Here is a 56801-nt window from a genome sequence, read left to right as displayed (position 1 = left end):
CGGGTGAACCGGTCGATCTGCGGGCCCGGTTCGCCAATCCGCTGCCCATGCGGGTGATCTGCGAGCTGTTCGGTGTCGCGGAGGAGGACCGTGAACCCCTGTGCGCGGACCTGGACCTGGTGTTCGGTACGGCCGTGCCCGGCGACGAGATGGCCGCGGCGCAGGTACGGGTGTTCGGGATGCTGGCCGTACTGGTCGCCGCGAAGCGGGCCGCGCCCGGTGACGATCTGACGACCGCCCTGATCGAGGTCAGCGACGGCGCCGACGGCCGGCTGACCGAGCAGGAACTCCTCGGCACCCTCTATCTGATGATCGCCGCCGGCCAGGAGACCACCTGCACCTTCATCATCAACACGATCGGCGCGCTGCTGGCCCATCCGGAACAGCGCGCGCATGTGCGGGAGGGCCGTGCCGACTGGGCGGACGCGGTCGGTGAGACGCTGCGCACGCACAGCCCCGCCGCGTACTCGCCGATGCGCTTCGCCGTCGAGGACATCGACCTGGACGGCGTACGGATCGAGAAGGGCGACCCGATCCTGGTCTCCTTCGCCGGTGCGGTCTCGGATCCGGAGGCGTACGGGAACGACGTCGGTGTCTTCGACGTGCTGAGGGCCGGCCGGCGGGACGACCTGGGCTTCGGGTACGGCGTGCACCGCTGTGTGGGCGCGCCGTTGGCCCGGCTCGAGGCGACCACCGCGCTGTCGGCGCTCTTCACCCGCTTCCCCGATCTGGAGTCTGTAATTCCGCTGGGGGAGGTCGAGCCGGTGCGATCCTTCATCGTGAACGGATACGGATCACTTCCGGTCGTACTGCGGCCGAACTGATGCGTTTTCTCCGCCGGTTCGGGCAGGATCCTGCCCTTTCGGGCGACGGGATTCCGCCCTTCCGAGTGCGGCACGGAGGTGCTCCCGAGGTGGTTGCTCGTGCAATTGAAAACCGCATAAGCGGTTTGTTATGCTCCTGATCCAGTCCCCACGGAGCGTGTGATGGCCAAGCAGGAACGTGCGGTGCGAACGCGCAACGCCTTGATCCAGTCCGCCGCCGAACTCTTCACGCAGGACGGCTTCGAGTCGGTCGCGCTCTCGGCGATCAGCTCCCGGGCGGGGGTCAGCAACGGCGCGCTGCACTTCCACTTCCCCAGCAAGGCCGCACTCGCGTCGGCGGTGCGGGACGCGGCGGCCCGGCGGTTTCGGCGGATCACCTCCGCCGAGCGGCCGCCGCCGCAGCTCGGCGGTTCCCTTCAGGCGCTCGTCGACACGAGCCACGCGCTGCTGCAGGGCCTGCGCCACGACGTCGTCCTGCGCGCCGGGTTCGACCTCGACGACAAGGCGCGGGATGACCGCCCGGGCGGAAGCCTGTACGGGCGGTGGCACGCGTGGGTGGAGGACGCCGTCGTACGAGCCGCGCACGAGGGGCTGCTCTCCGACGTGCCGCCGCGCGATCTGGTGGCCACGGTGGTCGGGGCGACGGTCGGCTTCGCCGCGCTCGGGGAGTGCGATGTGCGCTGGCTGTCCCACACCACCCTCACCCGCTTCTGGTCGCTGCTCCTGCCCCGCATAGCCTCGGCGCGGGGGCTGCGGGCAGTGGTGGCGGCGGGGCGGCGGGCGGAGGCGAGCTGACCCTCCGGACCGGTTGGTGTCGCCGGGTGCCCGGAGCGCGGGCGGGCGGTGCCGTACCGGTACGTCGTCGGGTGCCGTGCGCCCTCACATGCTCGGCACCTGCCGGAACCGCCCCGCCCTGTGCAGGTCCGCCTCGATCCGTGTCGCCGTCGCGCGCAGCTCCGGCAGGATCTCGCTCACGCACTCCTCCCGCGTACGGCGGCTGCTGTGCAGGGCGACGTTCACCGCCGCCACCACCCGGCCCCCGCGCTCCCGCACCGGCACCGCGATCGACCGCAGCCCCTCCTCCAACTCCCCGTCCACCAGCGCGAATCCTTCGCGCCGGACACGGCCGAGCACGGCCCGCAGCTCGTCCGGATCCGTGACCGTCCGCGACGTCAGCGCGACCGGCCGCGGCAGCGCGGGCTCGGACAGGTCCGCCAGCATCACCCGGCCCAGCGAGGTCGCGTACGCCGGCAGGCGGCTGCCGAGGGCGATGTGGACGCTCATGATGCGGTTCGGCGCCACCCGCGCGGTGTACTGGATGTCGTCGCCCGTCAGGACCGCCAACGAGGCGGACTCGTGCAGGAGATGGGAGAGGGCGGTCAGATGCGGGGCGGCGATGTCCGCCAGCGCCGCCCGGGACAACGCAGGGAAGCCGAGGCCCAGAACGCGCGGGGTGAGCCGGAAGGTACGGCCGTGCGCGGTGACGTACCCGAGGTGCTCCAGCGTGATCAGCGCCCGCCGTGCCGTCGCCCGCGCCAGCCCCGTCGCCTCCGCCACCTCGGTCAGCGTCAGTGCGGAGCGCCCCTCGCCGAACGACGTGATCACGGTCAGCCCGCGGGCCAGCGACTCCACGAACCCCCGCCCCAGTTCCTGCTTGGACGCCCCGGTCCAGGCCGCGAGCCCGGACGGGGTGGTGCGCACGGCGGGCGGCGCCTCGCGCAGCGTCCGCTCCATCGCCGCCACCGCCGTGCGCAGCCGCGGCAGCAGCGTGCGGCGCAGGCCGTCCGCCGAGTGCCGGCTGGTGTGGCTCACCACGCTGACCGCACAGGCGATCCGGCCGCCGGGTTCCCGTACGGGCATCGCGAGCGCCACCAGCCCCGGCTCGATCAACTGGTCGTCCAGCGCCCACCCGTGCTCCCGCGCCCAGCCGGTGCGCTGCTCGAAGTCGTCCCCCAGGGCGCCGGTCGCGTCCCCGTCGAGCGGGCGGCTGCGCGCCGGCACCGCCGGAAAGCCGCGGTCCTCGGGGTCGGCGGCCCGCCGGTCATGCCATCGCTTCCAGTCCGTCTCGTCCCACTCGGTGGCGAACAGCGGTCCCGGGGCGGTGCGTTCGGCGGGCAGCAGGTCGCCGATGCGGAAGCTCAGCGACATCGCGCGGCGCCGGGTCGCCTGGTGGACGAAGCGGATGCCGTCCAGGTCGGCGACCGCGAGCGACACCGACTCGTCCAACTCGTCGGCGAGCGCGTCCGCGTGGGGGTTCAGGAGTTCCGGCAGCCGCAGTGCCGCCAGATAGGCGTTGCCCAGCTCGGTCAGCCCCGGCGCGAGCACGGCGTCCCGGCCGTCGAGCCGTACGTAGCCCATGCGCGCGAGGGTCGCCGTGATCCGGTCGACCGTGGACCGGGCGAGGCCGGTGGCCCGTTCCAGGCCGCTGAGGCTGCAGCAGCCGTCGGCGTCGTTCAGCCGCCGCAGCACGGTGAGCCCCCGCATGAGGGGCATGACCGCTTCGTCGGGTACCGCGGTGTCCGCGCCCGGCGTGACGTTCGGGAACATGAGGTCACGGTAATGCCGGGCCGCCCGTATCGGCCGTGCCGGTCACCTGGCAGGGCGGCCCGGGACGCCTTTCCTTCGGTGGGAGGGGGCATCGGCGGGGGCCGGGTTCACCGGCGGGTCACCTGCACCCGGTAGGCGCCCGACCGGTCCTTCCCCACCACGGTGATGACGACGCCCGCCCTCTTGTCCCTGAAGGACTGCCCGGGGACGAACGTCGCGTCGGACAGCTCGGCCTGCACGTTGGGGCTGCGGGTGCAGCCGCCGCTGCCGGGCCTGGAGTCGTAGACCGTGATGGGCCCGCTGCCGGTGTCGACGTCCGCATCGACGTGGTAGACGAGGATGCCGGGCCGGCACACCGCCGCGTCGTTGCCCTCGCGGGTGCGCAGCTCCAGGGCGTATCCGGCCCGGGAGCTGAGCGGTACGAAGACCAGCTTGCGGCCGCCGGTCCGGGCCAGCGGGGTCAGCGTGTACGCGGTCGTGCCGCGCCCCGTGACGCAGGCGACCTGGGAGTCGTCGAGCCAGCCGAGCTTCCACTTGTGCCAGCCGAGCAGGTCGTTGTCGGCGCCCCAGTCCTCGCTCATGATGTCCCAGTGCCCGACGGCGGTGCCGCCCTCCTGGGTGTAGAGGTCGGGCAGGCCGAAGGTATGGCTGTTCTCGTGGGGCAGCACCCGGTAGCCGGTCGTCGAGTAGGAGCCCGAGCCGTCGTCCTGGCGGCTGTAGATGAAGGACGCGTTGGCGACGGGGACGCCGTCGGCGAGGGGGGCGTCGGTGTTGCCCGCGAAGGTCACGGACAGGACGGTGTCTAGGGCGGAGGGCCCGGCGTTCGGGGTGGCCAGCACGTTCAGCAGGTCGTAGCGGCGGAAGTCCACCTTCGCGCCGGCGGCGGCGACGATGTCCTGGACGAGCCGGCGGTAGCCGGGGTCGAAGGGGGCGCCGCGCTCTATCCCGTAGGCCTTGAACGGCTTGGGCATCCGCAGCCAGTGGCGTATGGGGGTCTCGGGGCGGTAGTCGAGGCGGCCGTAGGAGCTGGCGGTGAACCACTGCCGGGTCTGCGGGAAGAACTCCGCGAACCGGTCGAGCGCGCTGCCCTGGCCGGGCGCGTCGGAGAAGTCGATCATCAGGGTCAGGGCGTGGACGGTGCCGGTGGAGTGGGCGTAGCCGGAGAGGGTCGGGATGCCTTCGGGCATCTGGATGTTCGGGTGGCCGTGGATCATGCAGGGACGCAGCGCCTCGGAACGGGCCGGGGCGACGGGCCCCGCCGTCGTGGGGTCTACGGTGAGCTGTCCGGTGCCGGCGGAGGTGGAGACCGCCAGGGTCAGAGCGGTGACCGAGGCGAGGGAGGCGGTGCGGCGAGGGCGTACCCGGCGTCGGGACGGCTGCATGCGGTGGCCCTCCGCTCCCACGGCAGCCGCCGGTCTCCGGCTGCACCCTTGCGATCACCCTGTGGCGCGTGATCCGGGGGCGCGCGCTGGAGGAGACCGAACGAGGGGTTCTCGGGCGCGGCCGGGGTGAAGCCAGGCGAGGGGAGGAGTGAACCGTGTCCTGGTGGGGTGGATGCCTTCACGTCCGGGCCGAGGATGTGACGCAGCTCACGGGAAGGCGGGTCGCGGGGGGAATAACCGGGGACCCAATCCCCGTTTAGACCGGTGTCCAAGCGAACTGGGGAGCGAATCCCCGGATCGCATTCCACTCGCCCGAGGAGTAGGCCGTGCCGACAGCGACCGCGACCCCCGTGCGGCGCCGAGCGTCCAGGCCGCGCGCCGACGCCCTGCGCAACCGGGAGCGGATCGTCAACGCCGCCCGGGAGATGTTCGTCGAGTTCGGCCCCGGCGTGCCGTTCGACGAGATCGCCCGCCGGGCCGGTGTCGGCAATGCCACGGTGTACCGCAACTTCCCCGATCGCGACGCACTCGCCCGCGAGGTCGTCTGCTCGGTCCTCGACCGCACGTCCGAGGAGGCCGAGCGGGCGCTCGCCGAGTGTGCCGACGCCTTCGAGGCGCTGGAGCGCTTCGCGCACGCCGCAGCCGACGAACGGCTCAGCGCGCTGTGTCCGATGGTCTCCAGCACGTTCGACGAGAGCCACCCCGACCTGGAAGCCGCACGTGAACGGATCGAGCGGCTCATCGAGGAGATCATGGAGCGGGCCAAGGCCGCCGGACAGCTCCGTTCCGACGTGGGCGTCGGTGATCTGACGATCGCCGTGGCCCAGCTCAGCAGACCGCCGGCCGGTACGGCGTGTCTCAGTGCCGACCGCTTCGTGCACCGTCATCTCCAGCTGTTCCTGGACGGACTGCGGGCCCCGGCCTGCTCCGCGCTGCCGGGCGCGGCTGTGACCATGGAGGATCTGCGCCGACCCTGAGCGACCTGTAGCGAGCACCAGCGACCTGTACACCGATGAGTTCCGCGAACCTCACCCGTCTGTAACGGCGGAGTCCGCACCATCCCGGCCGTCACCGTCGACGCGCCGTGCCTTTCGACGCCCTTCTCCGCCTCCTAGTTCCGACTGGTTATCGCTAGCTCCGCCTGGTTTCCGGCCGGCTCCGATCTTTCCGTCACGCAGTCCCGAAGTGGGTACCTCCATGTCAGCAACAACCCGAAGCGCCCCCGGCGCTTCCGCTCCCGACAACCACCGCTGGCGGGCGCTTGTCTTCATCGCGCTCGCCCAGCTGATGGTCGTCCTCGATGCCACCATCGTGAACATCGCGCTGCCGTCCGCCCAGCACGACCTCGGCATATCCGACGGCAACCGCCAGTGGGTCGTCACCGCGTACGCCCTCGCCTTCGGCGGTCTGCTGCTCTTCGGCGGCCGTGTCGCCGACCTGTGGGGCCGCAAGCGGGCGTTCGTCATCGGCCTGACCGGCTTCGCCCTGGCCTCCGCGCTCGGCGGCACCGCGCAGTCCGGCGCGATGATGTTCGGTGCCCGCGCCCTCCAGGGTGTCTTCGGAGCCCTGCTCGCCCCCGCCGCGCTGTCCCTGCTCGCGGTGATGTTCACGGACGCCAAGGAGCGCGCCAAGGCGTTCGGCATCTACGGCGCGATCGCCGGTGGCGGCGGCGCCGTCGGTCTGATCCTCGGCGGTTTCCTCACCGAGTACCTGGACTGGCGCTGGACGTTCTTCGTCAACATCCCGTTCGCCATCGTCGCGGCGGCCGGCGCCTACTTCGTCATCCGGGAGCCGGAGGGCGGCCGCAACCGTTCACCGCTCGACATCCCGGGCGTCATCCTCTCCACCCTCGGCCTGATCTCCCTCGTCTACGGCTTCACGCGCGCCGAGTCCGACGGCTGGAGCGACTCCGTGACGGTCGGTCTGTTCGTCGCGGCGGCGGTCCTGCTGGCGGCCTTCGTGGTCACCGAGTCCCGGGTCAAGGCCCCGCTGCTGCCGCTGCGCGTGGTCACCAACCGCAACCGGGGCGGTGTCTACCTCTCCCTCGGCCTCGCGGTCATCGCGATGTTCGGCACGACCCTCTTCCTGACCTACTACCTCCAGGTCGTGGAGGGCTACTCGCCGGTCAAGACCGGCTTCGCCTTCCTGCCGATGGTGGCCGGCATGATCACCGGTTCGACCCAGATCGGCGCCCGGCTGATGACCCGCGTCCCCGCGCGGCTGCTGATGGGCCCCGGCTTCCTGGTGGCGGCCTCCGGCATGCTGCTGCTCGCGCAGCTGGAGATCGGTTCCTCGTACGCGGCCCTGGTGCTGCCGGCCCTGCTGCTGCTCGGCCTCGGCATGGGTTCGGCGTTCATGCCGGCCATGTCCCTGGCCACGTACGGAGTGCAGCCGCGGGACGCCGGTGTCGCCTCCGCGATGGTCAACACCTCCCAGCAGGTGGGCGGCGCGATCGGTACGGCCCTGCTGAACACGATCGCGGCCTCGGCGACCACGTCCTACATCAAGGACCACATCGCGGCGGCGACCTCCAAGCCTCAGCAGCAGCTGGTCCAGCTCCAGGGCATGGTGCACGGCTACTCGAACGCGATCTGGGTCGCCGCCGGCATGCTCGCGCTCGCCGCGGTGATCGCCCTGACCTTCGTCAACGCCGGACGCCCGGGTGCCCCGCAGGCCTCCGGCACGGGCAAGGGCGAGGGCGCCGAGGACGAGGTGCAGGTGCCGGTGGTCGCCCACTGACCACGCAACCGGTCGGGGGCGTCGTCCATGAGGCGCCCTTCGCGCGGGACTTCGCGTACGGAACTCGGCGTGACGGGTGAGGGGCGGGGGCCCCTCACCCGTACGCCTCCCGGGTCCGCCCCGGCTCCGCCACCCCGGCGGGGCCGGGGCGGCGGTGTGTGCTCGGGCGGCTGCGCAGGTGCGTCCGGGCTCAGCGGAGCCAGGGCAGGTCCGCCCCCGCCTCCTTGGGCTGCAGTCCCTCCGCGATGACCGCCATGATCTCGCCGAGGGACTTCTGCTGCTCGGGGGTGAGCCGGTCGAACAGGGCCTGGCGCACGGCCGCCACATGCCCGGGCGCGGTGCGGGTCAGCACCTCGTAGCCCGCGTCCGTCAGGACCGCGACCTGTCCTCGCTTGTCGGAGGGACACTCCTCGCGGCGCACCCAGCCGCTCTTCTCCAGGCGGGCGATGGCGTGCGAGAGCCGGGACCGGGTGATCTTCGCCCCGATCGCCAGCTCGGTCATGCGCAGTCGTCTGCGCGGCGCCTCCGCGAGCTGGACGAGCAGCCCGTAGTACACGTGCGGCATGCCCGCGTCGCGCTGCAACTGGCGGTCCAGGTGGTCCTCGAGAAGGGTGGCGGCGTGCTGGTACGCACGCCACGTGCGCTGCTCTTCGTCGGTGAGCCAGCGGGTGTCCTCAGCGGGTGCCGTCTTCATGGGTCCACTCTACGAGGCTCCTTCTTGAAATTTAAACAAGTAGGCTGCTACGCTGTGATGAGCTTGAGGTTTCAAGTAAACCTGTCCGGAGGGAGCCGCCGCCATGTCCGCCGTCACCGAGGAGCGCATCACGCCCGAGCGCATGCCCGCCCTCTATCTCAGTCACGGTGCGCCCCCGCTGGCCGACGACCCGGTCTGGCCCGGCCAGCTGGCCGCCTGGTCCGCCGGACTGCCCCGGCCCAAGGCGATCCTCATGGTCTCCGCTCACTGGGAGGAGGCCCCGCTCGCCCTCGGCGCGGTGGAGACGGCCCCGCTGATCTACGACTTCTGGGGCTTTCCCGAGCACTACTACCGGGTGACCTACGCCGCCCCGGGCGCCCCGCAGCTCGCCGACTCCGTGCGCAAGCTGCTGCGCGCCCCCGGCATCCCGGTCCAGGACTTCCCGGACCGCGGCCTGGACCACGGCGCGTATGTGCCGCTGGTCGAGATGTTCCCCGAGGCCGACATCCCGGTCCTGCAGATCTCCCTGCCGACGCTCGACCCGGAGAAGCTCGTCGAGATCGGCCGCAAGCTGGCCCCGCTGCGCGACGAGGGCGTCCTGATCGTCGGCTCCGGCTTCTTCACCCACAATCTCGCCGCCCTGCGCCACCCGGGCGGGGGAGTGCCCGGCTGGTCGGCGGAGTTCGACGACTGGGGCCACCGCGCGCTGGAGGGCGGCGACATCGACGCGCTGATCGACTTCACCCGCAAGTCGCCGGCGGGCCGGCTCGCCCATCCCCGCACGGAACACTTCGCCCCGCTCTTCGTGACGCTGGGCGCGGCGGACGCCACGGGGGAGCTGGACACGCAGAGGTCGGTGATCGACGGGTTCTGGATGGGGCTGGCGAAGAGGTCGGTGCAGTTCGGCTGACCGGCCGCGCCGTCACAGCTCCTTCTCGTACCAGGCAACGTCCCAGTACCGGCCGAACTTGCGGCCCACCTGCCGGTAGGTGCCCACATGCCGGAAAGCGAAGCGTTCGTGCAGGCGCACGGACGCTTCGTTGGGTTGTGCGATGCCCGCGTACGCGCGGTGGAGGTCCTCGTCGGCGAGCGCCCCGAAGAGGGCCTCGTACAGACGCGTGCCCACACCGCGGCCCGTGGCGTGGGGGGCGAGGTAGACCGTGACCTCCACCGAGGTCGCATAGGCGGGCTTCGCGCGCAAGCCGCTGGAGGTGGCGTACCCCAGGATCTCCTGTGAATCCCGGTCCGCGGCAACCATCAGCCGGTGCGGTCCGTCTTCCAGGTGGGAGAGCAGCCAAGGACGTCGCTCTTCCGGCGTGAGGATCGCGGTGTCGAAGGTGAGGGGTGTCTCGCGTACGTAGTGGTTGTAGAGGTCCGTGAGAGCCCCGAGGTCGTCCTCGATGCCCGGCCTGACCTGCACCTCTGTGCGTTCCGACGACATCCTGCCTCCTTGAGGGCGACAGGGTACTGCATGATCAGAAAAAACGAGGGACAGGTTGGGAATTCTGTCCGGATTGCAGTCGTTGTCTCCTTCGGATGCCGGGAACCCGGAAGGGTGTCCCCCAGCGCCCACAGGACCACCGCCCGCCCACCATCGCAAGGGAGCACGCATGGCAACCCGTGCCGTCGCCCGTCGCCGAGCCGCCGAAGGCGAGACCGTCGACGCGGCAAACAGTGTTCGCGCCCATGGCGGCGAGATCGCCGATCGCGACCTGGTCGGCATGTACCTCGACGAGATCGCGCGTACACCTCTGCTCGACGCCGCCAAGGAGGTCGAGCTGTCCCAGGCCATCGAGGCCGGTGTGTTCGCGCGGCAGATCCTCGACGGTGAGGAGGAGGCCAAGGCGGATGCCACCCGTGAGGAGTTGGAGGCCCTCGTCGCTGAGAGCGAGCGGGCCAAGGACATCTTCATACGGTCCAATCTGCGGCTCGTCGTGGCGGTCGCGCGACGCTACCCGCGCAGTGGCCTGCCGCTGCTCGACCTGATCCAGGAGGGCAACGCCGGCCTGGTGCGCGCGGTCGAGAAGTTCGACTACCGCAAGGGCTTCAAGTTCTCGACGTACGCGACCTGGTGGATCCGCCAGGCCATCACGCGGTCGATCGCCGACCAGTCCCGGACCATCCGGCTGCCCGTGCACCTGGTCGAGGAGCTGGGCCGGATCCGCCGGGTGCAGCGCGAGTTCAACCGCGAGCACGGCCGGGACCCCGAGCCCGCCGAGATCGCGACCGAGCTGGACTCGAAGGCGGAGCGCGTCAGCGACGTCCTCGACTGGGCCCGCGACCCGGTGTCGCTGAACATGGCGGTGGACGACGAGGGCGAGACCCAGTTCGGTGACCTGCTCGAGGACACCTCCGCGGTGTCGCCGGAGCAGTCGGTCCTCACGCTGCTGCGCAGCGAGGAGCTGGACGACCTCATCGGCCGGCTCGATCAGCGCACGGCGTCGATCATCAAGATGCGGTACGGCATCGAGGACGGCCGGGAGCGCACCCTGACGGAGGTCGGCAAGGAGCACGGCCTGACGCGTGAGCGCATCCGCCAGATCGAGAAGCACGCGCTGCTGGAGCTGAAGAAGCTGGCCCGGGACACCGGGTTCGACGCGGCGGCGTAACGGCAGCCACGGCGCCGGGGCGCACACCGGCCCCGGCGCGCCGGGTTGTGCGACCGCGCAGGGTGGTGCGACTCGGCGCTGTCGTGTCGCTTCAACCCGCCGGGTCCGGGGCACAAGACCTGCGGGCCCTCTTCCGTACGGGCCGGACCTCCGCGGTCCGTCCCCCCAAGCCGAGTCCCGACGCACTCCCCCCGGCGGCGGGACTCTTCCGGAGCCGGGTTCCGGCGCCACTCCCCCCCGGCGCCGGAACCCGGCTCTTCCCTGTGCCCGGAACAAGTCCCGGGCCGACCGGGCCGCCCCGGACCTGAACCCCGGGGCGGCCCGGATGGCAGATTGTGTCACAGCGGCATAACCTGCCGTCGTGACCGGTACCCACCGTACGAGCGGGTCCTCGTCCCGCCGTACGACGCGACAACCCGGGGGCTCGACCGCGGACGGGCGTGCCCCTCTGCCTGACGAGCGCGATCCGCGCGGCGGGCATGACGAGCGCGGAGGGCGCGATCCGCGCGATGGGCTTGACGAGCGCGATCCGCGCGACGGGCGCGGGAGGCGCGCCAAGCGAGATAAGCGCGACAAACACGACAAGGGTGAGTCGCTGATCGAGCGGCGCAAGGCGGCGACTCGTATGGAGATCGCCCGGGCCGCCGCAGGCCTGTTCATCGCGAACGGCCTGCGCGCCACCCGCGCCGAGGACATCGCCCGCGCCGCCGGAGTCGCCCCGCGCACCTTCTACCGCTACTTCGCGACCAAGGAGGAGGCGCTCGCGCCGCTGCTCTCCGAGGGCGCCCGCCAATGGACACAGGCGGTCCGTGAGGCCCCCGCCGGGCTGACCGTCGCCGAGGCCCTGCGCCACGCGGCGATCCACACCCTGACCCCGGGCGCCGGCGTCTCCACGACCTCCCTGGAGTGGGTCCGCACCCTGCTGTGCCTCATCGACACCAACTCCGCGCTCACCAAGGTCTGGGCCGAGATCTGCCGGGCCGCGGAGCGGGGGCTGGCGGAGGCGCTGGCGAAGCGGACGCAAGGGGGTGACGAGACGTCAGCAGCCGTCACGCCCGCCCTCCGTTTCGCGGCCGCCATCGCCGGCGCCGCCGTCCGTGTGGCCCTGGAGACCTGGGCCGCGGGTGACCGGCCGGCCGGCGGTCCCGACGGGCCGGCCGCGCTCGCCGTACGCAATCTCGAGGCTCTCGGGGAGTTCGCGTGGGGGAGCGGCTGAGGGATCGGGCCGACCCGGCTCGGGTCGGCCCTTTCGCGGCGGCCCGGCGTCCGCCGCCCGGCTCAGTCGTGCCCCCAAGTCCCGGGCGCAGGCGACCAGTTCCGGTGGCCGGTGGACGGTGAAGGCACAGTCCACCAGGGCCAGGCGGACCGCCAGCCACTCCACCGAGTCGCTCGCCGCGCCCCGCAGCCGGCACCTGTGGTCGTCGAGGGGCTCGGGCGCGTCGAACCACCGGGGCAGGCGCGCCGCCACGACGTCCGCGGGTGCGGCGAAGGTCGCCTCGAACTCGTAGGTCTCCTGCCGCCGGTACATCGACCGCCGCAGATACTCCGCCGCGCTCTTCGCCGGCAGCTCGCGCGGGGTGAACCGCTCGCCCGTCGCGAAGGGGGCGCTGACCCGGTCGACCCGGAACGTGCGCCAGTCGACGCGTTCGAGATCGTAGGCGACGAGGTACCAGAGACGTCCCGTCGACACCAGCCGGTACGGCTCGGCCAGGCGCCGTGACTCCGTGCCGTCCTTGGCGCGGTATGCGAAACGCAGCCGCTCCCGGCCCGCGATCGTCGAGGCCATCACGGTCAGTGTTTCCGGCGCGATGCTCGCCCCGTCGCCGCTGGTCAGCGCGGTGGTGGCGGCCTGGAGTGTGGTGACGCGGTGACGTAGCCGGCCCGGCAGCACCTGTTCGAGTTTGGCCAGGGCCCGCACGGACGCCTCCTCCACTCCCTCGACCGCGTGCCCGGCACCCGCGCGCAGTCCCACCGCGATCGCCACGGCCTCCTCGTCGTCGAGCACGAGCGGCGGCATGGCCTTCCCGGCGACCAGCCGGTACCCGCCGTCGGCTCCCCTGCTGGCCTGGACCGGGTAACCCAGCTCGCGCAGCCGGTCGATGTCACGCCGGACGGTGCGCCGGGACACCCCGAGCCGTTCGGCGAGCTCGCCGCCGGGCCACTCGCGGGGAGTCTGCAGCAGGGACAGCAGCTGGAGGAGCCGGGCCGGAGTGTCGATCGTCATACGTTCGAGGATGCATGAGAATGAGGACATCATCTGACCTATTGCGGCTTTACCGTCTGAGCATGACCTCCAGCGACAGCACGCCCAGCACCGACGCGGCCGACGGGCTCCCGGCCGACAAGCATCCTGCCGACGGGAATCCGGCCCCTGCGCGCCCGGCCGACGGTGACCCGGCCGGCGCGAGCGACCGGCGTCGCTGGTTCGCGCTCGCGATCGTGATGGCCGCGGCCTTCATGGACCTGGTCGACGTCACGATCGTCAACATCGCGATCCCCTCCATCCAGCGTGACGAGGGCGCCTCCTTCAGTCAGATCCAGTGGATCACCGCGGGGTACGCGCTCGCCTTCGCCGCCGGGCTCATCACCGGTGGCCGGCTCGGCGACATCCACGGCCGCAAACGCCTCTTCCTGATCGGCATCGGCGGCTTCACGCTCGCGTCCGCGCTGTGCGGCTTCGCCGCCAACCCGGAGATGCTCGTCGCCTCGCGGATTCTGCAGGGCGCGATGGCCGCGATGATGGTCCCGCAGGTGCTGTCGATCGTGCACGCCACCTTCCCGGCGCACGAGCGGGGCAAGGTCTTCGGTCTCTTCGGCGCCATCGTCGGGCTGGGAGCCGTCTCGGGGCCGCTGCTCGGCGCGCTGCTCACCGAGTGGAACCTGTTCGGGCTGCAGTGGCGCCCCATCTTCCTGATCAACCTGCCGGTCGGCATCGTGGCGTATCTGCTCGGCCGGCGCTTCATCACGGAGTCGAAGGCCCCCCGGGCCCTGCGCCTCGATCTCGTCGGGGTGGCCCTGGTCACGCTCGGTCTGCTGATGCTGCTCTACCCGCTCACGCGCGGCCGGGAGCTGGGCTGGCCGCTGTGGGGGTACGCGTCGATGGCGGGCGCGCTGGTCGTCTTCGGGGCGCTGGTGGCGTACGAGCGGCGCAAGGCCGCCCGGGACGGCTCCCCGCTCATCGAACTGTCGCTGTTCCGGGTGAAGAGCTTCGCCGCGGGCATCGCGGTGCAGACGGTGTTCGGAATCGGCCTCGGCGTCTTCTTCCTGGTCTGGACGCTGTACATGCAGGTGGGGCTCGGGTGGAGCGCCCTGCGGGCCGGTCTGACCGGTGTGCCGTTCTCCATCGCGGTCTCGGTGGCGGCCGGGATATCGGTGCAGAAGCTGGTCCCGCGCTTCGGCCGCAAGGTGCTGCAGACGGGCGCGCTGGTGATGGCGGCGGGTGTGCTCGTCTACATCGCCGAGGCCCATCGGTACGGCCAGTCCATCGCCTCCTGGCAGATGGCGCTGCCGCTGGTGGTCATGGGCCTGGGCATGGGCCTGATCGTCGCGCCGCTGACGGACGCGGTCCTCTCCGAGGTGCCGCGGGAGCACTCCGGTTCGGCGTCGGGGCTGATCAACACGGTGCAGCAGATGGGCAACGCGCTCGGCCTCGGACTGGTGTCGGTGGTCTTCTTCGGTGAGATCGACGACCGGCTCGCCCCCGCCGCGGTGGGTCCGGCCTTCGTGCGCGCCTTCCAGCACGCGCTGGGCTGGGTCGCGGCGGTGCTGGTGGTGATCTTCCTGCTGATGTTCGCGCTGCCGAAGCGGCCGGCGCAGCACGTGGAGGGCGCGGAGGACGCGGACACGGGGTCCGTTGAGGAGCGGGTGCTCGTCTCCTGAGCGTGTGCGGGGCTCGTCCCTGGGCGTGTGCGGGGCTCGTCCCTGAATGCGCGCGGGGCCCACGGCGCCCGGCGGGTCGCGTTCTGCGCGCGCCCGCCGGGCGCCGTCGTGCTGGGGTCCGTCCAGACCGCACACGCCCGGGTGTGTCCGTTCCCATGCCCGAACCTGTTTACTTTTCGAAAACGCGCCCGTAGCCTCCGCAGTGAAACCACATGTTCGGGCATCAGTCGGAGGCGAACGGAAATGTACGCACCGGAGCGGCAGCAGGAGATCCTCCGGCTCGCCCGTGACGGCGGCCGGGTGGACGTGATGTCACTGGCCGAGGAGTTCCAGGTCACGGCCGAGACGATCCGCCGCGACCTGAAGGCCCTGGACCGCGCCGGACTGCTGCGCCGGGTGCACGGCGGTGCCATCCCCGCCGGGCGCCTGGACTTCGAACCTGACCTCGCGGAGCGGGAGTCCACGGCGGCCGACGAGAAGGACCGGATCGCTCAGGCGGCCGTCGCCGAACTGCCGCGCGAGGGCACGATGATCCTGGACGCCGGCTCGACCGTCGCCCGGCTGGCGGGGGACATTCCCCTGGACGCCTCCCTCACCGTCGTCACCCACAGCCTTCCCACCGCGGCCCGCCTCGCGGACCACCCCGGCATCCAGCTCCATCTGGTCGGGGGGCGCGTACGGCACCGTACGCGCGCCGCCGTGGACGCCTGGGCCCTGCGCGCGTACGGCGAGATCCGCGCCGATGTGGTGTTCATCGCCGCCAACGGCTTCTCCGCCGCTCACGGACTGACCACGCCCGACCTCGCCGAGGCCGCCGTCAAGCGCGCCGCTATCCGCGCCGCACGCCGGGTGGTGCTGCTCGCCGACTCCTCCAAGCACGGCCAGGAGCACTTCGCCCGCTTCGGCGACCTCGGTGACGTGGACCTGCTGATCACCGACAGCGGGCTGAGCCCCGAGGACGCCACCGCGATCGAACGCGGCGGCACGGAAGTGGTGCGCGCATGATTCTCACCGTCACCCCGAACCCCTCCCTCGACCGTGCCTACGAGGTCCCGTCCCTCGATCGCGGCGAGGTCATCCGGGCCACCGGTGAACGCATGGATCCGGGCGGCAAGGGGGTGAACGTCTCGCGCGCGGTCGCGGCCGCCGGACAGCGCACGGTCGCCGTGCTGCCGCTGGGCGGGGCGCCGGGCGCGCTCGTCGCCGAACTGCTCCACGACCAGGGCATCACCGTGGCGCCGGTGCCGATCGCCGGAGCCACCCGGTCCAACATCTCGGTGGCCGAGCCCGACGGCACCCTCACCAAGATCAACGCTCCCGGACCCGAGCTGTCCCCCGCCGAGGCCGAACTGCTCCTGGAGACGGTCCGCGAGCAGTACCGCGCGGCCGACACCGCCTGGATCACCTGCTGCGGCAGCCTGCCGCGCGGACTCGCCCCGTCCTGGTACGCCGAACTGGTCGCCCGCGCCCATGCCGCCGGTGCCAGGATCGCGCTCGACACCTCGGGGCCCGCGCTCCTCAAGGCGCTGAGTGAGCGCCCGGACGTGGTGAAGCCGAACGCCGAGGAACTCGCGGCGGCCGTCGGGCGGCCCCTCGCCACCGTCGGCGACGCGGCCAAGGCGGCCGAGGAGCTGCGCGGAATGGGCGCGGGTGCCGTACTCGCGAGCCTCGGCGCGGACGGGCAACTGCTCGTGTCCGACGCGGGCGTGTGGTTCGGCAGCGCCCGCGTGGACGCCGTACGCAGCAACGTCGGCGCCGGTGACGCCTCCCTCGCCGGCTTCCTGATCGCAGGCGGCACCGGACCCGAGGCCCTGGCCTCGGCCGTCGCCCACGGAGCCGCGGCGGTCCGGCTGCCCGGCAGTGTGATGCCGACCCCGGCCGATCTGGACCCCTCCGCCGTGACCGTCACCTCGGAGGTGCCCCTGGACCGCGCTCTGACGGAGCCGGTGCCATGAGCGCGCGCCGCGCGTCCCCGCGCCCGGGGCGGCACCCGGACGTCCCCGCCGAAGCCGGGGCGAGGCGGGGTTTCCCCGGCCCTGCCTCCCCCCTCCTTTCCGTACGACTCCTTTCCGTACGACCCGCCTCTCTCCCCTCTCTCCCTTCTCTCCCCTTCCTTTCCGTACCACCCCCCTGCACCCCCGTTCCCACCCCCGCCCGTCACATCCCCCGGGCGATACGCGTGCGAAGGAGCCCGCGATGAGCGAGATGATCACCGCGGACCTGGTCGATCTCGACCTGTCCGCCGACACCAAGGAAGCGGCGGCCCGTGCCCTCGCCGAGCGGATGGTGGCCCAGGGCCGGGTGACCGACCTGGAGGGCTTCCTCGCGGATGTCGCGGCCCGTGAGGCGCAGATGCCGACCGGCCTCGACGGCGGCATCGGCATCCCGCACAGCCGCAGCGAGCACGTCACCGAGCCGACGCTCGCCTTCGGCCGCAGCGCACGGGGCGTCGACTTCGGCGCCCCGGACGGCCCGGCCGACCTGATCTTCCTGATCGCGGCTCCGGCGGGCGCGGACGACGCGCACCTGACGATCCTGTCGTCCCTCGCCCGCCGGCTCATGAACGCCGAGTTCACCTCCGCGTTGCGGTCCGTGGACGACGCGGCGGTCGCCGCCGCGCTCATCCGCGGCGACGAGGCCCCGGCCCCGACCGAGGGCTCCGAAGCCACCGCGGACTCTGCGGGTTCGGAGGGCTCCGAGGATTCCGCGGAGGCCGCGGCGGCCGGTTCGGGGGCTTCCGCCGATGCCGGCGCCGCGGGCAGCGCGGCCCCGGTGCCGGGAGCGCGCGCCGCGGACGCGGTCGCTCCGGCGGCGGGTGCCGCCGGTGCTCCGGCCGGGCGCCCGTTCCGTATCGTCGCCGTCACCTCCTGCCCCACCGGCATCGCGCACACCTATATGGCCGCCGAGTCGCTGGAGAACGCGGGCCGCGAGGCGGGTATCGAGGTCGTCGTCGAGACACAGGGCTCGGCCGGCTTCACCCGGCTCGACCCGGCCGTCATCGAGGCGGCGGACGGCGTGATCTTCGCCCATGACGTGCCCGTACGGGAGAAGGACCGCTTCGCCGGCAAGCCGACCGTCGACGTCGGTGTGAAGGCGGGCATCAACCGGCCGGCCGAGTTGATCGCCACGGTGCGGGACAAGTCCGCGCGCGGCGAGGTCACCGCGGCGGCCGGTGGCCCGGCGACGCCGGTCGAGCGGACCGGTGACGCGGGGGAGGGCTACGGCACCAGGCTACGTAAGTGGCTTATGTCTGGTGTGAGTTATATGGTCCCGTTCGTCGCCGCGGGCGGTCTGCTCATCGCCCTCGGTTTCGCGATCGGCGGCTACAAGATCAACAAGGCGCCGTCGGTCATGGACCACTTCGTGTGGACCCAGACGGACAGCTGGGCCGCGCTGCTCTTCCAGATCGGCGTGGTGTCCTTCGGCTTCCTCGTCCCGGTCCTGGCCGGCTACATCGCCTACGGCATGGCGGATCGCCCCGGGCTCGTGCCCGGCTTCGTCGGCGGCTCGATCGCCCTCACCATCAACGCGGGCTTCCTCGGCGGTCTGGTCGCCGGTCTCCTCGCCGGTGGCGTGGTCATGGCCATCCAGAAGATCGACATCCCGGCGGCGCTGCGCGGCATCATGCCAGTGGTGGTGATCCCGCTGATCTCCTCGGCGGTTGTCGGATTCCTGATGTTCGTCGTCGTCGGAAAGCCCATCGCGTCCGCGCAGAAGGGCCTGACCGACTGGCTGAACGGCCTCACCGGCACCAACGCCGTCCTGCTCGGCGCGCTGCTCGGCCTGATGATGTGCTTTGATCTCGGCGGCCCGGTCAACAAAGTCGCCTACACCTTCGCCACCGCCGGTATCGCGGTCTCCAACCCGAGCGACTCGGCGATGAAGATCATGGCCGCGGTGATGGCCGCCGGTATGGTCCCGCCGCTGGCGATGGCCCTGGCGACCACGGTCCGCGGCAGGCTCTTCACGCACACCGAGCGCGAGAACGGCAAGGCCGCCTGGGTGCTGGGCGCCTCCTTCATCTCCGAGGGCGCGATCCCGTTCGCGGCGGCCGACCCGCTGCGCGTCATCCCCTCGTCGATGGTCGGCGGCGCGCTCACCGGTGCCCTGTCGATGGCCTTCGGTGCCACCCTGCGCGCTCCCCACGGCGGCATCTTCGTGGTCCCGCTGATCGGCAACCCGTTCCTCTACCTGCTCGCCATCGCCGTCGGCGTGTGTGTGACCACGGCTCTGGTGGTGGTCCTGAAAGGCCTGCGCAAGCAGAACCCCGAGGGCGCGGCAGGCGAGTCGGGCGGCGCCGTAGCGGCCCCGTCCAAGTCCCAGCAGCCGGTTGCCGCCTGACCGGACACGGCAGCACAACACGCGTCGGCCGCACCCCCGGTGAGGAGGGTGCGGCCGACACACGCGCGCGGCAGGGTCCGTTCGACGAGGGGTGGCCCTGATACGCCGCTTCTGAACCCCTTCGCCACTGCTTCGTCTTACCGGTGATCTTGCGTGAAAGCCCCGGCGTTCACGCCGGGGATGAAACGCATCTCAAGACTGCTCTGACCAGCAGGCTTTAGAGCGGATGCCTTTGCTGTTCGATGTACTGGCGGACGATCGCCAGTGGGGCTCCGCCGCATGAGGCCGAGAAGTACGAGGGTGACCACAGGTGCCCGTGCGTGATGGCGTGGTTGGTCCGGCCGGTGAACTCCTGCCGTATCCGGCGGGCGGAGACGCCCTTGAGGCTGTTGACCAGCTTCGAGACGGCGACCTTGGGCGGGTAGTGCACCAGGAGGTGGACGTGATCGTGCTCGCCGTTGAACTCTTTCAGCTCCGCTTCGAAGTCCTCGCAGACCTTGCGCATGATCTCTTCGCAACGCGTCAGCATCTCGTCGCTGAACACCCCGCGCCGATACTTTGTCACGAAGACCAAGTGCACATGCATCGCCGAAACGACGTGTCTGCCACGCCTGTATTCGTTCTGACCCTCCATGAGACCAATAGTAGAATCTTGGCCGTGCAGCTCCGCTACAACTACCGGGCCTACCCGGACGCTCCGCAGCGCCGTGCGCTGGCGCGTGCGTTCGGGTGCGCCCGCGTGGTGTGGAACGACTGCCTGCGCGACCGGAAGGAAGCACACGCGGCCGGACCGCCGTACGTGAAGTCGGCCGAGTTGTCCCGGCTTCGTATCACCCAGGCCAAGCGCACCGAGGAACGCGCCTGGCTCGCCGACGTGTCTGCGGTCGTCCTGCAACAGTCCCTGCGGGACCTGGACACCGCCTACAAGAACTTCTTCGACTCGGTCATGGGCAAGCGGCAGGGCCGGAAGGTCGGCCCGCCCCGCTACAGGTCGAAGAAGGACACCCGGCAGTCGATCCGCCTCAACGCCAACGCTTTCTCCCTCCGGGGGAACGGCACGGTGAGTGGACGTGCAGCGCATGCGGCACCGTGCATGACCGCGACCACAACGCAGCCCGCAACGTCCTCTTCGAAGGACGTCGTATCGTCGCCGCCGGACGGGCGGAGACACTAAACGCCTCGTGGAGCGCCGGTAAGACCAGGGCGAAAGTCCCGGCACAGCGCGGTGAAGCAGGAAGCCCCCGGAAGGGTCAGACGACTCAGGCCGGAATCCCTGGACTTTAGGCCAGGGAGCACGTCAATGGTCTCACCTGCGAGATGCGTCACGATCCGGGCAAAAGGCCCGGATCGTGGTGTCTACTGGGATTCATGCCTACGCATGTGTCGACCTTCCAGCTGTTGGGTGTGCCCGCCCTCGCCCTGGCGACCGCCATCTGGATCGTCTGTGTGGGCCGTGCACTGCGCCGTCGCCGCTTCGAGGAGGCGGCCAGGCAGTACGTCCGCTCCGAGGGCGCCGCCCGGCTGCGGCGCGAGACGCTCCGGGAGCTGCCCCACCAGCCGCGGTCGGGCCCGGACCTGGAGAACGTCGAACTCACACCGGCCGAACGGGACGCCTTCGCCGGTCTGATGCGGCAGTTCCGCGAGGGACGCTCCTAGCGACTGCGGAAGTTGCGGAGGGTGCTGTCGGCGCCGGGGGCGCGTCCCGGGGGGGATGTTCCCCGGGAGTGTTCCTGGCGTCAGGGGGAGCCGAGCGTCGCCGCCCGGCGTTCCATCGCCTCCCGCGCCTCCTCCTCCGTCGCGTACACCTCGCACATGTGCCGTCCGTCCGGTGTCGCCGTGTGTTCGACCTCCCACAGGGACAGCTCCCGGCCGTCGTGCAGCAGGAACGCGTGCTCGTAGAGGGAGAAGCTCAGCCCCGCCCGGGCGGCCCGGCCCGGCCGTCCGAAGGACTGCGTGATCTCGTGCGCGGACGCCGAGCGCAGCAGTAACGACTCCAGGTCCGCGTCCGGGCGGTCCGGGTTCTCGGCCCGGCGCAGCAGCCGGCGGGCATGGTCCGCCGAAGCGTCGGGCCGGTACGCGTGACGGGGCTCGGGGACGGGGGACGGCCGCACCGGCACGGGCAGCTCGAAGTCGGGGGCGTCCGGTGTCAGCGGAAGCCGGGATGTGGCGGTGCGCAGTTCCTCCTCGTCCACGTACACCTCGTGTTCCAGGTGGCCGCCGGGTCCCGTGTTGTGGACCAGCTCCCAGAGGGTGACCGCAGAGCCGTCCGCCAGCAGCCAGGTGTGCCGGTACGTCTCCCGGTGCAGGCCCGCGCTGTGGTGCGCCGAGTGGAGCGAACTGGCGTCGGCCAGCGCGCAGTCGAGTATCCCTATCGTCTCGTCGGGCAGCTCGAAGGAGTTCAGGGCACGGCCCAGCAGCCGCGCGAGGTGCTCCTCCGGAGACTCGGGCGACTCGGCTGGCTCGTACGCCGCCGTCTCGTACGGAACGCTCAAGGCTTCTCCCGGCGCTGCTGCATGTCACCTTGTGGGTGCATACCGTAGCCCCTCGGTCGGACATCATGTCCGGGAACCGAGAAAACGTACGGTGGGAAAACGCCCGGGCCGCGCGATTGGTTCCCGCGCGGCCCGAACTCATGTCAGAACGTCCTGGTCAGACGGCACTTCCCGCAGTCCATGCGCTCCACGTCATGTTCCACCCGTTGAGGCCGTTGTCCGGCGCGACCGTGGTGTCCGGGGAGTTCTTGACGATCACGACGTCCCCGACCAGCGAGTTGTCGTAGAACCACTTCGCGGTCGTGCTCCCCTGCGCGCCCTGCACGTCCGCGAGTCCGACGCAGCCGTGGCTGGTGCCCTCGCGGCCGAACGGCGGATTGCCCTTGTTGTACCAGTAGTTGCCGTGGATGAACGTCCCGGAGGTGGTCAGCCGCATCGCGTGCGGCACGTCCGGGATGTCGTACTCGCCGCCCAGCCCGACCGTCTGGCTGTTCATGCGGGTCTGTGTGAACTTCTCGGAGATCACCATCTGCCCGTTGTACGTCGTGTGCTGCGCGCTGCCGGTCGAGACCGGGACCGTCCTGACGGTCCGGCCGTCGCGCGCCACCGTCATGGTCTGCGTCCGGGCGTCCACCGTGGAGACCTGGGAGCGGCCGACGGTGAAGGTCACGGTCTTCTTCTGCACGCCGTATATACCGTTCGCGCCCTGGATCCTGTCCAGGTCTATCTTCATCGTGACCTTGGAGCCGGCCTTCCAGTAGTCCTCGGGCCGGAAGTCCAGCCGCTGGGCGCCGAACCAGTGCCCCACGACCTGCTGCCCGCTGCTGGAGGTCACCGTGATGTGCGACTGCACGGCCTTCTTGTCGGTGATCGCCTTGTCGAAGGTGAAGGACACCGGCATGCCGACGCCGACCGTCGTGCCGTTGTCGGGCGTGTACGTGCCGATGAAGCTGTTCGCCGAAGAGACCGTCGTGAAGATGGAGTTGGCCGCCGCCATCCGGTTGTTCGCGTCCTTGGCCGTCGCCGAGATCTGGTACTTCGTCCCGCGCTCCAGCTGCTCCTTCGGCTTCCAGGACGCCCCGTCCGCGGAGATCTCCCCCGCAACGGCGGTGTTCGTCCCCGCCACCGTCATCTTCACCTCGGTCAGCTTCCCGCCGCTGGCCTTCACCCCGGTCGCGTTGATCGACGCGTCGGTGGAACCGTCCTTGGCGGTGATGGCGATCGTCGCCGCGGAGGTCTTGGCGGAGTCCTTCGCGTCCTTCGTGTCCTTGTTGTCGGCGCTGGCGCTGCCGCCGCAGGCGGTGAGGGTCAGGGCGCCGACCATCAGGGCGGCACAGGCCCCCAGTACGCGCCGCGCTCGCATGTCCGGCCTTGTCACGGGCTTCTCCAGGTCTTTTGACGGGCGCGATCCGCTGGTGTGCGTGATCCGCTTCAGTACGTGGAGAAAGAGCTGACGTCCCGGCAAAGGGTTCCCGTGTCCGCCGGGTGAACACCACCATGTGACAGAACCGGGACAATCACCCGTCCCGTCCTCTATCGCCCTCCGTACAACTCCCCGTACGACGGCCACGATCCGCCCGGCCCGTCGACCGACACGGCGGCGCGCACGGCCCGCACGATCGCGCGTGTCACCAGGTCCGCGCCGGCCGCGAGCACCTCGTTGAGCGCGAGGGGACCCGACGGGGCGAGCGGAGTCGCGCCGGTCGCCAGCGCGAACACCGTGTCCCCGTCATTGAGCAGATGCACGGGCCGCAGGGCGCGCGCGAAGCCGTCATGAGCCGTGCCCGCGAGCTTCTGGGCCTGGGCCTTGGTGAGGTCGGCGTCGGTCGCCACGACCGCGAGGGTCGTGTTCAGCGGTGGGCGGCCGGACTTCGCCGCGGTCTCGGCGAGCCGTCGCCGGGCCGCCTCGTGCACCTCCTGTGTGGGCAGTTCGACCCGGCCCTGGGCCAACTCCCCGTACAGGGCGCCCGTCGTCGGCTCCGACACCGAGCCCACCGCGTTGCACACGACCAGTGCACCCACGGTGATCCCGGAGCCCAGCACGGTGCTCGCCGTGCCGACCCCGCCCTTGAAGGGGCCGACCGTCGCGCCCGTGCCCGCACCGACGCAGCCCTGCGCCACCGGTGCGCCCGGCTCGCTCGCCGCAGCCGCCTCGACCGCCGCCCGGCCGACCGCCGCGTCCGGACGGGCCTTGAAGTCGCCGCCGCGCCCCAGGTCGAAGACACAGGCGGCGGGCACCACCGGCACCACGTGCGTCGGATCGGGACCGACGCGCACCCCGCGCCCGCGCTCTTCCAGCCAGGCCATCACGCCCGACGCCGAGTCCAGTCCGTATGCGCTTCCTCCGGTGAGGACCACCGCCTCGACCTTCTGCACCAGGTTGCGCGGGTCGAGCGCGTCGGTCTCCTTGGTGCCGGGCCCGCCACCGCGCACGTCCACGGCCGCGACGGCCCCGCCCTCCGGGGCCAGGACGACGGTGGTCCCGGTGAGCCAGCCGTCCCCGGTCCGCGTGGCATGGCCCACCCGGAGCCCCGCGACATCTGTCAGAGCGTCAACTGTCATGCCCCCATGATCCGTCGCCAGGGCGCGCCCCGCCGTGCGACCACAGCACCGCCACGGTCACCCCGGCGGTCACCCGGCACCGGCGCCGGGTGACCGGTCGCCATCGGGCGCCGGCGCCGGTCGGCTGTGAGGCAAGCGCGCCGGGTGGCCACCGGGTCCTGGCACCGAGGCCAGCGGGTACGTCGCATCGAGGCCGACCGGACACCGGGCGCGGGCACCGGCTGGGTACCTGGTGCCCGCACGGGTACCTGGTGCCCGCGCCTGCCGACTGCCTGTCCCCGCGCCGGCCGGCTCCCCGGTGCGCTCCGGGTGGCTGCCCGGTGCCCGCGCCGGCCCGCTGCCCGCACGCCGGGTGGCCGCCCGGCGCCGGGGAGGGCGCCGCCCTCCGGTGCCCCGGACGTACGCTGGAGGCATGAGCGCCACCCCCGACCGCGCGCCGCGCGATGCCAAGCCCGACCCCAAGGACGCCCTTGTCTTCGACGACCCGCTGAGCCGGCCGTCCTCGGACGACAGCGACCAGGGGTGGGGCGAGCGGCCCGGCGCGAGTGGCGACAGTGCGGCCGACCTGGCGCGTTTTCTCGACGAGAAGCCGCCCCACCACCTGTGAGTACCCCTGGGCATGGGGCACTCGGCCTGTCGGTGCCTCTTCCCCTCGGTCCGCTATGACCCGTTGCGCACGGAGCCGCGCTGGGCGACGAGCGCGTCGCGTATCTCCTTGAGCACCTCCAGCTCGGTCGCCTCCGCTGCGGGCGTGCCCTCCTTCGCCTTGCGGCGCGCCTCCTGCCGGGCCAGGAACCTGGACATGGGCAGGACCATCAGGAAGTAGACGACGGCTGCGGTGATCAGGAAGTTGAGCGTGGCGCCGAGGACCGAGCCCCACAGGATCCGGATCCCCGTCGCGTTGGCGCCGGTGCCTGTGCAGGGTTCCTTGATGCAGGAGCTGTAGCCGTCCAGACTCTGGGTGCCGAGCGCACCCACGACCGGGTTGATGACCCCTTTCACCACGGAGTCCACAATGCTGGTGAAGGCGGCGCCGATGACCACTGCGACCGCCAGATCGACGACGTTCCCCCGCATCAGGAACGCCTTGAACCCTTGCAAGACGCTCGGCGCTTTCTTCTCGCTCACCGGTGGGCCCCTCCTCGACTGCACACGTTGCGGAACGAACAGCTCCGCAACCTACGTCAAGGCCTCCCGCGTCTGTCCACCCCGGGGGTGGGTGGACGAGGCCCGTCCCCCGGCCGACGGGTGTGCCCGGTGTGCTCAGCACAGCGCCACCGCCAGTCGTGCGGTCGCGCCGGCACCGGCCAGGCGCGCGGCCGTGGCGCGCGGCACGGAGAGCACGACCAGCGCGCCGCTCTCCGTGGGCTCGACGTCCGGCACCCGGATCACCCGCGCGCCGGGCGCGACCACCGTGCCGCTGCCGCCGCCGTCGGCCGCGATCACATCGACCCGGTCGCCCGGCCGCAACAACCGCACCGTCGCCCCGTCCGCGATCCGTACCGGGGCCGTGACCATCTCCACGGGGAGTGGCTCCCCTGCGGGCCTTGCCCTCGCCGTGGGGTGCCTGCCGGCGCCCGGATGCCCCCGTGCCCCCTCGGAGCCGCCCGGCCCCGCCGCGACCAGCGCGGCCGCGATGACCGCCAGGCCCACGGTCAGGGCCCGCCTCTGGTGCCGCAGCAGACCACGCAGCCGGTGCCGCCCGCCGCGCACGCGCAGGGGTGCGAAGTGCGGCACCGCGCAGGTCGGGGGCGTGCCCGGGCGGTCCCCGGCGCCGAGGTCCGGCGGATGCACGAAGGCGTCCCAGCCGGGCGGCCGCACGTGCACGGAGGGGCCGGGGTGCGGCGGGTGCACGGAGGGGCCGGGGTGCGGAGGGTGGACGGAGGGGCCGGGGTGCGGAGGGTGGACGGAGGGGCCGGGGTGCGGAGGGTGGACGGAGGGGCCGGGGTGCGGCGGGTGCACAGGCGGACCGGGGTCGGGGTACGGCGGGTGGACGGACGCGCCAGGGTACGGCGGGTGTACGGCCGTGCCGAGGTAAGGCGAGGGAAGCCGAGACATGGTGATCACCACCTGCGTCGTGAGAGCGGGACGCCCTCCACGATGAGGCTTCGCGACGCCGCTCGCTGAGGCCCGTGGACTACCCGCCGGTTGTGGACAACTCGCCCACCCGAACGGGGCGTTCCGGGTCCCCGCACATCATCACGGCAGCTCGAAACCCGGATCCATCCCACCCAGCGCGGTCGCGCACAGGCAGTCCCGCGCCTCGGTCGCGGGCAGCCCCGCGACCGCGTCGAACAGCACGCCCCGCAGCCGGTCCACGTTGGCCGCGAACACCTTCAGCACCTCGTCGTGCGAGACGCCCTCACCGGTTTCGGCCCCCGCGTCCAGGTCCGTGACGAGGGTCAACGACGTGTAGCACAGCTCCAGTTCGCGGGCGAGCGCGGCCTCGGGATGGCCGGTCATGCCGACCACGGACCAGCCCTGCGCCTGGTGCCACAACGATTCGGCACGGGTGGAGAACCGCGGCCCCTCGACCACGACCAGCGTGCCGCCGTCCACCGGCTCCCAGTCCCGCCCGCGTGCCGCCGCCAGTGCGGCCTTCCGGCCCACGGGGCAGTAGGGGTCGGCGAGCGAGACGTGCACCACGTTCGGCACGGTGCCGTCGGGCAGCGGAAGCCCGTCGAAGTAGGTCTGCGTCCGGGCCTTCGTACGGTCCACCATCTGGTCGGGGACGAGCAGCGTCCCGGGGCCGTACTCGGGGCGGAGTCCGCCCACGGCACACGGCCCGAGCACCTGCCGTACGCCGACGGAGCGCAGCGCCCAGAGATTGGCGCGGTAGTTGATCCGGTGCGGCGGGAGGTGGTGGCCGCGGCCGTGGCGGGGGAGGAAGGCGACCTTCCGCCCGGCGATCTCACCGAGGAAGAGGGAGTCGCTGGGGGCTCCGTACGGGGTGTCGACCTGTATCTCGGTCACGTCGTCGAGGAACGAGTAGAAGCCCGAGCCGCCGATGACGCCGATTTCTGCGTTCGCCATGGCGAGCACAGTAGCGGGCCCCGACAGCGAGAACCCCCCGCCACCGTAGAGAACAGGGGCAGGGGGTACGGGACCGGGGAACCCGAGGAGCCGCCGGCGAGGTGGACCGAGGCAGCTCGGAGCAGTCGCAAACCGTCGGCGAAGATCCCCCAAGAGCCCGCCGGCGTGGTGCGGGCGAAGGTCCGGCGGCCCCGTCGTGCGGGGCGGGCGGGAAGTCCGTCGGCCCCGCCGTCGTGCGACGGCGGGGCCCGAGGTGGAGCCTTACGCGGCGGAGCTGGACGAGGTGCTCGTCGACGACGACCCGGAGTCGGACGACGACGAGGAGCTCGACGAGTTGGAGGAGCTCGACGACTTCGACGCCGCCGGGCTGCTGCTCGAGGACGAGCCGCGGCTGTCGTTGCGGTAGAAGCCGGAACCCTTGAAGACGATGCCGACCGCGGAGAACACCTTCTTCAGGCGGCCACCGCAGTTGGGGCAGACGGTCAGGGGATCGTCGGTGAACTTCTGCACCGCCTCGAGGCCCTGGCCGCACTCGGTGCACTGGTACTGGTAGGTCGGCACTAGTCTTCCTCCTGGCACTCTGACTCGATGAGTGCTAACGACGGTCCATAGTGACGTATTCCTCGGGATCAGTCCACCGTGACCGGGGAGCGGTGACCGACACCACGTGCCACGGTGCGGCCACGCGGGCGTGCCGCCAGCCGTGACCGCAGAGCCACCAGGGTCACCAGTGCCAGCACCGTGCCGGCCATCGGGACGAGGAATCCGGCACCGTCCCACAGACGGTCCTCCAACTGGCCGGCGACGGTGACGGCGGCCGCCTGGCCGAACGCGACCGCCCCGGTCAGCCAGGTGAAGGCCTCGGTGCGGGCGCCCGCCGGAACCAGTCCCTCCACGAGGGTGTAGCCGGTGATCAGGGCGGGGGCGATGGACATGCCCACCAGGAGGCCGAGGCCCGCCAGGAGCGCCACGGAGTGGGCGGTCCACAGGGCGGAGGCGGTCAGCGCCAGGGCCGTGTAGCCGACGACGAGACGGCGCTGCGGGGCGGCCTTCCAGGTGATGGCGCCGCAGACGATGCCGGAGAGCATGTTGCCGGCGGCGAAGACGCCGTACAGGACGCCGTTCAGACCGGGGGAGCCGATCGACTGGCTGAACGCGGCGAGCGAGACCTGCATGCCGCCGAAGACGGAACCGATGCCCAGGAAGGTCACGATCAGCACCCGCACCCCGGGAACGCTCAGCGCGGGGACGTGCTCCACGCGCGCGTGCGCCCGTGCGGCGGGCGGCTGCGTGCCCTTCTGCGCGGCGAACAGCACGCCGCCGACCAGCGTGAGTGCCGACTCGGCCAGCAGGCCCGCGGCCGGGTCCACGGCGGTGCACAGGGCCGTCGCCAGCAGCGGTCCGAGCACGAAGGTCAGCTCGTCGGTGACGGACTCGAAGGCCGCCGCCGTCGGCACCAGGGGCGAGTCCTTGAGCTTCACGCCCCAGCGGGCCCGCACCATGGGGCCGATCTGCGGCACCGAGGCGCCGGTCGGGACGGCCGCCGCGAACAGGGCCCACAGGGGTGCGTGGGCCAGCGCGAGCGCCGTCAGGGACACGCCCGCGAGGGCGTGTGCCAGGATGCCGGGGAGCAGCACCGCCCGCTGGCCGTGGCGGTCGGCGAGACGGCCGCTGTAGGGCGCGAACAGCGCCATGGAGACACCGGTGGCCGCCGCGACGGCGCCCGCAGCCCCGTACGAGCCGGTGGTGTGCTGGACCAGCAGCACGATGGACAGGGTGAGCATCGCGAACGGCTGACGCGCCGCGAAGCCGGGGAGCAGGAACGTCCAGGCGCCGCGGGTGCGCAGCAGCTGTCCGTAGCCAGGGCGGGACGACTTCGAGGTGACCGTGGACACCACGGCCCGTGCCTTTCTGCCGCCTGGTGGCGCGGCCCCTTCCGTGGGCCCGTTCGCCGTGCGAAGGCGCGCCGAGAGCTGTCCTCTTGCGCGGACTGCGGTAGATACCGGCGCCCACTGCTCAGGAGGTCCGGCCGCCATACGGTCGCGCCAGCTCTGCGTCAGGCAGAGTTGGTTCGATCAAGGTCGCCTTCATTGTACAGAGGTGAGGGGGAATGCGCCTGTGAAAAGGCGCGCCGCTGGATCCTTCGCCTGGGATTGCCGGAGGTGTGAACCGGGCGAAACGTTCCCGTAACGCCCGTGTCCATGGTCCCTACGGACCCGCCGGTCCCCACACTCCCTCCGCACCCGCACCCGCACCCGCACCCGCACCCCGCACCCGCCGGCACCGGGGCACCCGCCGGCACCGGCACCCGCACACCCCAGCACCCGCACATGTCCCCGCCCCCGCACCGCGGCCCGCGCCCTCAGGCCCCCGCCGCCCCGTTTCCGAGCCCCAGCCATCCGGCCAGCTTGCCGCCCTGGCCCACGGCTCTCAGGCGCCGCTCCGCCGCGTCGCGGACCTGGTCCGTGGCGACCACGAGCAGTTCGTCCCCGTGCCGCAGCACCGTGGAGGGCAGCGGCACGAACGAGGCGCCGTCCCGGACGACGAGGGTGACCGCGGCCCCCGGCGGCAGCCGCAGCTCGCTGACCTCCACGCCGTGCATCCGGGAGCCCTCGGGGATCGCGACGGACAGCAGATGCCCGCGCAGCCGCTCCAGGGGTGCCGACTCGATGCCGAGGTCGGCCGCCTCGGGGCCCTTGCCCAGACGCAGGACGCGGGCCAGCCAGGGCAGGGTCGGGCCCTGGATCAGGGTGTAGACGACGACGAGGACGAAGACGATGTTGAAGATGCGGCGGCTGCCCGCGACGCCGTTCACCATGGGGATCGTCGCCAGGATGATGGGAACCGCGCCGCGCAGCCCCGCCCATGACATCAGCGTCTGCTCCTGCCACGGCACTCGGAACGGCAACAGGCTCAGCACGACGCTCAGGGGGCGCGCCACCATCGTCAGCGCCAGACCGATGACGAGGGCGGGCAGCACGTCGTCGCCCAGTTCGTGCGGGGTGACCAGCAGACCGAGCAGGACGAACATGCCGATCTGGGCGATCCAGCCGAGCCCCTCCGCGAATCCGCGCGTCGCCGGCCAGTGTGGCAGTTTGGCGTTGCCGAGCATCATCGACGCGAGGTACACGGCGAGGAAGCCGCTGCCGTGGGCGAGCGCGCCGCCCGCGTACGCCGTGACCGCGATGGCCATGACGGCGATCGGGTAGAGGCCGGAGGCGGGCAGCGCCACATGCCGCAGGCCCCAGGCGCCGAGCCAGCCCACCGCGAGGCCGATGGCGGCGCCGATGGCCAGCTCGGCGCATATCTCCAGCAGCAGCCTGTACCAGGGCTCCACCGGGCCCGCGGTGGAGAAGGCGACGACGAGGATGACCACCGGGGCGTCGTTGAAGCCGGACTCGGCCTCCAGAACGCCCGTCACGCGCGTGGGGAGCGGGACTTTCCGCAGGACCGAGAAGACCGCCGCCGCGTCGGTCGACGACACCACCGCTCCGATGATCAGCGCCTGCCGCCATTCCAGGCCGCTCAGGTAGTGCGCGCCGGCGGCCGTGATCCCGACGCTCACCGCGACGCCGAGGAGGGCCATGGAGGAGGCGGCGGGGAGGGCGGGCCGGATCTCCTTCCACTTCGTGCCGAGACCGCCCTCGGCCAGGATCACGACCAGGGCCGCGTAGCCGATGACCTGGGTCAGCTCGGCGTTGTTGAAGTGGATGCCGGCCACCCCGTCCTGCCCCATGGCGATGCCGATGCCGAGGTAGACGAGCAGGCTGGGGAGCCCGCTGCGCGAGGAGACGCGGACCGCCGCCACCGCGATGAGCAGGACGAGCGAACAGACGAGCAGGAGCTGGTTGAGATGGTGGACAGTCAGCGGCCGTTCCCTTCTCGCCGATCCGGACGCCACCGTGCGGACGCCTCGGGCCCGGCGGTGAATCGGGTGCCGCCGGGATCTTCAGAACAGGTACTTCATTACCTTACCTAATTCTTGACGATTCCTTGACGCTTCGAGGCGCATGATCGAACTCCGGTCCGGTGCGCGTTCCCGACTCCGCGTCAAGGCGGTGCGGGCCCTGCGCCTATGGTTGCTCCAGCGTTCAGTAGAAAGCACAGCCCGCCCTGCCGCTCGTGTTAGGACAGCAAGGACAGCGATGCCCCCCAACACCACCGCCTCTTCCGGCCAGAAGCCCGGCAAGTCCGGCAGGAAGAAAGGGCGCAGAGCCCGTCTGCTCATGATCGTCCTGGTTGTGGCCCTTGTGGGAGGGTTCGGCTATGGCGGGTACTGGTCCCTCAGCACCGTCCGTGCCTCCTTCCCGCAGACCAAGGGGTCGATCACGCTCAACGGCCTGTCGGGTCCCGTCCAGGTCAAGCGTGACGGTTACGGGATCCCGCAGATCTACGCCTCCTCGGACGAGGACCTGTTCATGGCGCAGGGATACGTCCAGGCGCAGGACCGGTTCTACGAGATGGACGTGCGCCGCCATATGACATCCGGCCGCCTGTCCGAGATGTTCGGCAAGAGCCAGGTCAAGAACGACGAGTTCCTGCGCACCCTGGGCTGGGACCGGGTGGCGCGGAAGGAGTACGACACCAAGCTGTCGTCCGCCACGAAGAAGTACCTCCAGGCGTACTCCAAGGGAGTCAACGCCTATCTGCAGGGCAAGGACGGCAAGCACATCTCCCTGGAGTACGCGGCGCTGGCCCTGACCAACGACTACCGGCCCCAGCCGTGGACGCCGGTCGACTCGGTCTCCTGGCTCAAGGCGATGGCCTGGGACCTGCGCGGCAACATGCAGGACGAGATCGACCGCTCGCTGATGACCAGCCGGCTCGGCCCGAAGCAGATCGCGGACCTGTACCCGGAGTACCCCTACGGCCGTAACAAGCCGATCGTCCAGACGGGCCAGTACGACGCCATCACCAAGGCCTTCGAGCAGAGCGGCTCGACGGGCGTCCAGTCGACGACCGGGACCTCCATGACGGGCGGGTCCACGACCGGCACGTCGACGACCGGCACGTCGACGACCGGACCCACGACGTCCGGGGCGTCCACGACCGGCACGTCCACGACCGGCGCGACGACGACCGGGGGCTCGGCCTCGACCGGCTCGAGCCTGACGAGCCAGCTGGCGGGTCTCTCCACCGCCCTCGACGACATCCCGACGGCCGTGGGCGTGAACGGCAACGGCATCGGCTCCAACTCCTGGGTCGTCGCCGGCAGCCACACCATCACCGGCAAGCCGCTGCTGGCCAACGACCCGCACCTGTCGGCCTCGCTGCCCTCGGTCTGGTACCAGATGGGCCTGCACTGCACGGCGCTCTCCAGCTCCTGCCAGTACGACGTGACCGGGTACACCTTCGCGGGCATGCCCGGGGTGGTCATCGGCCACAACCAGGACATCGCCTGGGGCATGACCAACTCCGGCGTCGACGTCACCGACCTCTACCTGGAGAAGCTGTCCGGCAACGGATACCTCTTCGACGGCACGGTGAAGCCGTTCACCACCCGCACCGAGACGATCAAGGTCGCCGGAGGGGACTCCAAGCAGATCGTCGTCCGTGAGGCGAACAACATGCCGCTGCTGTCCGACCGCGACGACGAACTGGTCAACGTCGGCAAGAAGGCCACCGTGAACACCGCGGCGCCCGACCGCGGCGACGGCTACGCGGTCGCGCTGCGCTGGACCGCCCTGGACCCCGGCACCTCCATGGACGCCGTTTTCGAGATCGACAAGGCGTCGAACTGGGACGAGTTCCGCGCGGCGGCCCGGTCCTTCGACGTGCCCTCGCAGAACCTGATCTACGCCGACACCAAGGGCAACATCGGCTACCAGCTGCCGGGCAAGATCCCCACGCGCGCGTCGGGCGACGACGGCTCGGTCCCGGCGCCCGGCTGGGACGCCAAGTACCAGTGGACCGGCTACATCCCGCAGGACGCGCTGCCGTACGAGTACAACCCGAAGAGCGGCTACATCGTCACCGCCAACCAGGCCGTGATCGACAAGGACAAGTACCCCTTCACCCTCACCACGGACTGGGGCTACGGCACCCGCAGCCAGCGGATCACCGACCTGATCGAGTCGAAGATCAAGGGCGGCGGCAAGATCTCGACCGACGACATGCGGCAGATGCAGCTCGACAACAGCAGCGAGATCGCCAAGCTCCTGGTGCCCAAGCTGCTCAAGATCGACGTCGCGGACAAGCACGTCCGTGAGACGCAGAAGCTGCTGGAGGGCTGGGACTACACCCAGGACGCCGACTCGGCGGCGGCCGCCTACTTCAACGCCGTGTGGCGCAACATCCTCAAGCTCGCGTTCGGCAACAAGCTGCCCAAGGAGCTGCGGGTCAAGGGCCAGTGCCTGTGGGTCGAGCCGGCCGACAGCACCGGACCGGCGGACGCGGACCAGAGGGTGCGCGAGTGCGGCCAGCGCGATGCGGACCAGGCGCAGCCCGACGGCGGCGACCGCTGGTTCGAGGTGGTGCGCAACATCATCGACGACCAGAAGAACGACTGGTGGCAGACGCCCAAGACGCGCACCGACCCGGCCGCCACGACGCGTGACGAGCTGTTCGCGCGGGCCATGAAGGACGCCCGCTGGGAGCTGACCGCCAAGCTCGGCAACGACCTGGACACCTGGAGCTGGGGCCGGCTGCACCGGCTGTTCCTGAAGAACCAGACCCTGGGCACCGACGGCCCCGGCCTCCTGCAGTACATGCTCAACCGCGGGCCCTGGAAGCTCGACGGCGGCGAGGCGACCGTGAACGCCACCGGCTGGAACGCGGCGGGCGGCTACAGCGCCGTCTGGGTGCCGTCGATGCGCATGGTGGTCAACCTGGACGACCTCGACAAGTCCAGGTGGATCAACCTGTCCGGCGCCTCGGGGCACGCCTACAGCGCCCACTACACCGACCAGACGGACAAGTGGGCCCAGGGCGAACTGCTGCCGTGGCAGTTCTCCAAGGACGCGGTCGACAAGAGCACGACCGACACCCTGGTGCTCAAGCCCTGACACCGGGTGCCCGCTGAGATACGGCTCTCCACGCGTGCGTGGAGAGCCGTATCCGTGATCGGCGGGAGGTCAGCGGAAGCGGCGTACGCGCGAGGGGGTCACCACCGCGTGCACCGGACGGTCGTGCGCCTCCTCGGGGACGCGTTCGACGACCTCCGTGTCGTACAGGAGCACGACCAGCGCCGGGTCGGCTCCGGCGCGCTCCAGACGGGCCAGTACACGGTCGTACGAGCCCCCGCCGCGCCCGAGGCGCATGCCGCGCGCGTCCACGGCCAGGCCGGGCAGCAGCACCGCGTCGGCCCCCCGCACGGCCTCCGGGCCCAGGCGCTCGCCCGTGGGCTCCAGGAGGGCCATCCGGGAGCCGCGCCGGACGCGGACCAGGCAGTCCGGTCCGGTGTACGCGCCCCAGTCCAGGTCGTTGTCCGGCAGGAGCACCGGCAGCAGGACGCGTACGCCCCGCGCGCGCAGGACGTCCAGGAGGGCGAGGGTGCCGGGTTCCTCGCCCACGGAGACATATGCGGCGACCGTGCGCGCGTGCGCCAGTTCGGGCAGCTCCAGCGCCCGCTCGGCGAGCGCGTCCGCCGCCAGGTCTACGTCATCCGCCGTCAACCTGCTTCTCACCGAGAGGAACCCTTGCCGCAACATTCGTTTGTCAGGCTCTGCCTCGCGTTCCATGGGAACCACTGGTCACTGCCTGCCTTCCTTAATCTGCTCATATGAGAGCTAATTAACCGGAGCCACAGATACCGCATAAAGCCACCCGATAAGGTGGCGGGCATGACTGAGTCGAACCCCAGGATCACCAAGGCTGTCATTCCCGCGGCAGGCCTCGGTACCCGGTTCCTGCCGGCCACCAAGGCCACCCCCAAGGAAATGCTGCCGGTCGTCGACAAGCCGGCGATCCAGTACGTGGTCGAGGAGGCGGTCTCCGCGGGGCTCGACGACGTTCTCATGATCACCGGTCGCAACAAGCGTCCCCTCGAGGACCACTTCGACCGCAACTACGAGCTCGAGTCGGCCCTGGAGAAGAAGGGCGACGCCGAACGGCTCGCGAAGGTCCAGGAGTCCAGCGACCTCGCCACCATGCACTACGTCCGCCAGGGCGACCCCAGGGGCCTCGGCCACGCCGTGCTGTGCGCCGCCCCGCACGTCGGCCACGAGCCCTTCGCCGTCCTCCTCGGCGACGACCTCATCGACCCGCGCGATCCCCTGCTGGCCCGCATGGTCGAGGTCCAGGAGCGCCGCGGCGGCAGCGTCATCGCGCTCATGGAGGTGGCGCCGGAGCAGATCCACCTCTACGGGTCTGCCGCCGTAGAGGCCACCGAGGACGGTGACGTGGTCAGGGTGACCGGGCTGGTCGAGAAGCCGGAGCCGACGGACGCCCCGTCGAACTACGCGGTCATCGGCCGCTATGTCCTCGACCCGCACATCTTCGACATACTGCGCAAGACCGAGCCGGGCCGGGGCGGCGAGATCCAGCTCACCGACGCCCTCCAGCAACTCGCCGAGGACGAGAAGGTCGGCGGCCCCGTGCACGGTGTCGTCTTCACGGGCCGCCGCTATGACACCGGCGACCGTGGCGACTACCTGCGTGCCATTGTCAGACTCGCATGCGAACGTGAAGACCTGGGGCCGGACTTCCGGACCTGGCTTCGCAGTTACGTATCCGAGGAGATGTAGCGATTTGAGCGCCGCCGCGACCCCCGCCACCGGCCAGGACCGCCTCTGGTCGGTGGACGAGCACCTTCAGGACATCCTCGCCGCCGTCCGCCCGCTGGACCCGATCGAGCTGCAACTGCTCGACGCCCTGGGCTGTGTGCTGGTCGACGACGTCACGGTGCCCGTCTCCCTGCCGCCGTTCGACAACAGCTCGATGGACGGCTACGCGGTACGGGTCGCGGACGTCGCGGGCGCGAGCGAGGAGTTCCCGGCCGTCCTCACGGTGATCGGCGACGTCGCGGCCGGGGCGGCCGACCCGCTCCGGGTGGGACCCGGCCAGGCGGCGCGCATCATGACCGGCGCTCCGCTGCCGCCCGGCGCCGAGGCCGTCGTCCCCGTGGAGTGGACCGACGGCGGACTGGGCGGCGGCCCCGTCTCCGGGATGCGCGCCCGCAGCCTCTCGCCCGAGGGCGCCTCCGGGCAGGTGCGGGTACACCGCCCGGCCGAGGCACGCGCCCATGTGCGCGCCAAGGGCAGCGATGTGCAGGCCGGCGACCTCGCCCTCGCGGCGGGCACCGTCCTCGGGCCCCCGCAGATCGCGCTGCTCGCCGCCATCGGCCGTGGCACGGTCCGGGTGCGTCCGCGCCCGCGCGTGGTCGTCCTGTCCACCGGCAGCGAACTCGTCCAGCCCGACGAGGAACTGGCGGTGGGGCAGATCTACGACTCCAACAGCTTCGCCCTCACCGCCGCCGCCCGGGACGCCGGGGCGATCGGCTACCGGGTGGGCGCGGTCGCCGACGACGTGGACACCCTCCGCTCCACCATCGAGGACCAACTGGTCCGCGCCGACCTCATGGTCACCACCGGAGGGGTGAGCGTGGGGGCGTACGACGTCGTCAAGGAGGCCCTCTCCGCCGTGGGCGAGGCGGACGAGGGGAGCGGCGGCGTCGACTTCCGCAAGCTCGCCATGCAGCCCGGCAAGCCCCAGGGGTTCGGCTCCATCGGCCCCGCACACACGCCGCTGCTCGCGCTGCCCGGCAACCCGGTGTCGTCGTACGTCTCCTTCGAGCTGTTCGTACGGCCCGTGATCCGCACCCTGATGGGCCTGGAGGACGTGCACCGCCCTAGGACCAGGGCCGTCCTCCAGGCGGACAAGGCGCTGACCTCGCCCGCGGGCCGACGGCAGTTCCTGCGCGGGAGATACGCCGACGGCACGGTGACCCCGGTCGGCGGGGCGGGATCGCATCTGATCGCGGCCCTGGCGCAGGCCGACGCGCTCATCGTCGTCCCCGAGGACGCCACGTCCGTCGAGCCGGGCACCGAGATCGAGGTCGTCCTCCTCGGCTGACCCGCGAACCGGCGACCTCACGAGCGGCGATCCCATGCACGGCGACCTCGCGTCGAGCGGCCCCGGGACGGTGTCAGGTGCCCGGGTTGAGGGGCTTCGTCCGGGCGTCGGGGGTGGTGTGTCCACCCGGGCGTCCGGTCCGCGGACCGCGCCCGGTCCGGCCCGCGGGCTTGGAGGTACCGTGTCGCGCACAACAGGCCCGTGCGCCGCACCGCCGGGCCCCGATATGGAGCGCCGCAGCAGATGAATACGCCAGACCGACTGACCCACATCGACGACGCGGGGGCAGCCCGCATGGTCGACGTCTCCGGGAAGGGCGTGACCGAGCGCACCGCCCGTGCCAGCGGACGCGTGCTGGTCTCGCCCCGCGTGGTGGAGCTCCTGCGCGGCGAGGGCGTCCCCAAGGGCGACGCGCTCGCCACCGCGCGTATCGCGGGCATCATGGGCGCCAAGCGCACCCCGGACCTGATCCCGCTGTGCCACCCGCTGTCGGTGTCGGGCGTGAAACTGGATCTGTCGGTCGCGGACGACGCCGTGGAGATCACGGCGACCGTGAAGACCACCGACCGCACGGGCGTCGAGATGGAGGCGCTCACCGCCGTCAGCGTCGCGGCGCTGACCGTGATCGACATGGTCAAGGCGGTCGACAAGGGAGCGGTGATCACGGACGTGCGCGTGGAGGAGAAGACGGGCGGGAAGTCGGGCAACTGGAGCCGGGCATGACGGCGCCGGCCTCCGAGCAGCCGGCCGGCGGCGCCCTGACGGCGCCGTACTCGGCCCTGGTGGTCACCGCGTCGAACCGCGCGGCCGCGGGCGTGTACGAGGACAAGGGCGGCCCCCTGATCGTGGCGGCGCTCACCCGCTACGGTTTCGCCGTCGACGGACCGTGGGTCGTCCCGGACGGCCAGCCGGTGAAGCAGGCGCTGCACACCGGCGTCCGGGCCGGCTACGACGTGATCGTGACGACCGGGGGCACCGGCGTCTCGCCCACCGACCGCACCCCCGAGGCGACCCGCGCGGTGATCGACTTCGAGGTGCCGGGCATTCCGGAGGCCATCAGGGCGTTCGGAAGAGGGAAGGTGCCGACGGCGGCCCTCTCCCGGGGAACCGCCGGGGTCGCCGCGCGGACGTTGATCGTCAATCTGCCGGGATCCACCGGCGGGGTCAGGGACGGGCTGGCCGTCCTGGAACCCCTGGTGATGCATGCCGTCGACCAGATCCGCGGCGGTGACCACCCGAGGGCCGACGCGGGCGGAGCGGCGGCCGGCGAGGACCGCCCCAGACCCAGTGGGGGTGCGAGCTGAACAGCCCATCCTGGCCTGTCGAGCTGGCCGACGGCGATGTCGTCCTCCGGCCGATAAGGCTGCGCGACCAGCGGGTCTGGCGTGAGGTCAACCGCCGCAACCGGGAATGGCTGCGGCCGTGGGAGGCGACCATTCCGCCGCCTACCCCGAGTGGCCCGATAGCGCACCGGCCGACCTACCGCCAGATGGTCCGGCATCTGCGCAGGGAGGCGAGCGCGGGCCGGATGCTGCCCTTCGTCATTGAGTACCAGGGGCGCCTCGTGGGTCAGTTGACGGTGGCCGGGATCACCTGGGGCTCGATGTGCTCCGGGCACGTGGGCTACTGGGTGGACGAGGCGGTGGCGGGCCGCGGGGTGATGCCGACGGCCGTCGCGCTCGTCGTCGACCACTGCTTCCGGACCGTCGGGCTGCACCGCATCGAAGTCTGCATTCGCCCCGAGAACGGGCCGAGCCGCCGGGTGGTGGAGAAACTCGGATTCCGTGAGGAGGGGCTGCGGCCCCGTTATCTGCACATCGACGGGGCCTGGCGGGACCACCTCGTCTTCGCGCTCACCGCCGAAGAGGTGCCCGAGGGGCTGCTCGCCCGCTGGCGCCGGTCACGCGCTCGGCAGGCCCACCCCGGAAAATAAAAAATATGTTCGAAATTGATCGGGTGCCGATCGGCTCGGGCGCATCCATTAGCGGTCCCGTTGGCCTGCTGATCGCATCGGTCCCAAAAAAAGTTCGAAATATCAGCCAGATCGTGCGACACACCGGCCCAATTGGCAGATGGCCTCACGCAAACCCCTCTACCGTGTGAGGCGTGAGCAGCAGCGGCCTCATCTACGCAGTCATTGTCGGGGCCTGGGCCGCCTACTTGGTGCCGATGTGGCTCCGTAGGCAGGACGAGCTGAACGAGTCTCGTCCGACGGAACGCTTCAGCACCGCCATCCGGCTGCTGTCCGGACGGGCGGGCATGGAGCGTCGATACGCCAAGGACCTGCAGGCGCGCTCCGCCGAGGAGGGGGAGCCCAGTGGCCACCCGGACGACGGCACCGGCTCGGTGGACGTCCGGGCCTTCGCCATGCCTCCGAGCGGACGGCAGGAACGTGCGCGCGTGGAGCCGGCGGACCCGGCTCGACGGGAGCCGGCGGGCCAGGGAGCGGCCAGGGCCGGCGCGCCCCCCAAGGCCGGCCCCGGGCCGGAGCCGGCCGCTCGCCCGCGGGCGGGCAAGGACGTGCCCCCGCGAGCGGGCAAGGGCGTGGCCCCGGCCCGGAAGGCGCCTTCGGCGGAGGCCAGGGCGCGCGCCCGGCGCTCGAAGGTGCTCGCACGGCGCAGGCGCACCACCGTGGTGCTCTTCCTCGCGTTCACGCTCGGCGCCATCGTCGCCGCGGTCGGGGGCCTGGCGTTCCTGTGGGTGCCCGGCGTGCCCGCCGTGCTGCTGAGCGCGTACATCGCCTATCTGCGCTCGCAGGAGCGCAAGCGGTTCACCTACACGATGGACCGGCGCCAGGCCGAGGCGGCGGCGCAGCGGCTGCGGGAGCGGCAGCCCCGGCGGCGGCCTCCGGCCGCCTCCGACCCGGACGAGCAGCCGGAGGACGGACCGGAACCCGAGACCGACCCCGGACTGTCCGCGCTCGCCGCCGACCGCCGGGCCCTGGTCGAGCAGACCGACCACGCCGAGTGGGTGGACCAGCAGCGTGAGCGGCAGCGCAGGCCCGGGCACGGAGACAGCTGGGATCCCGTGCCGGTGCCGCTGCCGACGTATGTGACCGCGCCGGTCGCGCCGCGGGCGACACCGAGCGTGGACCTCGGCGCGCCGGACGCCTGGAGCTCCGCCCGGTCGAGCGCGGCGGAGGCGGCGGCGCCCGTGCCCGGGGTCGCAGCGGCCGACCGCGGCGAGCCGGACCCCGAGGAGGAACCCGGTCCCGGGAGCCAGGAGCGGCCGGAGACCGGTGACGACGGCCGGAGCGACGCCCGGAGGGCGGCCTCGGCGCGACGGTCCCGGGAGCGGGGGCGCACTCCGCTGTTCGACCAGTGCGAGGACGGGGAACGTGCGCGGGCCGCCAACGAGTAGGTGCTGGCGGCGGCCTGGCCGGACCCCCGCGGTTGACCTGGGCGGAACGGATTTCCAGACCACTCGATCGGGATGCTAGAGTTTCACTCGTTGCAAGGGCCTGTGGCGCAGTCCGGTAGCGCACCTCGTTCGCATCGAGGGGGCCAGGGGTTCAAATCCCCTCAGGTCCACTGCACGACTGTTCTTGAGTTCGCTCGGGAGCGGTTGACGAGATCCCGCTGATCTTCATGATCGGTCGGGATTTTCGTCGTTTCCGGGGCCTGCCTGTTCGAGGCTGTTCGGGGTGATGGACGGCAGTGGTCCGGTCCTTGACGGGAGCTGGGTCGGCGGCCTGGCGGCCCGAGGGGACGTTCCTGGCCCAGTCGCTCAACGATCGTGCAGCAAGCGGCATTTGATGCCACGTGAGACAGCCTCCGTCCGGTTGAGGTGTGCTGTGAGGGCCGTACGGCCAGTCGCAGAGCCCGTCGCGGAAGCGCGGCAGATGGCCGCCCATCATCCTGGCGCGAACCCCCGGGATGTCGTCCGATGGCCCTGGCATTGTTCAGCGGCCCGGGAATGGTGTGAACTGGCAGCTGGGATGCGGGTGTTGTCGCGACCGGGCCACGGCATGCCGCATGCCCCATCCCGTGGATCCATGTCGCGATATAGCGTTAGTCTTCTACTCAAGCCGCTGCCTGCGTCGCACGGAGACGTTCGACAGGACCAGGACGGAAGCATGTCGAGAGAGATTTCGCCCACCGGGAAGCGCCCTGGCCCCGGCTCGTCGCCCGAGCTGCGAGCCTCTCATGCGGACCGGGACCGGGTGGTGGATGCGCTGCGTATCGCGGCGGGGGACGGCCTGCTGACCGCGGACGAGTTGGACGAGCGCCTGGAAGCTGCTCTGTCGGCGCGGCTTCTGAGCGAACTGGCCGTGCTCACCGCCGACCTGCCGGCCGTGTCGACCGCCGCGGACGGCACGGCGGCAGAGGTCGCAGAGGTCAAGGACGTCGTCCGGATCGAGCGGGTGTTCAGCGGAGCGGTCGAGCGGGCGGGCCGCTGGGTGCTGCCGCGGCGGCTGGACCTCGCGGTGACCTGGTGCGACGTGACGCTCGACTTCACCGAGGCCGTGATCACGCAGGACACCCTGCGGATCGATGTGGCCATGGCGGGGAAGACCCTGACGCTGGTCACGAGGCCGGGCGTCGAGGTCGATGCCGACGGCCTGACCCTGGTCCACTGCAAGCTCAGACACCGCCGCACGCGGACGTCCCCGGACACATCGACCACGCTGCGCGTGGAGCTGGTCGGCCGGAAGGCCCACGGCAAGGTGGTGGTGCGACCCCCGCGTCGGACGTTCTGGCAGTGGCTGCTGCGCAGGCCCGCGTTCCCTTCTGCAGGCGACTGACTCCATCGTCGCGGACTGCCGCACGCATGCACCGCCGTCGCCCCGCGCATGCCTGAAGGCCTGAACCGCCGAGCCCAGCACTGAGAGCTCCGAAAGAAATGGGTGCCCGGTTCGGGGCGCCTTCCCAATTGTGCGGGAAAGATCAACAACGCGTTACTGGCTCCCTGTAGCCTCGGGGCCATGGCATGCACCAGCATCCCGCACGTGTTCCTCTGACGCGGCGGTCACCACAGCGGCGTTGACCATCCGGCACGAACCGGAGAGTTGTGACGACGTCGCTGTATGTGGCGTGCCCACCATCGACGGTCGGTGTCACTCTCAGCCGGTCGAGGCACGCCGACGGCATTGATCACCCACCGTCGACAACGCAGCCGACCGCTGCGGAGGAACAACCATGCCCATCTCGCCTCACGCGTGCCCCGTGGTGCAGCAGAAGCTCTTCGACATGCTGACCTGCCCGCTGTGCCAGGGGCGTCTCGCACGTGCCGGCCATGCGCTGCGGTGCGCCAGTCGGCACACCTTCGACATCGCCCGGCACGGATACGTCAGCCTCCTGACCGGCCCCCGACGCGCCATCAGCGCGGACACCGCCCTCATGGTCCAGGCCCGCGCCGCCTTCCTGCAGGCCGGTCATTACGCACCGCTCACGCGCACGCTCACCGCCCTCATCACAGCACTCTGCCCACCCGATGCCACCGTCCTGGACGCAGGCGTGGGCACCGGCCACTACCTCGCCACCGTCTTGGACGCCCTTCCCGCAGCCGTTGGCCTCGGGCTGGACACCTCCCCGCACGCCCTGCGGCGGGCGGCACGCTCCCACGTGCGTGCCGGAGCCGCCAGCTGGGACATCTGGCAACCGCTACCGGTGCGGAGCCACTCCGCCGGCCTCGTGCTCAACGTCTTCGCGCCCCGCAACGGCCCCGAGTTCCACCGGATCCTCCAGCCGAACGGCGTCCTGCTGACCGTCACCCCTTCACCACAGCACCTCGGCGAACTCCAGCGGCATCTCGGCCTGCTGTCGGTCGACCCAGCCAAGGAAGAGCGCCTTCGCCGCACGCTCTCCGCGCGTTTCCGGCGCGATCGGGCCGAAGCGCTGGAGTACGTCATGGCCCTGACCGCCCAGGACATCGAGGCCCTGTCCTTCATGGGCCCCGCCGCCCGCCACATCAACGCAGATGTACTGCGCCGACGGATCGCCTTACTGGGCACACCCTTCCAGGTGACTGCTTCCTTCGTTGTATCGGTGCAGCAGTTGAGGGTCGGAGTAGACCTCGGCGGTGTGCTGCCAGGCGATGAGCAACTGGGCGACGGAGGCGCTGTTGCCGAGCGAGTCGGCGGCGCGCATGGTGTCGACCAGTTCGACAGCGAAGGCGTGGAGATCGGGCTCGGGCAGGAAGCGGACCCACGGGAAGGCGTCCGGCAGTATGTCGAGGAGCAGTTCCATGCTGCCGGGCTCCCGGCGTGCCATCGCGGCCAGCATCCGGGTGGCTGCCGACACCACCGTCTGGTCCTGCTCCGCCCGCGCCGCGGTGGTGAGGACCAGATCCTCGCCGTCTCTGCGGTGCAGGAGCAGTCTCGGCGATTCCTGAAGCCGGGCAAGGGTCTGCTTGTTCTTGTTGACCAGCTCGGAGAAGTTCACGGCCGCGTTCTCGGTACCCATGACTTTGAAATTACTTCGAAACCCACGCCGGCGCTATCACCCGGAAGAGGGGCGCAGGGCAGTGGACCGGTCACGTACGCCTCGCCGGGTTGCGTCAGGCTCGGGTGGACGGGAGCCGGTGCCGGGCTTCGCGGGCCCGCCCGCCCGGGCCCGCGGATGGTCGGGGCGGACGGGGCGGGCGGGCCCGTGGTGTTCTACAGCGGCTTCGCGAAGCAGAGGCTCAGCTCGTGGTGGCGGTAGTAGCCGAACTTGGTGCACGGCTCGTAGCCGCTGGAGGCGTAGAGGGCCACGGCCTCCGGCTGCTTGGTGCCCGTCTCCAGGACCATGCGGGTGCGGCCGGCCGCGCGGGCGTCGTCCTCCAGCGCGGCCAGTATGCGGCGGGCCAGGCCGCGGCCCCGCATCGCCGCGACGACGAACATTCTCTTGAGCTCGGCGTCCCCGTCGAGATACCCCTCGTCGTTCTTCTCCTGGCCGCGCCAGCCGCCCGTGGCGACGGGACGGTCCTGCTCGTCGTAGGCGATCAGATACAGGCCGGACGGAGGGTCGAACATCGTCGGTTCCAGATGGGTGGCGTCGCCGCCGTCCCCGTAGCGCAGGTGGTACTCGGCCTGGACCTCATCGCTGAGCTTGACGGCGTCGGGGTGGTCGAAGGACACACGGCGAATATTCATGCTGCCAATCGTAAAGCTATGCATCGTCGTCTACGGGGGCCTTTCCAGTGTGCCGGTAGGGTTCCGGCGTGATGACGGTGACCTCGGACTCGGTGTCCGGTCGGTCGCGCCGACTGTGACGCCGGGGAGAGTGTTGTGCTGACGGTGACCTCCGTGAACGTGAACGGGATCCGGGCCGCCGCGAAGAAGGGGTTCGCGCAGTGGCTGGCCGGGACCCCCGCCGATGTGCTCTGCCTCCAGGAGGTCCGGGCCGAGCCCGGGCAGATCCCCGTGGACGTGCGGACGCCCGACGGATGGCACGTCGTGCACGCGCCCGCCGCCGCGAAAGGACGCGCCGGGGTGTCGCTCTACACCCGCCGCGAGCCCGACCGGGTGCGCGTCGGGTTCGGGTCGGCCGAGTTCGACGGCGGCGGGCGGTATGTCGAGGCGGACCTGCCCGGGGTCACCGTCGCCAGTCTGTATCTGCCCTCCGGCGAGGTCGGCACCGAGCGGCAGGAGGAGAAGTTCCGGTTCATGGCCGAGTTCCTCGGTCATCTGAAGGAGCTGCGGGAGCGGGCGGCCGCCGACGGGCGCGAGGTCCTCGTGTGCGGCGACTGGAACATCGCCCACCGCGAGGCCGACCTCAGGAACTGGCGCGGCAACCGGAAGAACTCCGGCTTCCTGCCCGAGGAGCGGGAGTGGCTGGGCCGGGTCCTCGACCCCGAGGACGGCGGGTACGTCGACGTGGTGCGGGCGCTGCACCCGGATGCCGAGGGGCCGTACACCTGGTGGTCCTACCGGGGGCGTGCCTTCGACAACGACTCGGGATGGCGGATCGACCTGGCCGTGGCGACCCCCGGGCTCGCGGGCCGGGCCGTCAAGGCCGTGGTGGAGCGGGCGGCCAGTCATGGCGAGCGGTGGTCCGACCACGCTCCCGTGACGGTGGTCTTCGAGTGATCCGAGCGCGGCGCGGGGCGGCCCGCGGCGGGTCTACGGCTCGCGCAGGTGGCGGTCCAGGGACAGTGAGAGTTCCGCCGCCACCACGCTCTGGGCCAGCGGGCGCAGCCGCCGGGCGTCCTCGGGGGAGCGGTGGTGGGCGGACATCAGGTCCGTGAAGACCTCCGCCAGGGCCTCCGTGTGCTCACGGACGCGGCGGGCGGCGGCCAGGACGTCCGCGAGCGGGATGCCCTCGCGCACCAGGGCCGCCGAGACGTCGAGGAGCCGGCGGCTGATGTGGACGATCTCGCCGCCGTCCGTGCCGAGGTAGCCGAGGTCGAGCGCCGCAGCGAGGTTCTCCGGGGTCGCCTCGGCGCCGAACACGTCGGCCAGGGCCTCGGGGGTGAGGCGGACCGGGGTCTCCTCGGTGGGGCCGCCGAGGCCCAGCAGATCGCCGACGTCGCGTCCGTGGTCGAACGCCTCGGCCAGCTCCGCGATGCCGTTGAGGGTGTGGCCGCGTTCCAGGAGTGCCGAGATCGTGCGCAGCCGGGCCAGATGGGTGTCGTCGTACCAGGCGATACGGCCCTCGCGGCGCGGTGGCTGGATCAGTTTGCGCTCGCGGTAGAAGCGCAGGGTGCGCACCGTGATGCCGGCCTGCTCGGCCAGCTCCTCCATGCGGTACTCGCGCCGCTCCCCGTCCTCTGCCACGCCCGCACCCTACGTCGTACCGCCGGTAACTTTCCTCGTGCCGCCCTCTACCCATCGGTACGCCGCTGACCTACCCTCCCCATGGTGCCAGTGTTCACTGGCAGAGTCCTGCCGACTCCCTGACCAGGCGTCAGCGGAGCCGGCCGCGGGAACCGGGAGGCTTCGGGATGGCCGAGAGCGAGCAAGTGCCTCATGTGCGGGTGGCGGTGATCGGGTCCGGGTTCGGAGGGCTCGGGGCCGCGGTGCGGCTGCGCCGGGAGGGCATCACCGACTTCGTCGTGCTGGAGCGGGCGAGCGGCGTCGGCGGCACCTGGCGCGACAACACCTACCCCGGCTGCGCCTGTGACGTTCCGTCGCACCTGTACTCGTTCTCGTTCGCGCCCAACCCCGAGTGGCCGCGCACCTTCTCCGGGCAGGAGCACATCCGCGCCTATCTGGAGCATGTGGCGGACGTCTTCGGGCTGCGGCCCCACCTCCGCTTCGACTCCGAAGTGAAGTTGATGACCTGGGACTCCGGGAAACTGCACTGGGCGATCGAGACCAGCGGCGGGCCGCTCACCGCCGATGTCGTCGTCTCCGCCACCGGCCCGCTGCCCGACCCGAAGATCCCGGACATTCCCGGCCTCGACGGCTTCCCCGGGAAGATCTTCCACTCCGCCCGCTGGGACCACGACTACGACCTGCGCGGCAAACGCGTCGCCATGGTCGGCACGGGCGCCTCCGCGATCCAGATCGTTCCCGAGATCCAGCCGGTCGTCGGCAGGCTCACCCTCTTCCAGCGCACCCCGCCCTGGGTGATGCCCCGGGTCGACCGGGAGATCAGCCCTCTGGAGCGCCGGCTGCACCGCGCACTGCCGTTCACCACGCAACTGCGCCGCGGATTCCTGTGGGGCATCCGGGAACTGCAGGTCCAGGCGTTCACCAAGCACCCCGACGAACTGGGCCTGGTCGAGCGGATGGCCCGGCGCAACATCGCCCGGGCGGTCAAGGATCCGGCGCTGCGGGCCAAGCTGACCCCCGACTACCGCATCGGCTGCAAGCGGATCCTGCTCTCCAACACGTACTATCCGGCGCTCACCCGTCCCCATGTGGACGTCGTCGCCTCCGGTCTGAGCGAGATCCGCGGCTCGACCCTGGTCGCGGCGGACGGCACCGAGACCGAGGCCGATGTGATCGTCTTCGGCACCGGCTTCCACGTCACGGACATGCCGATCGCCGACCGGGTGGTCGGCGCGGAGGGGCGGACGCTCGCCCAGGCGTGGAGCGGCGGCATGCAGGCGCTGCGCGGCGCGACCGCCGCCGGATTCCCCAACTGGATGACGATCATCGGGCCCAACACCGGTCTCGGGAACTCCTCGATGATCCTCATGATCGAGTCCCAGCTGAACTACATGGCCGACTATCTGCGGCAGTTGGGGGTGCTCGGCGGCCGGGTCGCGCTCGACGCCCGGCCGGGCGCCGTCGACGCCTGGAACCACACGGTGCAGGAGCGCATGAAGCGCACGGTGTGGAACACCGGCGGCTGCACCAGCTGGTACCTCGACGCGAGCGGCCGCAACACCACCATCTGGCCGGGTACGACGACGGAGTTCCGCAACGCGACCCGCCGGGTCGACCTGGGGGAGTACCAGGTGGTCCGCGCCCCCCGCACCGCGGAGCCGGGCGAGCGGCCCGAAGAGACGCGGACGGAGGCGCACGCATGAGCCGGCCGGCGTATGTCACGAGCGGGCCCTACGCGCCGCCCGCCCCCGCCCGGGAACTGACCGTCCGCTCCGCCGACGGCGCCCGGCTGCATGTCGAGGTCCATGGACCCGAGGGCGCGCCCGCGGTGGTCCTCGCCCACGGCTGGACCTGCTCGATCGCCTTCTGGGCGGCGCAGATCCGGGACCTGGCCGCCGACCACCGGGTGATCGCCTACGACCAGCGGGGGCACGGACGCAGTCCCGCGAGCCCCAGGTGCACCGCCGAAGCGCTCGCCGACGACCTGGAGGCGGTGCTCTCCGCCACGCTCGCGCCGGGCGAGAAGGCCGTGGTCGTGGGCCACTCCATGGGCGGGATGACGGTGCTGGCCGCGGCCGGACGCCCCCGCTTCAGGGCGCATACGGCGGCCGTCCTGTTGTGCAGCACCGGGAGCGCGCGCCTGGTCGCCGAGGCCCGGGTGCTCCCGCTGCGCGCCGGGCGCGTGCGCACCTGGCTCACGGCGCGCGTCCTGGGCTCCCGCGCCCCGCTCGGGCCGGTCACACCGGTGGCCTCGCGTGTCCTCAAGTACGCCACCATGGGTGCCGGTTCGACGACCGCCATGGTGGAGGCGTGCGCCCGGGTGGTGCACGGCTGCCCGCGGGAGGTGCGTCACGCCTGGTCGCGCGTGCTTCGGACGCTGGATCTGGACCACGGCATAGGCGAGTTGACCGTCCCGACGGAGGTCCTGGTCGGCACCGCCGACCGGCTCACCCCGCCGGTGCACGCGCGGGCGCTGGCCGCCGTGCTGCCCCACTGCGTGGGCAGCACGGAACTGCCGGGGCTCGGCCATATGACTCCGGTCGAGGCACCGGAGCTGGTGACCGGGAAGATACGCGCACTCGTCCCGGCCCATATGGGGAACGCACAGGTCAAGGAGGGTGCATGAGCAGGGTGAGCCTGGAGGGCCGGGTGGCCGTCGTCACCGGCGCCGCTCGGGGCGTCGGCGAACTGCTGGCCCGCAAGCTGTCGGTCCGCGGGGTGAGGGTCGCGCTCGTCGGTCTGGAGGCGGAGGCGCTGAAGCAGGCCTCGGAGCGGCTGTACGGGGACAGCGGCCACTGGCACGCCGACGTCACCGACCACGAGGCGATGACACGGGTGGCGGAGGAGGTGAAGGAACGGTTCGGACAGGTCGACATCGTGGTCGCCAACGCGGGTGTGGCGAACGGAGGTCCGTTCACCGCCTCCGATCCCGAGGCCTGGCGGCGCGTGATCGAGGTGAACCTCATCGGTTCGGCGGTGACGGCCCGCGCCTTCCTGCCGGCGCTGATCGAGAGCCGCGGCTATCTGCTCCAGATCGCCTCGCTCGCGGCGATCACGCCCGCGCCGATGATGACGGCCTACTGCGCGTCCAAGTCGGGCGTGGAGGCGTACGCGCACAGTCTGCGCGCCGAGGTCGCGCACCACGGTGTCGGCGTCGGGGTCGGGTATCTGTCCTGGACCGACACGGACATGGTGCGCGGCGCCGACCGCGACGACGTCATGCGGGAGCTGCGGCAGCGGCTGCCGTGGCCGGCCGGCAAGACGTATCCGCTCGGGCCGGCCGTGGAACGGATCGTGGCCGGGATCGAGCGGCGGTCCAGCCATGTCTACGGGCAGGCGTGGCTGCGCGGGATGCAGGCCGTACGCGGGTATCTGCCCGGGCTCATCGCCACGGTGGGACAGCGGGACATCCGGCGGTTCGAGCCCCGGCTCACCGGGGTGCGCACGGGGCTGGTGGGAGCCGGCGGGGAGGCCGATGAGCAGCAGCGCCGTACGCTGCGTAACTGATCGAAATGCGTGCTTTGTCGGTGCGTGTCAGTCTGGTCGAGCCCGATCCCCTCACCCACTACGGGAGTGAACCCACATGGGCATGAAGGACCAGTTCCAGGACAAGGCCGAGCAGATGAAGCAGCAGGCCAAGCAGAAGGCGCAGCAGGGCAAGCAGCAGGCCCAGGAGCGCGGCCAGCAGGCGCGGGAGCGCGGCCAGCAGGCTCAGGAGCGCGGCCGTCAGGGCCAGGAGCGCGGCCAGCAGGCTCAGGAGCGCGGCCGGCAGCGCTCCGAGGACACGCGGCGGCAGCAGGACGAGGCGGAGGACCGCTTCAACCAGGACTACGACATGTAGTGTGCGCCCGGCCTTGACCCCGCGTGGGGCGTCCCCCTCTGGAGGGCGCCCCACGCGCGCGTGCCCTGGGGGACGGGCTTCCCGGCCGTCCGTGACGGGCTACCCCGCCGTCCGCGGCGGCAGTTTGGGGCGGGTACGGTCCGGGACGTCGCTGTAGTCCGGCGGTGTGGCCGGCGGTTGGGTGCGCAGCAGGTCCAGGGCCAGCTCGACCGCGTCGCTCAACTGCCTGTGACGGCCCTCGGCCCAGTCCAGCGGGGTGCGCAGGATCTCCAGGTCCGGGGCGACACCGTGGTTCTCGACCGACCAGCCGTACGCGGAGAACCAGGCCGCGTTCATCGGGACCGTGATCACCGTGCCGTCGCCCAGACGGTGCCGGCCCGTCATGCCCACCACACCGCCCCAGGTGCGCTGGCCCACCACCGGGCCGAGTTTCAGCTGCTTGATCGCCGCCGTGATCATGTCGCCGTCGGAGGCCGTGGCCTCGTCGGCCAGCGCCACGATCGGCCCGCGCGGCGCGTTCGAGGTGTACGACACCGGCTGGGCGTTGCGGGTCAGGTCCCACCCCAGGATCTTGCGCGTCAGCTTCTCGATGACCAGTTCGCTGATGTGGCCGCCCGCGTTGCCCCGTACGTCCACGATCAGGGCCGGCAGCGAGACCTCCATCCGCAGGTCCCGGTTGAACTGCGCCCAGCCCGATCCCCCCATGTCCGGGATGTGCAGATAGCCGCAGCGGCCGCCGCTCAACTCGCGTACGACCGAACGGCGTTTGGCCACCCAGTCCTGATAGCGCAGCGGCCGTTCGTCGATCAGCGCGATCACGGCGACCCTGCGCGGCCGCCCCGCGCCCTCGGCCGGCCGGAACGTCAGCTCGACCGTCGTGCCGCCCGCGCCCGCCAGCAGCGGATACGGCCCCGTCACCGGATCCACCGGCCGTCCGTCCACATGGGTCAGGACGGCCCCCTCCCGGACTCCCGTGCCCGCCAGCGGCGAGCGCGCCTTCGAGTCCGAGGACTCGCCCGACAGGATCCTCTTCACCACCCAGCGGCTGTCGCGCCGTACGAAGTTGGCGCCGAGCAGGCCCTGGTAGCGCTGGTAGTGCGCCGGGCCCTCGTTGCGCCGGGCCGGGGACACATACGCGTGGGACGTGCCCAGCTCGCCCAGTACCTCGCGCAGCAGATCCGCGAAATCGTCCGGCGACGCGACGCGTTCGACCAGCGGACGGTACTGCTCGAGGATCGCGTCCCAGTCGATCCCGCCCATCTGCGGTTCCCAGAAGTACGCCCGGATGATCCGGCCCGCTTCCGCGTACGCCTGCCGCCACTCCGCCCCGGGGTCCACCTCGTGCATGATCCGGCGTGCGTCGATCCAGACCGTCGTGTCACTGTCGCCGGGCTCGGTCGAGGGAACCGCGCGCAGCTCGCCCTCGTCGACGACCACCAGCCGCGTCCCGTCCCCGCTCACCGCGAACCAGTCCAGATGGCCGACCAGTTCGGCCTTCTTCGCCTTGCTGATGGCGAAGTGCTCCAGGGTGGGCCGGCCGGAGGTGTCGTCCGGGTTCAGGAACGTCTCGCCGAGCGCGCCCGAGATCGGCCAGCGCAGCCAGACCAGGCCCCCGCCCGCGACCGGGCACAGCGACGAGTACTTCGACGCCGGGACCGGGAACGGCGTCACGCGGCTCGCCAGGCCCTCGACCTCGACGGTCACCACCCCGTCGCCCTCCTCTTCCTCCAGCGGGTCGAGGCCGCCGGCCGCGGGACGTCCCTCCGGGTTCAGCGCGAAGGGGGAGGGGATCGCCGAGGACAGCGGAACCAGATACGGACGGCAGCCGAGCGGGAAGGACAGGTCCCCGGTGTGCACGTCGTACACCGGGTCGAAGCCGCGCCAGGACAGGAACGCCAGATAGCGGCCGTCGCGGGTGAAGACCGGATTCTCGTCCTCGAAACGGCCGTTGGTGACGTCGACGATCAGCCGGTCCTGGATCCGTGCCATCTTGATCTGCCGCAACGACCGGCCGATCCACGGGTGCGACCACGTCAGCCAGGTCCCGTCCGGGGAGAACGCCAGATCCCGGACCGGGCCGTTGACCGACCGGACCAGCTCGGTGACCGCGCCGCCGGTCGCTCCGGCGGACTCTTGCGGCGAGGTTTCCGGGGCCACCGGGACTTCTTCGGCCGCTGTGATCTCTTCGGCTCCTGCGGCCTTCTCGGCTCCTGTGGCCTTCTCGGCTCCTGTGGCCTGTGCGGTTCCTGTCTCTGTGGCCGCTTCGACCTCTTCGGCTCCTGAAGCCTCGTCGGGCCCTGAGGTTTCCGTCGTCCCACCGGCCTCGTCCGGCACCTGCGTGTCGACGAGCAGCAGCCGTCCGTCGTGGGAGGCGATCGCGAGCCGCTCGCCCTGCGGGTCCGCCACCATCTCCAGGACCCGGCCGAGCTGTCCGGAGGCGGAGGCCAGCCGGCGTGGTGCACGGTCGCCGGAGGCGCGCGGCAGATACGCGATCTCGATCGCGTCCTCGCCCTCCGCGTCGGTGACATAGGCGACCTGCCCGGAGTCGCCCAGCATCTCCGGCAGCCGCACCCGGACGCCGGGGGTGTCCGTGATCGCACGGGCGGGGCCGTCGCGGTGGGTGAGCCAGTACAGGCTGCCGCGGACGACGACCGCGCTGGCCCGCCCGGTCTCGTCGACCGCGATGCCGTCCACGTGCTGTACGGCCGGCACCTGGTACCTGCGGCGCCCCGCGCGCGGCCCGCCCAGGCGAATCCGCAGGCGGCGGGGGACCGAGTCGGGGGACAGGTCGTCGACGATCCACAGGTCGCCCGCGCACTGGTACACCACCCGCGTGCCGTCGCTGGACGCGTGCCGGGCGTAGAAGGCGTCGTGGTCGGTGTGGCGGCGCAGATCGGAGCCGTCGCAGGCGCACGAGTACAGGTTTCCGACGCCCTCGTGGTCGGAGAGGAACGCGATCCGTCCGCCCACGAACATCGGGGAGTCGAGGTGGCCGTCGAGGTCGGCGAGCAGCCGCCGCCCGTGCAGCCAGAGCCGGCCTGTCGCGCCGCCCCGGTAGCGCTTCCAGGACACCGGTTCGTGGGGTGCGGCGCCGGTGAGCAGCAGGGTCATGTGTTCGCCTGCCACATCGGCGACGGCGATGTCGGAGACCGGGCCCCAGGGGAGCTTGCCGCCCGGGTCGCCGTCGGTGGGGACCTTGTAGGCCCAGGTGAAATGGGCGAAGGGCTCGCCGTGCGAGGCGACGGCGAGGATGCAGGAGTGTCCGTCCGGGTCGGGGGGTGTCCAGCCGCAGACCCGGGTGTCGGAGCTGCCCCAGTAGGTGAGCCGCCGGCCGGGACCGCCGTCCACCGGCGTCAGATGGATCTCCGGGACCAGACTGCGCCAGCTCGTGTACGCGATGTGGCGGCCGTCGGGTGAGAAGCGGGGATGGCCGATCTTCGTGCGGTCGACGGTCAGCCGCCAGGCGCGGCCGGTCCCCTCCAGCGGGGCCACCCACAGGTCGTCCTCGGCGACGAAGCAGAGTCGGTCGCCGTGCAGGTGCGGGAAGCGGAGATAGCCGGGGGCGTTCTCGTGCACGTCGCTCGTGTCGCTCACCTACCCATGCTTTTCCTGCCGAGGGGCCGCGGCAACTCGTAGGCCGTTCAGGTGGTCGGCGCGGGCGCCCCGCGGGTGCCCGGGTGCGCGCCTCACCGAGCCGCGAGGGCGCCTTGCGCGCTTCGTGCGCCGGGTACTTGGGGCTTCTTGCGCGCTCCTCTCGTCGGTCGGCCGTGGCTCGTGTGCGCCGCTCGCGCCGGTCGGCTGTGGCTTCTGCGCGCCGCTCACGCCGGTCGGCCAGGGCTCCGTGCGCGCTGCGTGCGCCGCGTACGTCCCTCGCGCCGGGCGCCCACGCCTCCTCGTACGGCGCCGCTGCGCGCCCGCGCCCACATCCGCACCCACGTCCGCGCACCGGTTGCGCGTCAGGCTCGTGACCCAACACACGTACGAAACGGTTTCGTTTCGCTCGCGGGGCGGGGTATCTTCTTGGTAGTACGAAACCGTGTCGTTCGAAGCGCTGCCGCTTCGGACGCGGAGCAGGAAGGTGAGCCGGATGACTGAGATCGCGACGGCGCGGCGCAGTCGGATCACCCCCGAGCGCGAGGCCGAGTTGTACGAGGCCGTGCTCGACCTGCTCCGGGAGGTCGGCTACGACGCCCTGACCATGGACGCCGTCGCCGCCCGCACCCGCTCCAGCAAGGCCACCCTCTACCGCCAGTGGGGCGGCAAGGCCGAACTGGTCGTCAAGGCCCTCCGGCATGGCAAGCCGAGCCGTATCGGCGAGATCGACACCGGTTCGCTCCGAGGCGATCTGCACGCCCTGGTGTCGCTCGAGGACGACTGCACGATGGAGCAGAACTCGGCCCTGATGCGGGGCGTCGCCATGGCGATGCACCACAACGACGATCTGCGCCAGGCGTTCCGGGAGCAGCTGATCGAACCGGAGATGACGAAGTTCCAGCAGGTGCTGCGGCGCGCCATCGACCGGGGCGAGATCCGTCCGGACTGCCCGGCGCTGGACTTCCTCGTGCACATGCTGGTCGGCGGCTTCGCCACTCGCACGCTGTTCGAGGACCAGCCGCCGACCCAGGCCTTTCTCACGTCGTACCTCGACGCCGTGGTCCTCCCCGCCCTCGGCGTGCCCACCACCTGACCAGTCCCCCTGGCTGACCCTCACCTGACGTCACCGCTCACGTCGTCGGGCTGATCACCCCTGCCCCGAACACCCCACGACCTGACCGGGAGTACGCCCCCGTGGCCACGTTCCTCTACAAACTCGGCCGACTCGCCTTCCGGCGACGGCATTTCGTCGCCCTGATCTGGGTGGCGCTGCTGACGCTCGCGGGTGTCGGCGCCGCCAGCGCCCCCGTCGCGGGCTCCTCTTCCTTCTCCATCCCCGGCACCGAGGCCCAGCGCGCCTTCGACCTGCTGGAGCAGCGCTTCCCCGGGATGAGTGCCGACGGGGCGACCGCACGCGTCGTCTTCCAGGCGCCGGACGGCGAGAAGGTGACGGCGAAGGACAACAAGGCGGTCGTCGAGAGGACCGTCAAGGACCTGCGCGACGGCTCCGAAGTCACCTCCGTCGCCGACCCGTTCGTCGCGCACGCCGTCAGCAAGGACGGCACCGTCGCCTACGCGCAGGTGAAGTACAAGGTCTCCGGTATGGAGCTGAAGGACGCCTCCAAGAACGCCCTGAAGGAGGCCGCGCAGGGCGCGCGGGACGGCGGGCTGACCGTCGAGGTCGGCGGTGACGCACTGTCGGCCGTACCGGAGACCGGTGCCACCGAGGTCATCGGCATCGCGATCGCCGCGGTCGTCCTCGTCATCACCTTCGGTTCGCTGGTGGCGGCCGGACTGCCCCTGCTCACCGCCCTGATCGGCGTCGGCATCGGCGTCTCGACGATCACCGCGCTGGCCAGCGCCCTGGACCTGGGCTCGACGACCTCCACTCTGGCGATGATGATCGGCCTCGCGGTCGGTATCGACTACGCGCTGTTCATCGTCTCCCGTTACCGGGCGGAGCTGGCCGAGGGCCGCGAGCGCGAGGAAGCGGCGGGCCGCGCGGTCGGCACGGCGGGCTCGGCGGTGGTCTTCGCGGGGCTGACGGTCGTGATCGCGCTGGTGGGTCTGGCCGTGGTCAACATCCCGATGCTGACGAAGATGGGCGTCGCCGCGGCGGGCACGGTCGCCATCGCGGTCCTGATCGCGCTGACGATGATCCCGGCGCTGCTGGGCTACGCGGGCCGCAAGGTCAAGCCGGCGGGCGAGAAGAGCAGGCTGCTGGGCGGCGGCCGGGGCGCCGCCGGGCAGGACCGGCCGAACATGGGCACGCGGTGGGCGAGCTTCGTCGTCCGCCGTCCGCTGGCCGTCCTGCTGCTGGGTGTCGTGGCGCTCGGTGCCGCGGCCGTCCCGGCGTCCAAGCTGGAGCTGGGCCTGCCGGACGACGGCTCGCAGCCGGTGTCCACCACGCAGCGCCGGGCGTACGACCTGCTCTCCGAGGGCTTCGGCCCCGGCTTCAACGGGCCGCTGATGGTCGTGGTCGACGCGAAGGCGAGCGACGACCCGAAGGCGGCGGTCACGGCGGTGACCGACGAGATCAAGGACATGAAGGACGTCGTCGCGGTGACGCCGGCGACGTACAACAAGTCCGGTGACACCGCGATGATCACCGTGATCCCCGGCTCGAAGCCGTCCTCCACCACCACCGAGGACCTCGTGCACGGCATCCGGGACGCGGGCGCCGGCATCACGGCGCACACGGACGCGAAGCTGCTGGTCACGGGCACGACGGCGATGAACATCGATGTCTCGCAGAAGCTGAACGACGCACTGCTGCCCTATCTGGCGCTGGTGGTGGGCCTCGCCTTCCTCCTCCTGATCGTGGTCTTCCGCTCGATCCTGGTCCCGCTGAAGGCGGCGCTCGGCTTCCTGCTCTCGGTCACGGCGGCGCTCGGCGCGGTGGTCGCGGTCTTCCAGTGGGGCTGGCTGTCCGGTCTGATGGGCGTCGAGGAGACCGGCCCGGTCATGTCGATGATGCCGATCTTCATGGTGGGCGTGGTCTTCGGCCTGGCGATGGACTACGAGGTCTTCCTGGTGACGCGGATGCGGGAGGCATACGTCCACGGCGAGACGCCCGGCCAGGCGATCGTGACCGGCTTCCGGCACGGTGCCCGGGTCGTCACGGCGGCCGCGGTCATCATGATCGCTGTCTTCTCCGGCTTCATCGGCTCCAGCGAGTCGATGATCAAGATGATCGGTTTCGGTCTCGCGATCGCGGTCTTCTTCGACGCGTTCGTGGTCCGCATGGCGCTCGTCCCGGCGGTCCTGGCGCTCCTCGGCCGCAGGGCCTGGTGGCTGCCGGCGTGGCTGGACCGCGCCCTGCCCGACGTGGACGTCGAGGGCGAGGGGCTGCGCACCCGGGCCGACGCCGACCACCGGGACCCGGACACGGACCAGGACCGCGAGCTGGTGCGGGCCTGATCACCGGTCCCTGAACACGGACAGGGCGCCCCACCTGCCGGCGCGGCTGTCGTACTCGCCCCTGCGTCCGCGGCCGTCGTCGGCGGTTCATGACACCGCGGGCTTGATCAGGTAACCGGCACCGCGCCGGGTGTG

Annotated in this window: 48 protein-coding genes, 1 tRNA gene and 4 pseudogenes (1 of these 53 running past the window's edge); 32 read left to right on the top strand and 21 right to left on the bottom strand. The window is 71.4% G+C overall.

The annotated features are described in order from the left end of the window. Together ACWD5Q_RS04300 and ACWD5Q_RS04295 are read left to right on the top strand one after the other, a co-directional pair. A protein-coding gene (locus ACWD5Q_RS04300; protein WP_451425476.1) for a cytochrome P450 family protein crosses the window boundary here: on the top strand, positions 1-824 show its 3' portion. It extends 409 nt beyond the left edge of the window; the window shows 824 of its 1233 coding nt (coding positions 410-1233); its start codon lies off the left edge, out of view; the stop codon is at positions 822-824. Positions 825-986: 162 nt separating this feature from the next. Further along, the gene (locus ACWD5Q_RS04295; RefSeq protein WP_451425475.1) at positions 987-1619 is read left to right on the top strand and encodes a ScbR family autoregulator-binding transcription factor; all 633 of its coding nucleotides are present in this window, start codon (positions 987-989) and stop codon (positions 1617-1619) included. An 84-nt stretch (positions 1620-1703) separates the two neighbouring features. Here ACWD5Q_RS04295 and ACWD5Q_RS04290 read toward each other — a convergent pair whose 3' ends face one another. Then, positions 1704-3371 carry an IclR family transcriptional regulator domain-containing protein gene (locus ACWD5Q_RS04290; protein WP_451425474.1) on the bottom strand — a complete coding sequence of 556 codons (1668 nt, stop codon included), beginning with the start codon at positions 3369-3371 and terminating at the stop codon, positions 1704-1706. A gap of 107 nt (positions 3372-3478) precedes the next feature. After that, a complete protein-coding gene (locus tag ACWD5Q_RS04285) occupies positions 3479-4753 on the bottom strand; it encodes a M6 family metalloprotease domain-containing protein (protein WP_451425473.1) in 1275 nt (424 codons plus the stop codon). A 326-nt stretch (positions 4754-5079) separates the two neighbouring features. Here ACWD5Q_RS04285 and ACWD5Q_RS04280 point away from each other — a divergent pair, with 326 nt between their 5' ends. After that, positions 5080-5730, top strand: coding sequence for a TetR/AcrR family transcriptional regulator (locus ACWD5Q_RS04280; protein WP_451425472.1), 651 nt, complete (start codon positions 5080-5082; stop codon positions 5728-5730). 220 nt (positions 5731-5950) lie between these two features. Then, positions 5951-7492 carry an MFS transporter gene (locus ACWD5Q_RS04275; RefSeq protein ID WP_451425471.1) on the top strand — a complete coding sequence of 514 codons (1542 nt, stop codon included), beginning with the start codon at positions 5951-5953 and terminating at the stop codon, positions 7490-7492. A gap of 190 nt (positions 7493-7682) precedes the next feature. Here ACWD5Q_RS04275 and ACWD5Q_RS04270 read toward each other — a convergent pair whose 3' ends face one another. Next, positions 7683-8186 (bottom strand): MarR family winged helix-turn-helix transcriptional regulator, encoded by a 504-nt coding sequence (locus ACWD5Q_RS04270; protein WP_451425470.1) that lies wholly within the window; start codon positions 8184-8186, stop codon positions 7683-7685. 142 nt (positions 8187-8328) lie between these two features. Between ACWD5Q_RS04270 and ACWD5Q_RS04265 the strand changes: the two genes are divergently transcribed. Beyond that, on the top strand, positions 8329-9096 hold the full coding sequence (locus ACWD5Q_RS04265; RefSeq protein ID WP_451425653.1) for a dioxygenase family protein: 768 nt from the start codon (positions 8329-8331) through the stop codon (positions 9094-9096). A 12-nt stretch (positions 9097-9108) separates the two neighbouring features. Here ACWD5Q_RS04265 and ACWD5Q_RS04260 read toward each other — a convergent pair whose 3' ends face one another. Continuing rightward, complete coding sequence (locus ACWD5Q_RS04260) at positions 9109-9627, bottom strand: N-acetyltransferase family protein (RefSeq protein WP_451425469.1); 519 nt, start codon at positions 9625-9627, stop codon at positions 9109-9111. Between the two features lie 169 nt (positions 9628-9796). Between ACWD5Q_RS04260 and ACWD5Q_RS04255 the strand changes: the two genes are divergently transcribed. Further along, the gene (locus ACWD5Q_RS04255; RefSeq protein ID WP_451425468.1) at positions 9797-10795 is read left to right on the top strand and encodes a sigma-70 family RNA polymerase sigma factor; all 999 of its coding nucleotides are present in this window, start codon (positions 9797-9799) and stop codon (positions 10793-10795) included. A gap of 361 nt (positions 10796-11156) precedes the next feature. Continuing rightward, entirely contained in the window at positions 11157-12011 is an 855-nt protein-coding gene (locus tag ACWD5Q_RS04250) for a TetR/AcrR family transcriptional regulator (protein ID WP_451425467.1), read from the top strand. A gap of 45 nt (positions 12012-12056) precedes the next feature. Here the strand turns inward: ACWD5Q_RS04250 and ACWD5Q_RS04245 are convergent. Continuing rightward, a pseudogene (locus ACWD5Q_RS04245) lies at positions 12057-13019 on the bottom strand (helix-turn-helix transcriptional regulator); the annotation flags it as partial. A 218-nt stretch (positions 13020-13237) separates the two neighbouring features. On the opposite strand from ACWD5Q_RS04245, the gene ACWD5Q_RS04240 reads away from it, so the two are divergent. The 4 genes from ACWD5Q_RS04240 to ACWD5Q_RS04225 all read left to right on the top strand — a co-directional run bounded on the left by ACWD5Q_RS04240 (position 13238) and on the right by ACWD5Q_RS04225 (position 19015). Continuing rightward, complete coding sequence (locus ACWD5Q_RS04240) at positions 13238-14674, top strand: MFS transporter (protein WP_451425652.1); 1437 nt, start codon at positions 13238-13240, stop codon at positions 14672-14674. 243 nt (positions 14675-14917) lie between these two features. Next, a complete protein-coding gene (locus ACWD5Q_RS04235) occupies positions 14918-15679 on the top strand; it encodes a DeoR/GlpR family DNA-binding transcription regulator (RefSeq protein WP_451425466.1) in 762 nt (253 codons plus the stop codon). After that, positions 15676-16629: a 1-phosphofructokinase gene (gene pfkB, locus ACWD5Q_RS04230; RefSeq protein ID WP_451425465.1), complete on the top strand. Its 954-nt coding sequence runs from the start codon at positions 15676-15678 to the stop codon at positions 16627-16629. The genes ACWD5Q_RS04235 and pfkB overlap by 4 nt, the downstream gene beginning before the upstream one ends. A gap of 241 nt (positions 16630-16870) precedes the next feature. Continuing rightward, the gene (locus ACWD5Q_RS04225) at positions 16871-19015 is read left to right on the top strand and encodes a PTS fructose transporter subunit IIABC (RefSeq protein WP_451425464.1); all 2145 of its coding nucleotides are present in this window, start codon (positions 16871-16873) and stop codon (positions 19013-19015) included. Between the two features lie 217 nt (positions 19016-19232). Here ACWD5Q_RS04225 and tnpA read toward each other — a convergent pair whose 3' ends face one another. Next, entirely contained in the window at positions 19233-19649 is a 417-nt protein-coding gene (gene tnpA, locus ACWD5Q_RS04220) for an IS200/IS605 family transposase (protein ID WP_451425463.1), read from the bottom strand. Positions 19650-19673: 24 nt separating this feature from the next. On the opposite strand from tnpA, the pseudogene ACWD5Q_RS04215 reads away from it, so the two are divergent. The 3 genes and pseudogenes from ACWD5Q_RS04215 to ACWD5Q_RS04205 form a co-directional block, all read left to right on the top strand. Next, positions 19674-20078: pseudogene (locus ACWD5Q_RS04215) on the top strand (RNA-guided endonuclease InsQ/TnpB family protein); the annotation flags it as partial. A gap of 23 nt (positions 20079-20101) precedes the next feature. Then, a pseudogene (locus tag ACWD5Q_RS04210) lies at positions 20102-20299 on the top strand (RNA-guided endonuclease TnpB family protein); the annotation flags it as partial. A gap of 84 nt (positions 20300-20383) precedes the next feature. After that, positions 20384-20671, top strand: coding sequence for a hypothetical protein (locus tag ACWD5Q_RS04205; protein ID WP_451425462.1), 288 nt, complete (start codon positions 20384-20386; stop codon positions 20669-20671). Between the two features lie 80 nt (positions 20672-20751). Here ACWD5Q_RS04205 and ACWD5Q_RS04200 read toward each other — a convergent pair whose 3' ends face one another. From ACWD5Q_RS04200 to ACWD5Q_RS04190, 3 genes are all read right to left on the bottom strand, one after another. Then, positions 20752-21507, bottom strand: a complete 756-nt coding sequence (locus tag ACWD5Q_RS04200) for a DUF6227 family protein (protein ID WP_451425461.1) — start codon at positions 21505-21507, stop codon at positions 20752-20754. Between the two features lie 157 nt (positions 21508-21664). Beyond that, a complete protein-coding gene (locus ACWD5Q_RS04195) occupies positions 21665-22870 on the bottom strand; it encodes a L,D-transpeptidase (protein ID WP_451425460.1) in 1206 nt (401 codons plus the stop codon). Between the two features lie 170 nt (positions 22871-23040). Continuing rightward, on the bottom strand, positions 23041-24069 hold the full coding sequence (locus ACWD5Q_RS04190) for a P1 family peptidase (protein ID WP_451425459.1): 1029 nt from the start codon (positions 24067-24069) through the stop codon (positions 23041-23043). A 412-nt stretch (positions 24070-24481) separates the two neighbouring features. Here ACWD5Q_RS04190 and ACWD5Q_RS04185 point away from each other — a divergent pair, with 412 nt between their 5' ends. After that, positions 24482-24676 carry a hypothetical protein gene (locus ACWD5Q_RS04185; protein ID WP_451425458.1) on the top strand — a complete coding sequence of 65 codons (195 nt, stop codon included), beginning with the start codon at positions 24482-24484 and terminating at the stop codon, positions 24674-24676. 53 nt (positions 24677-24729) lie between these two features. Here the strand turns inward: ACWD5Q_RS04185 and mscL are convergent, their stop codons facing one another. From mscL to ACWD5Q_RS04155, 6 genes are all read right to left on the bottom strand, one after another. After that, the gene (gene mscL / locus ACWD5Q_RS04180) at positions 24730-25197 is read right to left on the bottom strand and encodes a large conductance mechanosensitive channel protein MscL (RefSeq protein WP_451425457.1); all 468 of its coding nucleotides are present in this window, start codon (positions 25195-25197) and stop codon (positions 24730-24732) included. A 135-nt stretch (positions 25198-25332) separates the two neighbouring features. Next, a complete protein-coding gene (locus ACWD5Q_RS04175; protein WP_451425456.1) occupies positions 25333-25923 on the bottom strand; it encodes a hypothetical protein in 591 nt (196 codons plus the stop codon). Positions 25924-26268: 345 nt separating this feature from the next. Then, on the bottom strand, positions 26269-27102 hold the full coding sequence (locus ACWD5Q_RS04170; protein ID WP_451425455.1) for an S-methyl-5'-thioadenosine phosphorylase: 834 nt from the start codon (positions 27100-27102) through the stop codon (positions 26269-26271). A gap of 261 nt (positions 27103-27363) precedes the next feature. Further along, positions 27364-27663 (bottom strand): FmdB family zinc ribbon protein, encoded by a 300-nt coding sequence (locus tag ACWD5Q_RS04165; protein ID WP_451425454.1) that lies wholly within the window; start codon positions 27661-27663, stop codon positions 27364-27366. A gap of 68 nt (positions 27664-27731) precedes the next feature. Next, complete coding sequence (locus tag ACWD5Q_RS04160; RefSeq protein ID WP_451425453.1) at positions 27732-29000, bottom strand: MFS transporter; 1269 nt, start codon at positions 28998-29000, stop codon at positions 27732-27734. Between the two features lie 464 nt (positions 29001-29464). Beyond that, the gene (locus ACWD5Q_RS04155; RefSeq protein ID WP_451425452.1) at positions 29465-31003 is read right to left on the bottom strand and encodes a potassium/proton antiporter; all 1539 of its coding nucleotides are present in this window, start codon (positions 31001-31003) and stop codon (positions 29465-29467) included. Positions 31004-31247: 244 nt separating this feature from the next. Between ACWD5Q_RS04155 and ACWD5Q_RS04150 the strand changes: the two genes are divergently transcribed. After that, positions 31248-34106: a penicillin acylase family protein gene (locus ACWD5Q_RS04150; RefSeq protein WP_451425451.1), complete on the top strand. Its 2859-nt coding sequence runs from the start codon at positions 31248-31250 to the stop codon at positions 34104-34106. Between the two features lie 69 nt (positions 34107-34175). On the opposite strand, the gene ACWD5Q_RS04145 is transcribed toward ACWD5Q_RS04150, so the two are convergent. After that, positions 34176-34751, bottom strand: a complete 576-nt coding sequence (locus ACWD5Q_RS04145) for a 5-formyltetrahydrofolate cyclo-ligase (protein ID WP_451425450.1) — start codon at positions 34749-34751, stop codon at positions 34176-34178. 132 nt (positions 34752-34883) lie between these two features. Here ACWD5Q_RS04145 and galU point away from each other — a divergent pair, with 132 nt between their 5' ends. The 9 genes and pseudogenes from galU to ACWD5Q_RS04100 form a co-directional block, all read left to right on the top strand. Continuing rightward, a complete protein-coding gene (gene galU / locus ACWD5Q_RS04140) occupies positions 34884-35786 on the top strand; it encodes a UTP--glucose-1-phosphate uridylyltransferase GalU (protein ID WP_451425449.1) in 903 nt (300 codons plus the stop codon). Positions 35787-35790: 4 nt separating this feature from the next. Next, the gene (gene glp / locus ACWD5Q_RS04135; RefSeq protein WP_451425448.1) at positions 35791-37113 is read left to right on the top strand and encodes a molybdotransferase-like divisome protein Glp; all 1323 of its coding nucleotides are present in this window, start codon (positions 35791-35793) and stop codon (positions 37111-37113) included. Between the two features lie 243 nt (positions 37114-37356). Continuing rightward, positions 37357-37836 carry a cyclic pyranopterin monophosphate synthase MoaC gene (gene moaC, locus ACWD5Q_RS04130; RefSeq protein ID WP_451425447.1) on the top strand — a complete coding sequence of 160 codons (480 nt, stop codon included), beginning with the start codon at positions 37357-37359 and terminating at the stop codon, positions 37834-37836. After that, complete coding sequence (locus ACWD5Q_RS04125; protein WP_451425446.1) at positions 37833-38417, top strand: MogA/MoaB family molybdenum cofactor biosynthesis protein; 585 nt, start codon at positions 37833-37835, stop codon at positions 38415-38417. The genes moaC and ACWD5Q_RS04125 overlap by 4 nt, the downstream gene beginning before the upstream one ends. Then, positions 38414-39046: a GNAT family N-acetyltransferase gene (locus tag ACWD5Q_RS04120; protein ID WP_451425651.1), complete on the top strand. Its 633-nt coding sequence runs from the start codon at positions 38414-38416 to the stop codon at positions 39044-39046. Before ACWD5Q_RS04125 ends, ACWD5Q_RS04120 begins: the two co-directional genes overlap by 4 nt. 173 nt (positions 39047-39219) lie before the next feature. Beyond that, a complete protein-coding gene (gene sepX, locus ACWD5Q_RS04115; RefSeq protein WP_451425445.1) occupies positions 39220-40473 on the top strand; it encodes a divisome protein SepX/GlpR in 1254 nt (417 codons plus the stop codon). A 96-nt stretch (positions 40474-40569) separates the two neighbouring features. Next, positions 40570-40643, top strand: a tRNA-Ala gene (locus tag ACWD5Q_RS04110). 545 nt (positions 40644-41188) lie between these two features. Next, positions 41189-41857, top strand: a complete 669-nt coding sequence (locus ACWD5Q_RS04105; protein WP_451425444.1) for a DUF1707 SHOCT-like domain-containing protein — start codon at positions 41189-41191, stop codon at positions 41855-41857. Positions 41858-42251: 394 nt separating this feature from the next. After that, positions 42252-42401, top strand: a pseudogene (locus ACWD5Q_RS04100) (putative RNA methyltransferase); the annotation flags it as partial. Between the two features lie 429 nt (positions 42402-42830). Here ACWD5Q_RS04100 and ACWD5Q_RS04095 read toward each other — a convergent pair. From ACWD5Q_RS04095 to ACWD5Q_RS04085, 3 genes are all read right to left on the bottom strand, one after another. Beyond that, positions 42831-43022: a hypothetical protein gene (locus ACWD5Q_RS04095; RefSeq protein ID WP_451425443.1), complete on the bottom strand. Its 192-nt coding sequence runs from the start codon at positions 43020-43022 to the stop codon at positions 42831-42833. A 33-nt stretch (positions 43023-43055) separates the two neighbouring features. Next, a complete protein-coding gene (locus ACWD5Q_RS04090) occupies positions 43056-43517 on the bottom strand; it encodes a hypothetical protein (protein ID WP_451425442.1) in 462 nt (153 codons plus the stop codon). Positions 43518-43711: 194 nt separating this feature from the next. Next, the gene (locus tag ACWD5Q_RS04085) at positions 43712-44188 is read right to left on the bottom strand and encodes a GNAT family N-acetyltransferase (protein ID WP_451425441.1); all 477 of its coding nucleotides are present in this window, start codon (positions 44186-44188) and stop codon (positions 43712-43714) included. Positions 44189-44323: 135 nt separating this feature from the next. Here ACWD5Q_RS04085 and ACWD5Q_RS04080 point away from each other — a divergent pair, with 135 nt between their 5' ends. Beyond that, positions 44324-45124 (top strand): exodeoxyribonuclease III, encoded by an 801-nt coding sequence (locus ACWD5Q_RS04080; RefSeq protein WP_451425440.1) that lies wholly within the window; start codon positions 44324-44326, stop codon positions 45122-45124. Positions 45125-45157: 33 nt separating this feature from the next. Here the strand turns inward: ACWD5Q_RS04080 and ACWD5Q_RS04075 are convergent, their stop codons facing one another. After that, positions 45158-45811, bottom strand: a complete 654-nt coding sequence (locus tag ACWD5Q_RS04075) for a MerR family transcriptional regulator (protein ID WP_451425439.1) — start codon at positions 45809-45811, stop codon at positions 45158-45160. A gap of 167 nt (positions 45812-45978) precedes the next feature. Here ACWD5Q_RS04075 and ACWD5Q_RS04070 point away from each other — a divergent pair, with 167 nt between their 5' ends. The 4 genes from ACWD5Q_RS04070 (at position 45979) to ACWD5Q_RS04055 (ending at position 49652) form a co-directional block, all read left to right on the top strand. Then, positions 45979-47514, top strand: a complete 1536-nt coding sequence (locus tag ACWD5Q_RS04070; RefSeq protein ID WP_451425438.1) for a flavin-containing monooxygenase — start codon at positions 45979-45981, stop codon at positions 47512-47514. Further along, positions 47511-48437 (top strand): alpha/beta fold hydrolase, encoded by a 927-nt coding sequence (locus ACWD5Q_RS04065; RefSeq protein WP_451425437.1) that lies wholly within the window; start codon positions 47511-47513, stop codon positions 48435-48437. Before ACWD5Q_RS04070 ends, ACWD5Q_RS04065 begins: the two co-directional genes overlap by 4 nt. After that, on the top strand, positions 48434-49318 hold the full coding sequence (locus ACWD5Q_RS04060) for an SDR family oxidoreductase (RefSeq protein WP_451425436.1): 885 nt from the start codon (positions 48434-48436) through the stop codon (positions 49316-49318). The genes ACWD5Q_RS04065 and ACWD5Q_RS04060 overlap by 4 nt, the downstream gene beginning before the upstream one ends. 76 nt (positions 49319-49394) lie before the next feature. Beyond that, positions 49395-49652, top strand: a complete 258-nt coding sequence (locus tag ACWD5Q_RS04055) for a hypothetical protein (protein WP_451425435.1) — start codon at positions 49395-49397, stop codon at positions 49650-49652. Between the two features lie 99 nt (positions 49653-49751). Here ACWD5Q_RS04055 and ACWD5Q_RS04050 read toward each other — a convergent pair whose 3' ends face one another. After that, positions 49752-53246 (bottom strand): S41 family peptidase, encoded by a 3495-nt coding sequence (locus ACWD5Q_RS04050; protein WP_451425434.1) that lies wholly within the window; start codon positions 53244-53246, stop codon positions 49752-49754. Between the two features lie 493 nt (positions 53247-53739). Here ACWD5Q_RS04050 and ACWD5Q_RS04045 point away from each other — a divergent pair, with 493 nt between their 5' ends. Next, positions 53740-54339 carry a TetR/AcrR family transcriptional regulator gene (locus tag ACWD5Q_RS04045; protein ID WP_451425433.1) on the top strand — a complete coding sequence of 200 codons (600 nt, stop codon included), beginning with the start codon at positions 53740-53742 and terminating at the stop codon, positions 54337-54339. Between the two features lie 101 nt (positions 54340-54440). Beyond that, positions 54441-56666 (top strand): MMPL family transporter, encoded by a 2226-nt coding sequence (locus ACWD5Q_RS04040; RefSeq protein WP_451425432.1) that lies wholly within the window; start codon positions 54441-54443, stop codon positions 56664-56666. The last annotated feature ends 135 nt before the right edge of the window (positions 56667-56801 follow it).

The sequence above is a fragment of the Streptomyces sp. NPDC002513 genome (genome assembly GCF_053595355.1).
Note: the sequence above shows the minus strand (reverse complement) of the source record. Positions and strands in the feature narration are given on the sequence as shown.

Coding starts and splice junctions, on each gene's coding strand:
- ACWD5Q_RS04295 (WP_451425475.1), top strand. CDS start 987: ATGGCCAAGCAGGAACGTGCGGTGCGAACGCGCAACGCCTTGATCCAG.
- ACWD5Q_RS04290 (WP_451425474.1), bottom strand. CDS start 3,371: ATGTTCCCGAACGTCACGCCGGGCGCGGACACCGCGGTACCCGACGAA.
- ACWD5Q_RS04285 (WP_451425473.1), bottom strand. CDS start 4,753: ATGCAGCCGTCCCGACGCCGGGTACGCCCTCGCCGCACCGCCTCCCTC.
- ACWD5Q_RS04275 (WP_451425471.1), top strand. CDS start 5,951: ATGTCAGCAACAACCCGAAGCGCCCCCGGCGCTTCCGCTCCCGACAAC.
- ACWD5Q_RS04270 (WP_451425470.1), bottom strand. CDS start 8,186: ATGAAGACGGCACCCGCTGAGGACACCCGCTGGCTCACCGACGAAGAG.
- ACWD5Q_RS04265 (WP_451425653.1), top strand. CDS start 8,329: ATGCCCGCCCTCTATCTCAGTCACGGTGCGCCCCCGCTGGCCGACGAC.
- ACWD5Q_RS04260 (WP_451425469.1), bottom strand. CDS start 9,627: ATGTCGTCGGAACGCACAGAGGTGCAGGTCAGGCCGGGCATCGAGGAC.
- ACWD5Q_RS04255 (WP_451425468.1), top strand. CDS start 9,797: ATGGCAACCCGTGCCGTCGCCCGTCGCCGAGCCGCCGAAGGCGAGACC.
- ACWD5Q_RS04240 (WP_451425652.1), top strand. CDS start 13,238: ATGGCCGCGGCCTTCATGGACCTGGTCGACGTCACGATCGTCAACATC.
- ACWD5Q_RS04235 (WP_451425466.1), top strand. CDS start 14,918: ATGTACGCACCGGAGCGGCAGCAGGAGATCCTCCGGCTCGCCCGTGAC.
- pfkB (WP_451425465.1), top strand. CDS start 15,676: ATGATTCTCACCGTCACCCCGAACCCCTCCCTCGACCGTGCCTACGAG.
- ACWD5Q_RS04225 (WP_451425464.1), top strand. CDS start 16,871: ATGAGCGAGATGATCACCGCGGACCTGGTCGATCTCGACCTGTCCGCC.
- tnpA (WP_451425463.1), bottom strand. CDS start 19,649: ATGGAGGGTCAGAACGAATACAGGCGTGGCAGACACGTCGTTTCGGCG.
- ACWD5Q_RS04205 (WP_451425462.1), top strand. CDS start 20,384: ATGCCTACGCATGTGTCGACCTTCCAGCTGTTGGGTGTGCCCGCCCTC.
- ACWD5Q_RS04195 (WP_451425460.1), bottom strand. CDS start 22,870: ATGCGAGCGCGGCGCGTACTGGGGGCCTGTGCCGCCCTGATGGTCGGC.
- ACWD5Q_RS04190 (WP_451425459.1), bottom strand. CDS start 24,069: ATGACAGTTGACGCTCTGACAGATGTCGCGGGGCTCCGGGTGGGCCAT.
- ACWD5Q_RS04185 (WP_451425458.1), top strand. CDS start 24,482: ATGAGCGCCACCCCCGACCGCGCGCCGCGCGATGCCAAGCCCGACCCC.
- ACWD5Q_RS04170 (WP_451425455.1), bottom strand. CDS start 27,102: ATGGCGAACGCAGAAATCGGCGTCATCGGCGGCTCGGGCTTCTACTCG.
- ACWD5Q_RS04150 (WP_451425451.1), top strand. CDS start 31,248: ATGCCCCCCAACACCACCGCCTCTTCCGGCCAGAAGCCCGGCAAGTCC.
- ACWD5Q_RS04145 (WP_451425450.1), bottom strand. CDS start 34,751: ATGTTGCGGCAAGGGTTCCTCTCGGTGAGAAGCAGGTTGACGGCGGAT.
- galU (WP_451425449.1), top strand. CDS start 34,884: ATGACTGAGTCGAACCCCAGGATCACCAAGGCTGTCATTCCCGCGGCA.
- moaC (WP_451425447.1), top strand. CDS start 37,357: ATGAATACGCCAGACCGACTGACCCACATCGACGACGCGGGGGCAGCC.
- ACWD5Q_RS04125 (WP_451425446.1), top strand. CDS start 37,833: ATGACGGCGCCGGCCTCCGAGCAGCCGGCCGGCGGCGCCCTGACGGCG.
- ACWD5Q_RS04105 (WP_451425444.1), top strand. CDS start 41,189: ATGTCGAGAGAGATTTCGCCCACCGGGAAGCGCCCTGGCCCCGGCTCG.
- ACWD5Q_RS04090 (WP_451425442.1), bottom strand. CDS start 43,517: ATGGGTACCGAGAACGCGGCCGTGAACTTCTCCGAGCTGGTCAACAAG.
- ACWD5Q_RS04085 (WP_451425441.1), bottom strand. CDS start 44,188: ATGAATATTCGCCGTGTGTCCTTCGACCACCCCGACGCCGTCAAGCTC.
- ACWD5Q_RS04070 (WP_451425438.1), top strand. CDS start 45,979: ATGGCCGAGAGCGAGCAAGTGCCTCATGTGCGGGTGGCGGTGATCGGG.
- ACWD5Q_RS04065 (WP_451425437.1), top strand. CDS start 47,511: ATGAGCCGGCCGGCGTATGTCACGAGCGGGCCCTACGCGCCGCCCGCC.
- ACWD5Q_RS04060 (WP_451425436.1), top strand. CDS start 48,434: ATGAGCAGGGTGAGCCTGGAGGGCCGGGTGGCCGTCGTCACCGGCGCC.
- ACWD5Q_RS04055 (WP_451425435.1), top strand. CDS start 49,395: ATGGGCATGAAGGACCAGTTCCAGGACAAGGCCGAGCAGATGAAGCAG.
- ACWD5Q_RS04045 (WP_451425433.1), top strand. CDS start 53,740: ATGACTGAGATCGCGACGGCGCGGCGCAGTCGGATCACCCCCGAGCGC.